Genomic DNA, 57671 nt, shown 5'->3' with positions numbered 1-57671 from the left:
CCGGCCATATGATTCGCACCACCGAAACCAGGGAGGGTTGGAGATGAATCGGCCATCAAGAAGCATGCGCAAACTGCTCGATTCCGTTGCCACCAACAATGAGGCAGCGGCGCTTGATGTGATGCGTGCTGCAGAGCAGCTCCAGGATGAGGTGTTGCGCCAACGATTACTGAACTTGATTCATCGGCTCAACCAAGACGCCAATGACTTGCGAATGGCGCGGGACGATATCCAAGGCGGGGCCATCAAGCTCGCGTGACTTACCTCTGCCTGGTGGAGAAAATCGCTGGCATTTGGAGCCCTTTATAAATGGCAAGAAACCTGAATCCAGAGGTAAGTATCAAAGCGATCCAACCAGCGATCCGGATTGACGGAAATGTATCGCGCAGCAAGACATACAAGGTGCACCCCAGCAGGACTGGCGTGGCGTAGATCTCACGTGACATCAACAACGAGGCCCTGCCGGCTAGCACATCACGCGCTATGCCGCCTCCAATACTGGTCAGCACGCCCATCATCACTGCCAAAGGTGCACCAAGCTGTAATGCCATCACTTTCTCAGTAGCGACTAATCCGAACAGTGCGGCCGCAAAACCATCGAGATACAGCAATAGCTGATAGCGTTTGTGCAATCTATTGGTGAGAAAAAATGCCAGTAGTGAGGTAACCAATGCGACCCAGATGTAGTTGAAGTCTGCAATCCAGAAAATCGGTTGATCCAGCAGTAGGTCTCGAATGGTGCCACCACCAATAGCAGTGATGATGCCCAGCACTACGGCCCCGAACAGATCGACACCTACCTTTTGGATAGCTAACAATCCGGTAATGGCAAACACGGCGGTGCCCAACATTTGCTGAAAATAAAGCATCCGTTACTCCGTTCTCAGGTTGTCCAATAAGTGAACGATGGCGATGTGGGGAATGCAGGCGCGCGCCATCTGCAAGGCATCGTCGTTGGCCTGGCAATGCGGGTTGCAAATGTAGGTGGTGCTTCACCCACCGGAAGTCTAGTGGGTTCGTGCCCTTCCCACATCGGAGACTGCATTGAGGTGGAGGAGAGGGGAGTGCTCGCGAGTGGGGTGTTCAGGATCGCGGGTAACGAGACGACAGGCTTTTTTCAGACCTGTTGAGTGACTGTGCGGAGTTGATGATATGAAATTGTTCAGGCCGTTGCTTCAGCGGCCCGTAGCCTTGCTGTGGGGAGGGTTGGCGCTTTCTTCGATTGGTGACGAACTCTTCGCGATTGCCATCGCCTGGATGGCGGTGCAGATCGCCGGAACCGATGCAAGCTGGCTCAGTGCTTTACGCGGTGCTGCCGCGTTGGCAGGTGCTTTGCTGGGCGGAATATGGGCTGAGCGCTGGGACCACCGTCGCACGATGATCGGCGCCGACCTGGCGCGGGCCGGGCTTGCCTTGATTCCGGTGCTTGCTTGGGGATTCGGCATCATGAGTCTGTGGATGCTGGCGGTGCCGCTCATGCTCATGATGATCGTCAACTCGTTGTTCGAGCCGGCGCTGCGCGCCAGTCTTCCGCGGATTGCCGCGGCGCCGGACCAGCTGCAATCGGTCAATGCGCTGTTCGATGTGATCATCCGGGTCGCCCGGGTGATCGGGCCAATGCTGGCAGCGGCGATTACGCTGCTGATCCCGATCGAGCATCTATTTACCCTGAATAGCATCACCTTCCTGATCTCCGCGTGGGCGGTCATGAAGTTGGGCAAGGCGTTGCCGCGCCAACCTGTCAAGGCAACAAGCCGGCGTGCCGGATTTACCGCCGGTTGGAGAAGTCTTGCGGGACGCAGCCAGATGCAGGCGGTGTATGTGTGTGCGGGACTGGGCAATGTTGCCTGGAGTGTGGGGATATCGATCGGCATGGCGCTGGCAGTCGTCAAATACGATATCCAGGGATTCGGGGTACAGGGGTTTGCTGCCTACGGCCTGATCATGGGGGCTTACGGGGCAGGGAACCTGATCTCCATTTTTGTTGTGGGCAATCTGCAGATCCGTCGCTTGTATCACGGGTTTACCTTCGGTTCCGTGGTTAACGGCCTGGGCATCGCGATCATCGGTGCGGCGGTGCTGTACCTGCCACCGGAACACGTCCTCACGGGGATGATGGTCGGCGCAAGTCTTGCGGCACTCGGCGGGCCACTGATCGACATCTCCTTCATTCTGCTGATTCAAACCCGGTTCAGACAAAGCGAAATCGCCGGGCTGGCACGGCTGCGTTTTGCGGCGCTGGGCGCGTCGATTCTGATTGCCGGTGCCTGCGGTGCTGCGCTGTATGCCCGCTTTGAAACCGGCCTGGTTATTGTCGGTGCCGGGATTTTCGAAGTGATCGTGGGGGCAATTGTGCTGCTAGCCCCCAAGGATAAAGTCCACGGCAAGATCCGTTTCAATTCAGGATTGTCGAAGTTCAGCGAGATATACGTGGCGTCGGCAGCGACCAATCGCTGAGCCGCTGCCTCAATCTTGTCGGGAGCAGTGGCTTGATGAACGGCTAACGCTTCCATGCCCCGGTGTTCACCAGATTCGCCGGCCGCTCACCCGCCAGCGCCGCCAGCAGATTATCCAGCGCGCACCTGGCCATCGCCTCCCGTGTTTCATGTGTCGCCGAGCCGATGTGCGGTGTCGCCACCACATTACTCAACTGCAACAGCGGCGAATCCGGATTCAGCGGCTCACGCTCGAACACATCCAGCCCGGCCGCGCGAATCTGTCCTCGGCGCAATGCGTCGATTAACGCGGTTTCGTCCACCACCTTGCCCCGGGAAATGTTGATGAAGATGCTTTCCGGGCGCATCAAAGCAAACTCATCGGTGCCGATCAGCCCCTCGGTTTGCGCAGTCAGCGGCAAGGTCAGACAAATGAAATCCGCCTGCTGCAACAGGTCGTTCAAGCTGCGGTATTGCGCATCGAAGCGCTGCTCGACCGCTGGTTTGGGCGAGTGGCTGTGGTAGATCACTGGCATGCCGAAGCCGAAATGCCCGCGCTGGGCCAGTGCCTCGCCAATGCGGCCCATGCCGATGATGCCCAGGGTTTTACCGTGCACGTCGATGCCGAAATGTGCGGGGCCGATATTGCGCTGCCAACCGCCTGTGCGCACCAGGTTCGCCAGTTCCACCACCCGCCGGGCCGTTGCCAGGATCAGCGCGAAACCGGTGTCGGCGGTGGTTTCGGTCAGCACATCCGGCGTATTGGTCAGCAGGATGCGCCGCTCGGTCAGGTAATCGATGTCATAGTTGTCGACCCCCACCGACACGCTGGCGACGGCTTCAAGGTTCGGTGCCAGGTCGAGCAGTCCGGCATCCAGCTTCAGGCTTGCACCGAGCAAGCCATGGGCACGGGGCAGGGCATCACGCAGTCTCGCCAGGCCCTCGGCGTCGAGGCTGTCGATCACTGTTACCTCGGTCTGCTCTTGCAAGCGAGCCATTAGCGGCGACGAGAGTTTCTTGTATAGAACGACCTGCTTTTTCATGGTGGTTATCTCAACATCGATTCAAGAGTGTGCAGTGGCGGTGCGCGCTACTGTGGGCCGCTCGCGGTCACTGGCGCCGGGTTTGAGGAACATCGTCAGCACCACCGAAAGCATCAGCGCACCGCTCATCAACAAGTACGACGCGCCGGGCGAACCGGTGGAGCTGTTCAGGTAACCGACCAGATAAGAACCGCCGAACGAACCCAGCGCGCCCATGCTGTTGATCAACGCCATGGCACCACCCGCCACGTTGGCCGGGAGGATTTCCGGAATGATTGCGAAGAACGGCCCGTAAGGCGCGTACATGCAGGCCCCGGCAATTACCAGCAAGGTGTAGGACCACCAGAAATGTTCAGCGCCCAATGCGTACGAGCCGTAGAAGGCAATCGAAGCAATCAGCAGCGGCGGCCAGACGAAACGTTTACGTTTTTGCAGCTTGTCCGAACCCCAGGACACCAGCAGCATGCCAATCACGGCCGCCAGATAAGGCAGCGCCGACAGCCAGCCGGCCTGGACCATGTCCATCTGCGCGCCGGCCTTGAGGATCGACGGCAGCCACAACACGAAACCGTACACGCCAATGCTCCAGCAGAAAAACTGCAGGGCCAGGATGATCACCTTGGGTGAACGGAACGCTTCGGCGTAGTTCTTCACGGCCTTGATGCCGACCTGTTCGGCGGCCAGTGCGCTTTCCAGGTCCTGTTTTTCCTGATCGTTGAGCCACTTGGCTTGTGACGGACGATCATCGGCCAGACGCCACCAGATGAATGCCCACAACACCGCTGGCAAACCTTCGACGATGAACATCCAGCGCCAGCTGTAATGCTGCACCAGATAGCCCGAGACCACCGACATCCACAGCATGGTCACCGGGTTGCCGAGGATCAGAAAGGTGTTGGCCCGCGAGCGTTCGGCGCGGGTGAACCAGTGGCACAGGTAGATCAGCATTGCCGGCATCACTGCCGCTTCGACCACGCCAAGCATGAAGCGAATGACGATCAGCCAGTAGGCATTGGAGACAATCCCGGTCAACGTCGCCAGGCTGCCCCAGAGGATCAGACTGACGAAAATCAGCTTCTTCACACTGTGTTTCTGCGCGTAGATCGCGCCGGGTACCTGGAAGAAAAAGTAGCCGAGGAAGAACAGCGCGCCGAGCATCGACGACAGCCCTGGTGTGATCATCAGGTCCGCCGCCATGCCGGACGCGGCGGCGAATCCATAGTTGGCGCGATCCAGATACGCCAGGCTATAGGTGATGAACACGATGGGCATGATGTACCACCAGCGGCGGGTGGCGAGCGTTGCGGTTTTCATGGTGGTGCTCCTGAGCTTGTTGTTTTTGTCGCAGCAGGTAACGGTTTAAATCTTCGGTGCCTTTACTGGCCTCATCGCGAGCAAGCTCGCTCCCACAAGGGATCTAGGTTCGACACATATCCCCTGTGGGAGCGAGCTTGCTCGCGATGGCGGCCTCAAATTCGCTGGCCATTTCGGCGCGGGTCGGCAACCCCTCCATATCCCCCCGACTCTGCACCGCACGGCTGCCAATCCAGTTGGCGCGTTTCACGGCCTCGACAACGCTTTGGTTTTCCAACAGCGCGCTGATCATGCCGACGGCAAAACCATCGCCGGCACCCACCGTATCGACCACTGTTTGCACCGGTACGCCAGCCACGAAACCTTGATCAAGATGTGTGCGGTAGTAAGCCCCGTGTGGGCCAAGCTTGATCGCCACGGCTTCGGCGCCCTGGTCGAGGTAGAAGGCGGCGATGTCGGCCGGGTCTTCGAAACCGCTCAGCAAGCGACCTTCGCTCAACCCCGGCAGGACCCAATGGGCGAGGGCGGCGAGGCGGTTGATCTCGGTGATCATTTGTCGTTCGCTGGCCCACAGGCTCGGGCGCAGGTTCGGGTCGAAGGACACACTGCGCCCGGCCTCGCGCATGCGGGTCATCAACTCGAACGACATCTGCCGCGCCGACTCCGACAGCGCCGGGGGAATGCCGGTGGCGTGCAGGTGTCGGGCCTTGAGCAATTCGGGCACGATCGAGTGCGGCGACAGGTGACTGGCCGCCGAACCACGGCGGAAGTACTCGACCACCGGATCGCTGCCATCGTCGATGCGGGACTTGAGTTGAAAACCGGTCGGGTGGGCGGTGTCGATGTCGACGTGGCGGCAATCCAGGCCTTGTTTTTCCAGGGTGTCGACCACAAACCGGCCCAACGAATCGGCACCGACACGGCTCAGCCATGCCACGTTGAAGCCCAGTCGGGAAAGGCCAATGGCGACGTTGCTGTCAGCCCCGGCAATGCGTTTGTGGAAAGCGCCGACGCTGGCCAGATCGCCAGCCTGTTCGGCGACGAACATCGCCATGGTCTCGCCGAAGGACAGAATATCGATCTCAGACATGAGCACTCTCCAGCTGCGATTGGCCGAGGTGGGCGAGGGCAGCGACGTGCTCGGTGGTCAGTTGCACCAGGTCATCGCCTTGCAGCGGATATTCCGCGGCCCGCATAACGCCTTGGGCCATGTGCCGCAGCAGGTGTTCCCACTGTTGAAAATCGCTGGCAGCGGGTGGGATGGCCACCAGCTTGCCGTCGGCGCGGCGGGTCACCGCTTTGCAGTGCACGTAACCGACGTGACGCCCGAGCAAGCGCGCGGCGCTGGCGGCAGACTGGTCCTGCCAGTGCCAATTGCCGATATCGAAGGTCATCTTTATCGGCAAGTTGTGCTGCTCGACGTCCGCGAAAAAACGCTGGAAGGGTTCAATGCGGCCGCCGTGCAGGGTCTGGTCGTTTTCCACCAGCAACTGTACGGCGCTTTCACCCAGCACACGGGCGAGGGTTTGCAGATCGCTGTTGTCGGTGAAATAGCCCAGCGACACCTTCAACCATTTGGCGCCGAATGCCTGGGCGCGTTGCAGGGCCGTGATCAGTTCGGCGTTGGGTTTGGATTGCCCGGCCAGCCATAGCTCCATGGGCGACGAATACACGCTCTGCAGGCCTTCTGCTTGTGTGGCATCGGCCAGTTGAGCGGGATCTTCGATGGTCAGTAACTCTTCGCGCCACTCAATGCGCGTGGCGCCGGCGGCGGCGAGAATCTCGATGAAGCTGCCCTGGCCGCGTTGACGCACAAGGTCGGCGCCGTAGCTGGAAAGGCTGATGGAAACGGCTGGTCTATTCATTGTTTTTCTACCTCTGAAACCGGTTTCATTTTTGTTCAAAAAAATTTTTAGTGCTACTTGGGGCCTCTTCGCGAGCAGGCCTTAACATTCAACGCAAATTCCCACGGGTCGACCCCCGCACAATCAGCTGCGCCGAAAAATCCAGCGTCCGCACCGCCCCGTCATCCCCGCGCAGCCGCTTGAGCAGGCACTCAAAAGCACTGGCGCCCATCTCGGTGGTCGGCTGCGCGAGGGCGGTAATGCCGCTGCCCACCAGCGGGTACCAATCCAGGTCATCGAGGGCAATCAAGCCCACGTCATCGAACAGGTTGCACTTGAGTTCACGCAACGCATGGGTGCTGGCGAGCGCGGCAATCCCGTTCGCGCAAAACAGTGCCTTCGGGCCGGGCCCAGGCGTGTCGAGGAAGGATTTCAATTGTGCGGTCAGTTCGCTGCCTGTTTCGATGTGCGTGCCGCGAAGCGCCGGGCGTTGCTCGATTTGTGCCTTGAAGCTGCTGACCCGCTCAATTCGCGAACTGGTGCCATCAAGCGGCTCAGTCACCAGCAATACATCGCAATAACCGCGTTCTTCAAGGTGGTTAAGGGCCATGTCGATGGCCTGCGGGTTGTTCAGCCCGACCATATCGCTTTCAAGGTGCTCCACCTTGCGATCCACCAGTACCAGGGGCATTTCCCGGTGCAGTTCGTGCAACTCGTCACGATGATGACCGAGGGTGTTCACGATCAAGCCTTCGATGTTGTACGAGCGCAGCAGGGCCAGGTGCTGGCGTTCTTGCTCGTCGTCGCGGTCGGTGTTGCACACCACCAGGCTATAGCCGTGCTGACGGCAGGCGGTTTCCACCCCGTGCATCACGGCAATTGAATAAGGGTTGCGGATATCGGCCACCAGCATGCCGATCAGGCGAGTGCGCCCGCGTTTCAGGCCACGGGCCATCTGGTTCGGGCGATAGCCGAGTTCGGCAATTGCCTGTTCGATGCGCTGGGCAATGGCATCGGAAAGCAGGGCGCGATCATCGCCAATGAACCGCGAAACGCTGGCCTTGGAGACCTTGGCGTGTTCGGCCACGTCGAGCATGGTCACGCGGCTGCGCTGGGCGGCGGAGAAATCGTTCACGGTCTGAAACCTTCTTATTGGATTTATAAGGTCGGGTGCTTCGTGAGATAGCACTGAAACCGGTTTCAGGAAACACCAAAAGCCAATTCGCCGTCAAGCCCCGGATGGTTGATTGTCGAACAATGAGCGACAAATGATATTGCATTTAACATAATATACATTATGCGTAATATCATACGCGGAGTTGGGAGCGCCTGGTGGTCAGATTCGAAGCCAGGCTCAGGCCTCGATCACTCTGCTGCAGTTCATGCCTGCACCTCAATCAGGTAATCCAGGACCGAACGGATCGTGAGAACCTTGCACCTTGAATAGCCAACCATATTGGCCAGAGTCCACCGCAGCTCCTCATCAGTACCGGATCGGAAAATTTCCAGCTGCTCGACTCATACGGATACCGGCTGTTGGTGAACACGTCGCGGTATCTCTCGAAGGAATCTTCCTGGCTGTCCAGGGCCAAGCCGCTACGAATCGGTTCGGGCATCGCATGGAACAACGTCAATAGATCGTGCTTATGCCGCGGCCAACGCTAGACGTCGAGTTTGTAGATCTCGCCGGATGTGCCTTGATGCTGGTCAGGCACGGAAATAAAGCTCTTGAGCAGGGTTTCCATGTCAATCGCCGCATCGACCTGGGCAACGTGCGGTAGGTTCTGCACATCCAGAATCTCAGCGGCTTTCAGGTAATTGTGAGCGCATTAAAGCATCCAGCTTGGAAAATGAGCCATTGCATACTCCTTTGAGTGGCCACCGCAGATGGCTGTAGCCCTTTATTTACGGGGCTTGTTACCGAATACACGTATGTTTGAAAGATACAGCACATATTTGGAAGATAGCGAATAAGGATGAGCTGCCTCTGGATCATCTGGTCAACTCCCCTCCTTCATTAATAACCAGAAATTATAACTAAACTAAATGGTTGTTTAGTTTAGCTAAGTTATAGGTCAGTATCGATGGTATTCGACTGGAGCTTCCACTCTTCCCCTCCCTCACTAATAGCCTTTAGACCGATCAACCACATTCAACAGGGGCATTCCCTCACGCTCTCTTCGGAGATTCTCAACTATCACTGCCACACCCCCCTCAATCTGCACATCGCTTGCAACATGAGGGGTCAGGAGCACTCGAGGGTGTTTCCAAAGTGGGTTGTCTTGAGAAGGAGGTTCTTGTACCAGGACATCCAGTATGGCTCCTCCCATACGGCCTTCATCCAACGCTGAAAGCAAAGCCGTTTCTATAACGTGGGCGCCACGCCCCACGTTAATCAGTCCAGCTCCATGAGGCAGGCAATCGAGCCTCGCAGCATTGAGTATCCCGTCTGTTTCGGGGGTCAGTGGCAACATGTTCACAAGGATATCGCACTGCCCTAAAAACGCCTCGAGTTCGTCCGGGCCGACGTAACAGTGGCCACCTGGCACCTCCTTCAAAGAGCGATTCCAGCCACTGAGCTGAAAACCTAATGGCTGAAGGCGATCAAGCGCGGCGCGTCCGAGATTGCCAACCCCCATGACACCAACACGCCGCTGTGAAGCATGCACGATTGGTCGAGGTCGCCAGCGACCACTTCGCTGGTCCTCTTGGTAAGCGAGGATTTCTCGATGCAAGGCAAGAACACCAAACAGAACATATTCGGCCATGATGTCAGCCATCGAGCTATCTACCAGCCGTATCAGCGACACGTTAGCAGGCAAACGGGCCAGATCGAACTGATCAACTCCAGCCCCGGCAGCGTAGAGGAGTCGAAGATTACCAAACTGCTCCGCAATGTCGGCAAGAGGCTCCCAAGCCAGGATGTAGTGCACCTCTGCCGGGTTACCGATATCAGGCCATTGGCGGAACTCTAGTTCAGGGGCGAGCGTTGACAGGCAATCTCGCCATTTCTGCGCATCGGCGGGGTCGGCCATATACAGGATGCACATAGAAAACTCCCTATTCGACTTTCAGATGCGCATAGCTATCAACGAAACGCTTAAATTTGTGTTTGCCACAAGTGTACGCTTCATACTTCGCGGGTAGCGCTTCACTCACACAGGTTGGCACAGGCTCAACAACTGCATCAAAATCCAAATCAATAAAGAAAGGAATTGAATAGCGCTCTAGACCGCTAGTATTTATGACGCGATGCATTGTCGAGGTGTAGCGATCGTTGGTGAGGGTTTGAACCAGATCACCAATGTTGACGATAAAAGTGCCTTCAACGGGTGGGGCAGTAACCCACTCCCCTGCACGGTTCTTGACTTGTAAACCGCCAACTGTGTCTTGAGACAGGACTGTCAGGAAGCCGTAATCCGTGTGAGCACCAATACCGATCTCTTCCAGGGAGACCTTTCCTATCTGAGGCGGATAACGCAAAACGCGCTGAATAGTGATGGGCTTGCGTTGGCGTTGTTCAAAATAATTTTGCGGCAAATCCAGACTCAGCGCGATGCCGCCGATGAGCGTTCTCGCAAGCGCCAATACAGCTGAATGATAAGCCTCGGCAACCGTGTCGAATTGCGGCAACCCGGCCGGCATTTGATTAGGGCCAAAAAACGGAGAAACTTCATCGTAATGGGCGCCGTAATCAAAGCACTCTTTGAAATCGCGCGTATTGGCTGGATCTACGTTTTCCGCATACATCGGGATGTAACCACGTAGCGTAAGCCCAGAGTTCACGATATTAAGTGAGTTCTTCTCGTCGGCTGGAAGCTTGAAAAAAAGTTTGGTGAGCCTGTACATCTCGTCTATCAGTTGCTGCGAAACACCATGGTTTTTTATATAAAAAAACCCCACCTTTTCGCACGCTTCACCTATCTGGCTTGCCACCCGCAGCGGATTTTCGCCGTTTATGAGTGGCGAAATATCTATGACCGGGATTTCAGTGAAGGCAGTTTGTTTGCTGGCCAAACGAATATCAAATAACTCAGTCACGCTTCTCTCCTTTCTAAATGGATGACAGACGCGGACGAGCGACATTCGTCCTTGTTTGGGCGGATGTTAATCCTGGTTTTTTTGGCACGCAAGCAAAATGTACACTTGTGTCACCAATCGTTGACACAGGTGTACATTTATCCTAATTTTAAGTCACCGAGCCTGATGAAGCCCACTTTGGAGCGCACCACGATGTCCAGCGATCCCTTGCTGCAACCCTATAAAATCAAAAACCTGACCCTCAGAAACCGGATCATGACCACCTCCCATGAACCGGCCTACCCTGTGGACGGTATGCCCAAGGATCTCTATCGCGCCTACCACGTGGAGCGCGCCAAAGCCGGTGTCGCCCTGACCATGACCGCCGGTTCCGCTGCCGTATCCCGAGACAGCCCGCCGGTGTTCAACAATGTGCTTGCCTACAAGGACGAAGTAGTCGGATGGTTGAAGGACCTGACCGATGAATGCCACGAACATGGCGCGGCAGTGATGATCCAGTTGACTCACCTGGGCCGTCGCACCCGCTGGGACAAGGCCGATTGGTTGCCGGTGGTGTCGCCGTCACACCGCCGCGAGGCGTCGCATCGCTCCTTCCCGAAGAAAATGGAGGAGTGGGACATCGAGCGGATCATCAAGGACTATGTAGACGCCGCGGAGCGCATGAAGGCGGCAGGTCTCGATGGCCTGGAGCTTCAGGCTTACGGGCATTTGATGGATCAGTTCTGGTCGCCGTTGACCAATGACCTCGACGGCCCTTACGGCGGGTCGCTGGAAAACCGCATGCGCTTTACCTTCGACATCCTGCGTGGCATCCGCCAGCGGGTAGGCGAAGATTTTCTGCTGGGAGTTCGCTACACCGGTGATGAAGAACTGCCCGGCGGCTTCACTGCCAGCGAGGGCATGCAGGTTTCTCACATGCTCAAGGACAGCGGACTGGTCGACTTCCTGAACGTCGTACGCGGTCACATCGATACGGATGCAGGGCTGACCGATGTCATCCCGATTCAGGGTATGCGCAACTCGCCCCATCTCGACTTCGCTGGCGAGATCCGCTCGTCTACGGGCTTTCCGACCTTCCACGCGGCGAAGATTCCCGACGTGGCCACCGCGCGCTACGCGATCGCCTCGGGCAAAGTGGACATGGTGGGCATGACCCGCGCGCATATGACCGATCCGCACATCGTGCGCAAAATCATCGAGAAGCGCGAAGAAGACATTCGCCCTTGCGTGGGCGCCAACTATTGCCTGGATCGCATCTATCAGGGCGGCGCGGCCTACTGCATCCACAACGCCGCGACGGGGCGGGAAACCACCATGCCTCATGACATTCCCAAAGCCGCGGTCAAGCGCAAGGTGTTGGTAGTCGGAACCGGCCCTGCCGGGCTGGAAGCGGCGCGGGTCGCCGGTGAGCGCGGCCATGACGTGACGGTGCTTGAAGCGGCTGATCAACCTGGTGGGCAAATTCGTCTGACTGCGCTGAGCGAGCGTCGTCGCGAGATGATCAGCATCATTGATTGGCGGATGGCACAATGCGAACGGCTGGGGGTGAAGTTTCACTTCAATACCTGGGCCGAAGCCGACACTGTGCAAGCCTTCGAGCCAGACGTGGTTATCGTCGCGACCGGCGGCCTGCCGGATACCGAGGTGCTCAGCAAAGGCAACGAACTCGTGGTTTCAACCTGGGACATCATTTCTGGCGACATCAAGCCCGGTCGCAACGTACTGATCTTCGACGATGCGGGGGATCATGCTGCCCTGCAGGCTGCCGAGGTCATCGCGCAAAGCGGTGCGAGAGTCGAAATCGTCACCCCTGACCGCTCGTTTGCACCTGAAGTCATGGCCATGAACCTGGTGCCCTACATGCGCAGCCTGCAGGATCTGGACGTCACCTTCACCGTGACCTACCGGGTCGATACAGTGGAAAAACGTGATGGCGGGCTCGTTGCAACCTTTGGCAGCGATTACGGACAGGTTCACAAGCAGCGCGTGGTCGATCAGGTGGTCGTCAACCACGGCACCCTTCCGCTGGATGACTTGTACTTCGAGCTGCGTCCTCTCTCCACCAATGGCGGCGCGGTAGAGCAGCATGACCTGATCGCTGGCACGGCACAGAACATCGTCACCCATCCCGAAGGACGCTTCCAACTGTTCCGGATCGGCGACGCCGTGTCTGCTCGCAACACTCACGCGGCCATCTACGACGCTTTGCGCCTGGTGAAAGAAATCTGAACCCCTGGCACGTCTGGTGCGGTCAAGGGACGCACGGAGCTTCCCATGACGCCTTCGGCAGTGAAGGCCCTTCACGGCCCTTCACTGTTATCCCCTGCCCTGCTACATTCCCCGCCGCGCAACCTCAGCGCCTGCATTGACTGCCCGCCCCACAATGCAGTCGATGCCCTGATCGGCCATCGACTGCAGCGCTGCTGCCGTCACGCCACGGTAAGCCATCAACGACTCAATCATTTGCCGCGGATCGCGGCTGGCAAGCATCTGGCCGCCCCCCACCACCACGCCTTGTGCAGCGCGCTGTGCGATGGCAAGGGGAATTCCCGCTGCCACCGCCTGATTAGTCAGTGCCATTTGCAACATTGCCGGAAAGGCCGGCCCAGTCCCGGACAAGGCGCTGAGGTAATCAATACAGTCCTCATCAGGCACTTCGTCCGCTGAACCTACGCACTCGAACAGTCGTTGCACCCACTGGCGGTCGCATTCAACAAGGTTTCCGGCACAGTACCAGGGCGTAAACGACTGCCTGATTTCCACGGCCGCATTCGGCATGGCCCGCACCACTGCATCCGCACCGGTGGCCGCGCTGATGGATGCCGCCGGAACTCCGGCCATCAGGGAAATCACCCGCTTGCCGCGGGCGTTGATCTGCAGTTCACGAAACTGCTCCGGTCGGATGGACAGCACGACAATATCGCTGAGGTCCACCAACTGCTGGTTGTCAGCCAGCAGTCTCACGCCTGGCTCGAAGGGACTGACGCCGGAGCGGTTCGAGATCAATAAGCGGTCAGGCCCGATGACCCCGCTATCGAGCAGCGCCTGGGCGATTGCGCGCCCGAGCCAGCCGGTACCTCCGATGATGCCCAGAGTTCTATTCTCCATCGGCAGTCGACTCCTCGAATGTATCGACCAAGGGAACGAAAACGCCGGGCTCTTTTTCCGCGTAGCCGAACTTTCCATAAAAGCGGTCCAGCTCTCGCCGCTTAGGTACTTTGCCGGTGAACACACTCACGTACTGAGGAATCCGTCGAAATCTAACGACGATATCTTCACTGGTTTTCATGGAGATGTAGCCAATCTGCGTGAGGTAGATCGTCCTGGCCCGAACGTCGGCACCCTCGCCGTCGTAGCCAAACCGTCGGAACATCGCGGCCAGGGCATTCATCCGAGCCTCATCGGCCAAAGCGATTTCAGCAGTGACCTCGTCCGATTGCAGCGCCCAACTGCGCACGGCAAATTCGAACTGCGAGTCGAACAGTTCAGGGTTCACCCAGCATTCGAAGACGTTGAGAATCGCTTCGGAAATACTTTCTGCGTAACTCTCGCATTGGCTGACCATACCGCCGGTGTTCTTGTCCCGCCATCGAGCCAGGAGTGCCGCGAGCAGCTGTTCGCGATCTTCATAGAACCAGTAAAAGCTGGTACGGGACAAATTCAAGCGTTTGGCCAGCGGCATCACCCGCACAGCATCAACACCCGACTCCTTCAGGGCATCATAGGCGGCGTCCAGCCAACCATCGACGGAGCCTCGCCAGCCGGCGTCCTGCGCTTTGGTTTTCGCCCTTCCTGTCTGTGACATTCGGGTGCACCTTTATTTGAAAATTCTTCGACACTGTACACCCCAGGATCTTTGGCGTACACGGCATGTACAGGGGCGTACATTTTCGAGACGATCAATCGCCAAATCAATAGAGCACGCCATCAATGACCCGAATCAATTAATTTTTTGAAAAAGTGCGGACACTTTTATCAAGACTTCGCCGACACCAGAAAAACTATCGAGTCAGAAATTTCAGGATAACGCCACGTTATCTTTGGCCCTGTAAAAAAGTTGCTGGACGCTGCGATCCATTGAAATTAAATAATGACTCCGCCAAAAACTTACCAGGTAGGTTGTCCTATGAAATTCAATAATAAAGTGGTGGTCATTACGGGCGCTGCCGGAGGTGTCGGACAGGCGTTAGGATTATTGTTCGCCCGAGAAGGCGCAAAGCTTGTTTTATCTGATCTTGACGAAGCCGGTTGCAAATCAATCTTAGCCAAAGTTCGTGACCTGGGCGCGGAAGTACTCTATGTGGCAGGCGATTTACGCCGAAAAGAATATTGCGAAGCGATTGTCCAAACGGCCGTCGATGTTTTTTCGGGGATCGATATCGTATTGAACAATGCGGGCATCATTCCCCGTGGCACGATAGAGGAAACCACTGACGACATGTGGTTCGACGCCATGGGCGTAAACCTGAATGCGGTGTTCTTCATCTGCCGTGCCGCGATACCGCACATGAAAAATCGCCCGGGCGCCGCAATCGTCAACACATCATCTGTCTGGGGAATTTATCCAGGCCCCGCCCACGTGGCGTATTGCACAAGCAAAGGGGCCGTTGCGGCTTTAACCAAAAATCTGGGCCGCGATTGCGCCCCTTTGGGCATCCGTGTCAACGCCGTGTGCCCGCACGAAATCAATACCCCGATGATACGCAGCGGCTTTGAACGTCGCGGCCTGGATCCGGACAAAGCCGTGCAAGAGCTAAACAAGAGCGTCCCACTAGGCCGTATCGCCGAGCCCGAAGACATTGCGGATGTCATCGCATTTCTGGCGTCCGACGAGGCCAGGTACATCGCCGGTGAAACGGTAGAAGTCACAGGCGCCAAGCCGGTGTCCGGCTAAGGAGAGGTAGCGATGCTCAACGGTAAAAATGTAGTGGTGACCGGGGGCGGCAGAGGGATTGGCCGAGGCATCACCGAACAATTGCTTGAGGCGGGAGCTACTGTGTTGATCGCTCAGCGTCAGGCACTGGACGTCGACTTGCAAAGTCACCCTCAGGTCTATTTCGTCGAGGCAGATCTCGCTTCGGTGGAGTCTCCAGGTTTGATCGCGCAAATAGCCCGGGAGCAGCTCGGCGGAGTCGATGTCCTGGTGAATAATGCGGGGTTCATGTTCGAGAAATCGATTGATGAGATGACCGAGCAGGACTGGGATCGCATGATGGCTGTCAATCTGCGGGCACCAGCGTTCTTGTGCAAGGCGTTGGTGCCTCAGATGCGTCAGCGAGGCGGTGGCAGCATCATCAACATCGGGTCGATCGAAGGGATAGGCGCCAACCCTGAACATGCCGCGTACTGTGCCTCCAAGGCTGGCATCCATGGGCTGACCCGAGCCTTGGCAGTCGATCTCGGACGGGACGGCATTCGCTGCAATGCCATTGCTCCAGGGTGGATAAACTCCGAGTTGAGTGATGCATATCTCGCCGCTCAAGCTGATCCGCATGCGGCGCGCCAGGCACTCCAGCGTCTTCACCCGGTCGGACGTACCGGATTGCCGGCGGATGTTGGCGGGACAGTCGTTTTCCTCGCTTCGCAGTCATCGGCCTTCATTACCGGACAGGTGCTCGTGGTGGATGGGGGGCGCACAGCGAAACTGCCACTGCCGTTTTGATCGAATCAGCCTGACAACCTGACTTGCAACGGAGGGAGTCACTTACTCTCCTCCGCTGCAAAATTTCGTGACGGGCACGTATTGATTGCTTGGGCGCTTTGTTCTCTATCAGGCAATTGCCACCATCGACCACCAGCAATTCACCGGTAATGTAACTGGACTCCGGTGACGCCAGGAGCGTAACGGCAGCAGCCAGTTCCCCTGGGCGACCTGCCCTGCCAACCGGGACATACTTCGCTGCATTCTCTTCCTCTGGAGTGTTCACGCCTTGGCTTTAATCGCATACAGCCCACCGATAATAACCAACGCTGCTCCGACAACTACCCATGTGTCGGGGTGCTCGGCAAAGACGATCACACCAATCAAAGTGGCGAACACCAGAAGCGCATAGTTGAAAGGTTGCAGGGTAGAAGCGGTTGCGTATTTCAGTGCTTGAATGAACAGAATCTGAGCGACTACGCCCGTCAATGACAGGATCCCCATCAAGAGGCCCTGGACCGGAGTCGGAGAAACCCATGCGGGTAGCCCCGCAAATGTGACTGTCAGGGCACCCACACTTGCCATAAAGAGCATGTTCGTAGCAAAGGCGTCGTGCTGGCTAATCCGGCGCGTCAGTACGTTGAACACCGCGAATGCTAAAGCAGCCAGCAGGGGAATCAGCGCCGCGAGTTCAAAAACGCCCGCGCCTGGTCGAAGGATGATCAGTGTCCCGGTGAACCCTATGGCGGCGGCAATCCAGCGCCGCAGACCTATGAACTCCCCAAGCACGGCCCCCGCCAATGCCAGTGCCATCAGCGGAAATACGGCATAGAGCGCATGCATTTCGGCCAGGCCCAAATATCGTAGCCCCACTGCAAACAGTATGGTTTCACCCACGGCTAACAGCGCTCGAATGATTTGGAGCCAAGGGTGCTTACTGCGAAAAGACTCTTTGCCCCTACCTTGGCAGGCGGCATATCCGAGGGCAAAAACGACAAACACCCAATAGCGCACCATGACCAGTTGGGCAACCGGGAAGTCTTTGACAAGCACCTTGGTTAGTCCGTCCTGGCTCGCAAAGATAAGCATTGAAAGCAGGCATAAAAAAATCCCGAGTTGAGGCCTTGCGACGCCAGCACCAGCAGCAACGGTGGGCGCAGCATTTTTTGTTTGGTCGCACTTCAATCGCAACTCGGTCATGCCCTCCTCCCTTAACTTTTTGCGACAGCCCGGTTTTTACTTCACCAACCGCGTTTCTCTCGAAGGCCGGTAACCGAAGTACGAGCTGTAGCATTTACTGAAATGGCTCGGTGAAACAAAGCCGCACGCGACCAGCACGTCAACCTGAGACAGCTCTGTGTGCTGAAGTAATCGCCGTGCTTCGGTAATGCGCAATTCCAGGTAATACCGTTGCGGCGTGGTACCCAGTTGCTCTTTGAACAAGCGCTCTATTTGTCGACGGGAACGACCGGCATAGACCGCAAGTTGGTCCATTTGCAACGGTTCTTCCAGGTTGGCATCCATCAGTTTGACCACCTCTTTGAGGGGGGCACTCAACGAGATGTTCTGTGTCGGTTTGATACGCCGATACCGCGACTCTTCGAAAGACAGAATGTCTTCGATGCCCTCGACAAGTGCCTTGCCGTGCAGCCCTTTGATCCACTCGAGAGCCATATGATAGGCACCCGCCGGACTCGAAGCCGTGAGCCGGTCTCGATCCATGACAAATGCTTCACTGGTGACATGCGTGACTTTTGAAATTTCTGCGAGCGCGGGTCGGTGTTCGGGATGAATCGCACAACGATATCCCTCAAGCAAACCTGACACGCCCAAAAACCACGCCCCATTCCACAGCCCGGCCAGGGTGATACCCAGTTCCGATGCCGTTTTAAGGATGCTGATCAGCTCGTGATTGACTTTGAGTTCGGTGCGATAGCCGCCGCATATGACCAGCAAATCAAGGTCTTTGAGTGCTGCCACGTCCAAACGCGCATCCGGTCGAATGACCAGGCCAAGGTCGCTGGTAACCTCTCCATCCTGCACCCCGAAGGTTCGTGAAGAGAACAACGCCGGACGCAAAAGGTTGGCAGTGACAATCGTATCGAGCGCTTGCGTAAATGCAGGCAACGAGAAGTGCTCGAGCAGTAAAAATCCTGCCCGGGCATGGGCCGTCGACTCACTCCGGGTCTCTTCCACATAGCGCAGGTTTTTACCTTTCATACACCCGCTGAAGTCTCGTCGTTCGATCACTTTAAGCCTCGCTTGTTTACACTGACGAACGTCGCCGACGTTCAGCCGCCCCCTTCAAAGGAGTTTACTGGGCGAGTGACGCTGCAACGCGCCCCGTGACAGTCGATCCAACAGCAGCGCAATAGCGACAATGGCCAGGCCTGCTCGAAGGCCCAATCCCATCTCCATCCTCGAGAGGCCACGAGTCACTTCAGCCCCCAGACCGCCCGCCCCCACCAAACCTGCCAGCACCACCATCGCCAACGACATGAGGATACATTGGTTCAGGCCTACCAACAGCGTGGGAGCGGCAGTCGGCAGTTCAATTTTGAACAGAATGTCTTTAGGTGAAGCACCGGACGCCTGGCCCAACTCAAGGAGATCCTTGGGCAGCTGCTTGAAGGCCAGGGTCGTCAATCTGAGCATCGGCGGGATGCCGTAAACAATCGTTGCGATGATCGCGGGCACCCGTCCCAAGCTGAACAGCATCACGGCGGGGATCAGGTATACCCAGGGCGGCACCGTTTGCATGATGTTCAGAATCGGCAGCAACGCTTCATCTACACGCTTCACCCGGGCGGCCAGAACCCCCAGCGGGAAAGCGATGGCGACAGAGATCAGGACCGACACGCTGACCAGCGCAATCGTCTGGATGGACGCGACCCAAAGGCCAGCGAACAAACAGAAAGTCAACATCACCGCAGCGAAAACAGCGACTCGTTTATTGGCAAAAAAGAACGCCGCAACGACGACAATACCGATGAATAAGTACGGATGGGGAGCAAGCAGCGCCCCCTCCACTGCACCGAGTACCGCCTCAATGACCTGACTTATCCCTTTGAACAATCCATGTAAATTAGTGTTCAGCCAATCAACGGCGGGAGCCAGGTAATCGCCTGGAGAAAATTGAATGTGCGTTGTCATTGGGAAGCCCTCACCCGCGCCTGTGCAGCACTCTGCGCCAGACGATCCAGGATCATGGTCAGGATAACGATAGCGATGGCCGCGTTGATCGACTTGGCGATATCCAACGTACGGATGGAACCGTAAATCGCCTCGCCCAAACCGCCCGAACCCACAATGCCGGCGATGACGACCATACCGAACGCCATCATCAAGCTTTGGTTGACACCGGCCATGATGCTGGGCATGGCGAACGGTAAGCGGATCTTGAAAAACATCTGGATTCCAGTCACGCCGCTGGCATCTCCCAACTCGATGAACTCCTTGGGTGTCATGCGAATACCCAGGGAGGTCAGTCGTAGCGCAGGGGGAAGCGCGACGATAAAAGTCGCCAACAGCGCCGTGGCAGGGCCGTAGCCGAGCAGTGCAATGGCCGGTAGCAGGTAGATGTAGGGCGGCATCGTCTGGATCAAATCCAGACAAGGATCAACCACGCGATCAAAGGCCGGCGCCAGACCGGCAATGACCCCCAGCGGAATGGCGACAACCAGTGCCAGGACAGTTGCTGTGAGCACCAGGGCAAGCGTGCTGACTGTCTCTGGCCACAAGCCGATGACGTCGCAAAACAACAGGGCCAAACCTGCAAGAATTGCAAAGCGAACGCCAGCCAGACGCCAGCCAATCAACGCCATGACAATCGCTACAACGTAGTGCGGTGGATAGGCGACACACCACAGCACACCTTCGTAAATGCCCTTCAGCACCGCATTGACGGCATCGAACACGAACTCGCCATTATCTGAAAGCCATTCCAGTCCTGTATCAATGGATGCATCGAACTGACTGGAAAAATCCGGCATGCTCATGCGGACGCCTCCATCGCGTTGGCCGTAGCTACGGGCGCCAACTCGTTGGGAATACCTTGAACGCCACGCAGCAGATCACGAGGCGTGATGATCCCGACCACTGTTCCGTTATCGACCACGGCAAGCCCGTCCCGCCTGGACTTCATCGTCAAGCTGATAAGCTCATCGATATCGGCGTCAAGCGAGGTTTGGATGAGCCGGGAAATATCGCAAGTCGGCTGTGCAGCCTTGTAGGCCTGGACAGACGTCATGACCGAGTGAGCCTTGACCAGATGCAATCGGGAAATGCCGGCGACGAATTCCGCCACGTAGTCGTCAGCCGGGTTGAGCACGATTTCCTCGGCGGTGCCAACCTGAATGATGGCGCCATCCTTCATGATTGCAATGCGGTCACCGATGCGGATGGCCTCGTCCAGGTCGTGTGTAATAAACACCGCGGACTTGCCCAGCTCCTTGGTCAGCAGGCGGAACTCATCCTGCAACTGTCGGCGAATCAGCGGATCAAGCGCGCTGAACGGCTCATCCATCAAAATTATTTCTGGGTCAGCTGTGAGTGCACGCGCCAGTCCGACCCGTTGTTGCATGCCGCCTGACAGTTCGCCTGGATAGCGTGAAGTCCACTCGCTCAATCCAACCTTTGTCAGCGCCTGCTCGGCCACTTTGTAACGTGCAGCCTTGCCCACGCCCTGGACTTCCAGGCCAAACGCGGTGTTCTCAAGAACCGTACGGTTAGGCAGCAAGGCAACGCTTTGAAAGACCATACCGATGTGACGCGCCCTCACCTCTCGCAGTTGTGCCGGCGACAAGGATGAAACGTCCTTGCCTTTGACCAGCACCTTCCCCGAGCTTGGGGTGATCAGCTTGTTCAGCAACCTTATAAGGGTGGATTTGCCACTGCCGGACAAACCCATGATGCAAAAAATTTCCCCCCGGCGAACCTGGAGACTGACATCGGAAACCCCGACCACACAGCCATGGTTTTGCAGGATCCGGGTCTTTGAAAGACCCTGCTGGACAACCGCGTCCATGGCTGCAGGTGCATTTTTACCGAAGATTTTCCAAACCGACTGGCAATCTATCAGCACTTCGTCAGAATTAATTGTGGCCATTGTCATTTCGCAATCCATCGAACCAGTTGTTTGCTGGTTTTTTAATTAATCAAAGGGCGGCAGTGGCAAACAAACCAAACTTAATAGTTCTTGATATTTCCCCAACGATTTACAAGATCTGTATGACCATCAATCCAACCCTTGATAGCCTCGTCCATGGTCTTGCCATCCTTGACTTCGGCATTCATCGCGGTGATGTCCGTGATAGGCACATAAACACTGGCCATCAGTTCACGCGCACGCGGATTGGCTTCAGCGAAGCCTTTGTGTCCAATCCAGTAATAACCCTGCAACGGCGGGAAGACCCCTTTTGGATCTTTCAAGAATTTGAGATCAAATTTCCTGGTCATCCAGGAAGGATCCCAGACGGTTACCGCCACCCATTCTTTTCGGTCGACTGCCGACTTTAAAGCCGCGGTCATGGCCGAAGTACTGCCCTCGACCAGCTTGAGCTTGATGTCGTACGCTTTGACCACGTTGTTCGCGTCACTCATCAAACCCGAACCTGGTTCGATGCCAATGATTCTGTTCCCCAGTTTGTCCGCGTTTGCATTCAGCTGTTCGATGGAGTCGATGTCTACGTAACCGGGTACTGCCATGCCCTGATAAAGACCAAAGGAGACCGGTGACAGCTTCTCGATTTTGTTCTTGTTCTTTTTCCAATAATCGGCGGCGGCGTAATCAATCTGGGAGGCCAATACCTGAATATCCCCTTTGCTGAGTGCAGCGTAAGCGATACCCCACTCGGAAAACTCCACGACTTTTACGGTATACCCAGCGTTCTCAAGTACCTTCTTGGTAATGCCGGTAATGGGCACCAAATCCTCCCAAGACATGGTCCCCATTACTATGTTTTTTTCTTCAGCGTGTGCCTGCAAACTCATCATGCCCACAAACGCGAGCGCGCAGAATGCCTTCCAAATATTCTTCATGGATTGTTCCGTTCTTATTAGTGACTTATTAAACGGCCTTTATAGGAAAAGCCGACAACTTAAACTTGCTAACCTTCTCGCCCGGCCCAAAACTCATGCCAACGAATGACCGAACTGACGCCCAGCTTCGTTATTATTTGGGGGGGGAGCCTGCTGGGTCCTGGCGCGTGACTGAAACTATCCAGAAAATCAGAACGTATACCCGAAGCCAATTCCGCTGCCATTACACCTGCCAGCGTGCTCTTGACCGTTCCCAACCCATTTTCGCAGCAAGCCGAATACAGGTTTTCTTCGATCTCGCCAAATGCAGCGGCGCTGTTACGACTCAAACACAGACGGCCGGCCCAACTGAACTCCAACGCAGTGGATTTCAATTCGGGAAAGCGTGCATCCAGAGACTGTCGCTGTTCTTTGGCAACCGCAGCCACACGCTCTGGGGTGACCTGGATACTCGGGTCATAGGTGAATTTTGTCCGGATGACGATACGCGAGAGACCGTCCGTAGAGATTTTACGAACAGTCGCTCCCATTGGATCAGCTGGCAACAATGCCCACTTGGCTCTACCCGGCACGTCTTTCTTGAATGCATCATCACTGTACGCAGCCGTCATGGAGGCGTAAGTGAAGACGTGCAACAGGCGTCCTTGATAATGTCCAAAGTCCTCAATGTGCCCGTTAACCCCCAGGATGACCTTGGGTGCGTGCACCGTCCCGTTATGAGATCGAGCGCTCCAACCGCTTCCCTGCTTGGTCAATTCAATAATCGGAGAGCGTTCGAACAGCGTGATTTTCCCTTCGAGCCCTGCTGCCAGGTCCCTAATGTATTGAGCGGGTTGAATCAACACTGCGCCGGGTGTGTAGATCCCACCGTGGTAATAGGTGGACCCGGTGATTTCGCGCATTTGCGCGGCATCAAACATCTCGAACTTTTCGCCGATGCGCTCAAGGGACTGTGCGTAATTGACGTTCAGCTTCAATCCCCGCTCAGTGGCGGCCGCGTTGATCTTCCCTGATGGGTCAAAGGTGTTTGTGGACATGCCGTACTCGCGTGCGGCTTGCGCGGCAAACTCAATCGCAAAACGATTTTGCGTGATTTCCAGCGCCGTTGCAGACTCACTCGCCACGGAGTATTCCCCGGACGACAGACTGTGCGGCACATCGATCATGAAGCCAGAGTTCCTGCCTGCCGGCCCCTTGGCGACTTCATGAGCATCGACCACAACAATGCTGTCACCGGGGTGTAACTGTGAAAGTCTGCGAGCGGCGGACAAGCCGGCAAAACCGGCACCGATAATCAGCCAGTCCGCCGTCACGTTTCCATCAAGCATGCGGACAGGCGCAGTGCGTGCGGAAATCGCCTCCCAACCCGAAACCCCAGTATCTACCGGCAGGCGCTTGATGGTATGGGTGCTCATTTTTCGGTCTCTTCATCCGACCGATCAGACACATCGATCCAGATTGTTTTGATTTCGGTGTACTGGTCATGGGCAAAAATGGATTTGTCCCGACCACCGAAGCCCGACTCCTTGTAGCCGCCGAATGGCGTCGAAGCATCGCCCTCACCAAAGCAGTTCACGGTGACGATGCCGGCGCGAATCTCACGCGACAACTTGATCGCCCGGCGCAGACTGGCGGTGTATACCGAGGCGGCCAGGCCGTAGACCGTGTCATTGGCCAGGGCAATGGCTTCGGAAATCGAATGAAAGGTGGTGACCGAAAGAATCGGGCCGAAGATCTCTTCCTGGAACAGCCGACTGTCTCGATCGACACCGTCAATCACTGTCGGCTCTACGAAGGCACCGTCTTTCGTCGCGCCGCCGTACACAACTTCAAGCTTTGCGGCGGTGGCGTGCTCAAGGTACGACTTCACTTTGGCGAAATGCTCTGGGCTGACCAGCGACCCTACGCGGTTTTCCGGATCGAGTGGGTCACCCATTTTCCATTCGCGGATGTAGGCGCCCATGCGCTCCAGCAGTTCGTCCTTAACAGACGCATGGACGATCAGACGTGAGGTCGCGGAGCAATTTTCACCCATGTTCCAGAACGCGCCATTGACGACATGCTGAGCAACGAGATCCAGGTCTTGCGCATCGTCCATCACCACGGCCGGGTTTTTCCCGCCGCACTCAAGGACGATGCGCTTGAGGTTCGAATCGGCGGCGTAATGCAGGAAGCGGCGGCCGGTCGCAGTGGAGCCGGTGAAGCTCACCATGTCGACATCGTGATGCAAACCGATCGGCTCACCGACGTCTTTGCCCGTGCCGGTCACAATGTTGAGGACACCAGCGGGTATACCGGCTTCAAACGCCAGCTGAGCGACACGCAACGTGGTCAGCGAGGTTTGTTCAGCAGGTTTGACGATGACCGAACAGCCCGCAGCGAGCGCCGGGCCGATTTTCCAGGCCAGCATCAGCAGCGGGAAGTTCCAGGGCAATACGCAGCCCACCACGCCGATCGGCTCCCGGACCACCATGGTCAGCGCGTCGCTGCCCACCGGGGCGGTGTTGTCATAAATCTTGTCGATCAGTTCTGCGTGCCAGCGGATCGTGTGGATGGTGTCCGGGATGTCGACCAACTGACATTCACTGACAGGTTTGCCGCTATCGAGACTTTCGAGGACGGCCAGTTCGTGTTGATGGTTTTCAAGCAGGTTTGCAAACTTCAACAGAACCGCTTTGCGCTCCCGAGGAGAAACAGATCTCCAGCGTCCATCCTCAAAGGCCTCTTTGGCATTGCTCACCGCAAAGTCGACATCCTCGGACGAACAGGCGGCGACGTCAGTCAAAAACTCACCTGTCGCCGGATTGTTCGTGGCGAAGGTTTTGCCAGAGATCGCGGGCTTGAACGCGCCATTGATGAACGCCTTGGATGGCAGCGAAATGTCTTTGGCCAGAGCGGCATATTCGGCCTTGCTCAGAAGATCACCCATGGCTGGCTCCCGAAGAAATGTTGGCTACGTTACGTTTGAGTTCAGTAATGAGCGACGCGAAACTCTGCTTTTCGTCCGCTTCAAGTGGCTGCAATGGCAGGCGCACGTTACCGACTTTCAATCCGGCAACTTCACAGCCGTACTTGATCGACTGCACGAACTTGCCACCGTCCAGGGCATTCATCAGCGGCATCATTGCCGACATGATTTGACGGCCTTTGTCGAAGTTCTTTTCGATCACGCAGGCTTCATAAAGCGCTACGTGTTCCCTGGGCAGGAAGTTGGAGCCTGCGCACACCCAACTGCGGGCGCCCCAGGCAAAAAACTCGAGGGCCTGGTCGTCCCATCCGCAGGACAAAGCGATGTTGGGGAACTGCCGGGCCAGCATATGCACCTGACCCATGTCGCCGGAACTTTCCTTGATGGCGACGACGTTTTTCGATTGGCTGACACGCGTGAAATACTCTTCATCCATCGAAACGCACATGCGCCCCGGATAGTTGTAAAGCATGATCGGCAAGTCCGCTGCGCGATCGATAGTGAGCGCGTGAATCGCGTTTTCCTGTGAGGTTGGCAGCGCGTAAGGCGGGGACGTGACGAGAATGGCGTCCGCTTTGATCGATTTGGCATCCTTGGCGTACTGAACCGCATCTTCGGTACGAATCGCCCCGGTGCTGACGATCAGTTGCACCCGAGTGCCGATCACATCTTTGGCGTAGGCCGCCAACTCGGTGCGTTCTTCCGACGTCTGCGCATAATACTCGCCGGTCGACCCGCCGATAATAATGCCGTGCACCTTCGCCTCAATCAGCGACTCCAAAACTTGGGAGTACACATCCCAGTCAACCTCCCCATCAGAGTTATAAGGAGTTACTGCTGGCGTATAAATACCTTCAAATTTCAAGATAAATGCTCCGAATGCGAGTTAGGTGGAAGGTCAATGAACGCGTCAGCTTTGATACCTTGAGGCGCGATAAAAACCTCCATGTTTTCACGGGACAGTTCCCAAGACTCAAACACGAGATCGCCAGAGGTTGTTTTACTGACTAAGTACCGTTAGCTGTTGAATCCAGACTGGCATGGGGCAATAGAGTGGTCAATAGCGTGTCTTCCTCGCGCAGACATCTTTAAAGCGATATAGCGCACAGCGTCGAAAATTATTTATTCATTAAATTCAATAGGTTACGAATATCATCTTAAAGCTACGCTATCGATCGATAACATTTGTTTATGCATTGATAAGCGTAAAAGTTTCTTGTTGGGGTGTGATTGCAGACGTAGTCTTTACAACAGCGATATTTTACCGGCGAAATGGCGTTACCCAATATCTAGATTGATGCAAACAATGGTCTTTCGTCGTCCCTTTGGTATTTTGGAGTGTGTTGACCGTGAGCACTAAATCGGCAGTTTCAAATCTTGTTGCGCAGCGCAAGCCTGACCATGCGCTGCCAGGTGCCCTTTATAGCGATCCAGACGTTTACAGGCAGGATCTGGAACAGATCTGGCACAAAAGCTGGATCTTCGCCGGGCACACATTTGAGCTGGAGAAGTCGGGTCAGTACCTGTCGCTGCAAATCGGCGATTATCCTGTCGCTATCGTGCGCGGCGCAGACAAACAGATTCGGGCCTTCCACAACGCCTGCCGTCATCGCGGTTCAAAGGTGTGCCCGCAAGCCAGCGGCAAGGTAGCCAAGCTGGTGTGCCCTTACCACAAATGGACCTTCGAGCTGGACGGCAGACTGCTGTTCGCCGGGAATATGGGGGAGGATTTCGACAAGTCTCAACATGGGTTGAAGTCCGTGCATTGTGAGGTCGTCGAAACGTACATTTATGTGTGCGTCGCTGATGTGGCACCTGACTTTTCGTCATTCAGAAAGTCTCTGACGCCCTTCGTTGCGCCTCATAACCTGGACGACTGCAAAGTCGCGTTTGAGTCGAACATCATCGAGAAAGGCAACTGGAAACTGGTTTTCGAGAACAACCGCGAGTGTTACCACTGCGATTTTACTCACCCGGAATTGATGCACTCATTCGTTGACAACCCATCAGTGGGTGGCGCCGGCGGCGATGAGGATCTTGAACTCAAAGAGCATTGGGATCGTTGCGAAGCGGCAGGCCTGCCCAGCCGATTGGTCATGGACGAAGACGGTCGCTTCCGCATGACGCGCATCCCCCTTTTTTCCGGTGCCGTCAGCTACACAATGGATGGTAAGCCCGCGGTTGCCGGTCGTTTGGACACGACCGGTGAAGCCAACATCGGTGCGCTGCTGTATTTCAACTACCCATCGACCTGGAACCACTTTCTGGGCGATCACGCGCTGAGCTTCCGCGTTCTGCCCATCGGTCCGGGCGAGACGATGGTCACTACAAAATGGATCGTCAAGAAGGATGCGCAGGAAGGTGTCGACTACGACATCGATCGCCTGACCAAGGTTTGGCTTGCAACCAATGACCAGGATCGCACCCTGGTTGAAGGCGCACAGGTCGGCGTCAGCTCTCCTGCTTACGAGCCGGGTCCGTTGTCGGTGGCCAGCGAAATTGGTGTGTGTCAGTTTGATGATTGGTACTGCAAAACGATGCTTGAGCAACTCAATGACACGATCCCGTTAAGATCTGTCGGCTAAGAGCAAAACTGCCGGTGGCGAGAACCACGAATGATCACCACCGGCATACTCAAACTTCTCCCCTCCCCGCACCCCGAGTCACGGCTCAATCAGTACTCCTGCCTTCCTGACAGCTCAGGAAAACTGGGCGAGAATCCAGTCTCGTAGCCGACAACACGCGTCGTCATTGATCCGGTCTTCACGAAAGGTCAGATAGTGCTGACTTTCATGGAGAACCACTTCCTCTTCGATCGGCCGAATCAGCGTGCCGTTTTCGATCAGGGTTGCAACCAGGTGATTCCATCCGAGGGCTACACCCTGATGGGTCAACACCATGCTGATGACCAGGTTGTAGTCGTTCGCGTTGAAAACGTGAGGGCTGTCGTGGGGGCGTTTCTCGATATCAACATCGTGATAAGCCAGCCAAACACCCCAGTCAACGTGCTCCGCTACCTGGGATCTGCCATAGGGGCTGAGGTTGAGCAAAACCCCGTCGCGCAGTGCTTCCAGGCTGGACAGCTCAGGGTGCTCCTCTTTGTAACGAGGAGTGCACACCGGGTAGATGACGTCATGAAACAACGGATAACTGCGGTAGCCATCCTGAATCCTGGCCATTTTGGTGATGAAGATGTCCGGAGTTACACCCGGCTCCATCGACAAAAAGTTTTGAGTGGTGACCAGATTGAGGTCGATATCTGCGTTTTTGGTAAAAAACCCCGGCAGCTTCGCTGCGAGCCAGAGGGCTGAAAACGCGGGAGAACAGCAAAGCGTCAACGTGCGCTTGCCTGCATTGTTGGTGCGAATGCGCTCCGCCGCCTGGGAAATGTTGACGAAAGATATCTGTGCCGCATCAAAAAAGATGGTTCCGGCTTCCGTCAACTCGACTGCTCGCCCCACTCTCTTGAAGAGATCCACCCCTAGGTACGCCTCAAGTTCCCGAATCTGACGGCTGATTGCCGCTTGAGTTACGCACAGTGCTTCTGCCGCACGCGTAAAGCTCTGATATTTTGCGGCGGCTACGAATGACTTCACTGCTTTCAGAGACGGCATTTTCAGCAGCGTCATGTCTGGATCGATGTGCTTAACCATAACCTAGAGTATTGAATATCCGGTTCGGGGCCCTTTGGAGGCCGTTAGGGACGAGATTGGCGAGAGGGTTCCACCTAGAGCCTAGGCTGGAGCGTAGCTCAAACACAGAGCCTAAGACAGGGCCAGCCGCACTCGTCTGCGCAACTGGCACTGCCGCAGTCGCAAATTGACATAATTAAATGATTGATAACATGACGTTATTGATTGGCTGGAAGAAATGTTGTTAGACGCTGACTCTATTAGGTAATAACTTGGTTCTCAACGGTACTGCTTAATTCAGCGCTGATAAAACAAGAATAATAAACATCAAATAATAAAGAGGATGGTCACAATGACTATTTCCCAACCTTTCTCCCAGCTTGACTGCCCCCACAAGCACCGTCTGAACTGATCAAGACACGTACACCTGAATTCTTGGTCTTACATCGTAATTGCAGCAGGAGGGGTTATGAGTCTTGGTGACGAGATACTCTCGGTAAAAAACATTTACAAAGTCTTTGGTGCTCAGCCAAAACTCGCGATGGAGATGCTGGCTCGCGGTGCTGATAAAAGTGAAATTTTCAGCAAAACCGGTCAAGTCGTTGGCGTTTTTGATGCCAGTTTCTCCGTAAAACGTGGAGAGATTTTCGTCATCATGGGGCTTTCCGGTTCCGGGAAGTCGACGATGGTCCGCTTGTTCAATCGACTGATCGAGCCAACCTCCGGAACAATCCATCTCAACGGCCAGGAAATCACCGGTCTGTCGGATGCTGATCTCCTCAGCGTTCGTCGCAAAGACATGAGCATGGTGTTTCAGTCGTTTGCCCTGATGCCTCACATGAGTGTGATCGACAACGTAGCTTTCGGCCTGGAAATCTCGGGTGTCGAGGAAAGCGAACGGCATAAACGTGCACTCGAGGCACTTAAACAGGTGGGGCTCGATGGCCACGCCTACAGTTACCCGCACCAACTGTCCGGCGGTATGCAACAGCGGGTAGGTCTGGCCCGAGCGCTGGCTAACGACCCAGCCATCCTGCTGATGGACGAAGCCTTCTCGGCACTCGACCCGTTGATTCGCCACGAAATGCAGGGCGAACTGATCCGCCTGCAGGCAGAACAGCATCGCACCATCATCTTCATCTCCCATGACATTGACGAGGCGATTCGCATCGGCCATCGCATTGCGATCATGGAGGATGGTCGGGTAGTACAGATCGGTACCCCGCAAGAACTGCTTTGCAACCCGGTGAACGATTACGTCAGGGCTTTCTTCAAAGGTTTCGATGCCTCGAAGATCCTCAAGGCTGGCGATGTTGCCAGGATTTGTGCAGAGCATCCGTACGCCGCGGATCAATCCACGCCTACGCTGCGCGACGATGTACTCCTGCAGGACGTCTTTCACATCGTTGCCGATGCAGTTAATCCAGTTGCCGTCCTGGATCGCCAGGGTGTGTTCAAAGGCACGATCTCCAAGAGCCTACTGCTTCAGACAATGAGCCGACACTAATAGTCTCTATTAGCTGGCTTGCCAGGCTCGGACATTCAGGTGATTAGCATGAACGAATTCAGTTTTCTAGACCCGTTTCAATCCATCAACGTCCCTTTGGGCCAATGGGTAGAAGTTGCCCTGAATTATATGGTCCATAATTTCCGCGAGATATTTCGCTCGATAAGATGGCCTATCGACCAGGTACTTAATGGTATTCAGTACGGACTACTGGCCATTCCTCCGTCAATATTCATTATTATCGCCACACTCTTTGGCTGGCAGGTAGGCGGAAAAAAAATAGGTATTCTTTGCTTTGTTACTCTTACGCTATTAGGCGTGATCGGCGTATGGAATGACGCCATGATTACCCTCGCTCTGGTGCTCACTTCACTGTTTTTCTGTGCAGTAATTGGCATACCGCTGGGTGTCCTGTGTGCCCGGAGTGACCGGCTGGAGATGCTTCTGCGGCCAGTGCTCGATGCAATGCAAACACTGCCTGCTTTTGTTTATCTGGTACCCGTGGTGATGCTGTTTGGTATCGGCAACGTACCGGGGGTACTGGTCACGATCATCTTTTCGGTAGCACCACTGGTCAGGCTCACCAATCTGGGAATTCGCCAGGTACCGGAAGACAAGGTTGAGGCCGCCCGGGCTTTCGGATGTACCCCACGCCAGATGCTGAGGCGGGTTCAACTTCCTTTAGCTGCACCAACGATCATGGCGGGTTTGAATCAGGCATTGATGTTGTCACTGTCGATGGTGGTGATCGCATCAATGATTTCGGTTGGTGGGTTGGGGATGATGGTGCTTCGCGGGATTGGCCGCCTTGATATGGGCTTGGCAACCGTCGGTGGCTTGGGCCTGGTATTGCTGGCGATTTTCCTTGACCGCCTGACCCAGGCGATGGGCGAGCGCAGTAACAGAGCAACCAAAGGTGAGCACTGGTACCAGACCGGCCCGGCGGGTGTCATTTATCGCCTGAAAAGAAAAAACGCGATTACAACAATAGAAGTCAGTCCCAAAGAAAGTTAACCCGCTCAGTGGCGCGTCGTGAACCAAAAGAAATGCCAACTTAGTAATCCAGCCAAGGTAAACAATAATGAACTTCACAACAGTCGGAATAAAACAGAAATTCATTCATTCTGTGGCGCTTTTAGTACTAGCGGTTTCACCTGTTTTCGCATCGGCCGCCACGGCGCAGTTGCCCGGAAAAGGGGTATCGATCACTCCCATTTTCCCGTCAATCGCCGAAGAGCGATTCCGTGGAGAGATTGCAATGGCGGGTCTCAAGGAATTGGGCTACGACGTTGAGACACCCAAGGAAACCGAGTACTCCACCATGATGGTAGCGATTTCCAATGGTGACGCTGATTTCTCGGTACATCTGTGGGAGGAGCTGCACAAATCTTTCTACCAGAAGGCCGGTGGCGATGAGACGATGGTGAAAACCGGCGACATTATGCCGGGCGTGTTGCAGGGCTACATGATTGACAAGAAAACGGCTGATGAACACCACATCACCTCTATCGAAGATTTACAGAAACCGGAAATTGCCAAACTGTTCGATGCTAATGGTGACGGTAAAGCTGACCTCACTGGTTGCAACCCTGGTTGGGGATGTGAGCTCATCATTGCCCACCATATGAACGCCTATGGCCTGGAAAAGACCGTTACCAATAACCAGGGCTCCTACTTTGCCCTGATGGCTGACACCATCGCTCGTTATAAACAAGGCAAGCCGATTCTCTATTACACCTGGGTGCCTCAGTGGATCTCCGGTGTTCTGGTCGAAGGTAAAGATGTTGTCTGGCTGACCGTGCCGCGTACGGATCTTCCAGGTGGCAAAAACGATGTCAACACTACCTTCAATGGTAAAAACCTTGGTTTCGCGGTAGACAGTGTCAAAGCGGTAATCAACAAAGAGTTCGCCGAGAAAAATCCGGCTGCGGTGAAGTTCCTGTCTGAAATGCAGATCACTACCGACGATGAAAGCGCGCAAAATCTCAAAATGCACAATGGCGAAAAAAGTGCGGCTGACATTACCCGGCACGCCAAAGAATGGATCGCGGCTCATCGCGCGAAATATGACAGCTGGCTGGCAGACGCTCGCGCCGCGGCAAATACCGCCACCGCAAAGAACTAGTCCCTTCTTATAAAGCTGCATAAAAGGTTGCCCTTCACCGGGCAACTTTTTTATCCGTTTCGGCGTTCATCACTCGGGAATATTGAAATGCAGTTGTATTCATTCGTCCAGAATTTCAGTTACAAGGACGCGCCCCTACATACACGCGAGTTGGTTAAAACTTGCCTGCTCGACATCATTGGCGTGGCCGCCGGAGCTCGCAATAATCAAACCAGCGTGATGCTCAAAACTTACGCTGACACCCACTACTCTGCCAACAAGCTGTCCAGTCGCCTTTGGTTCGACGGCAGAGCCGTACATCCATTGGGCGCCGCGTATGCCGGCGGTTTCTGCGTTGATAGCCTGGATGCACATGAAGGTCACTTCACCTCCAAGGGACATGCGGGTGCGACCGTAGTCCCGGCCGTTGTTGCATTGGTAGACGCGTATCGCCGTCAGGGCAAAGACATCAGCGGCGAAGAGTTCCTCAGCGCACTGTGCATCGGTTACGAGACTGCCTTGCGGGCGGGCCAGGCATTGATGGCCACTGCCCCGGAATATCATGCTTCAGGTGCCTTTTCCGGGATCGGGGTCGTTTGCGCCGGAGCTCGCTTGCTGAAGCTTGATGAAACGACATTCCGTCATGCGCTGGGTATCGCGGAATACTTCGGCCCGAGGTGCCCGATGATGCGCCTGGTGAGCTTTCCGACGATGTTGCGCGATGCCCACGGCGCCGGGGCGTATGCCGGACTGAACGCATTACTGATGGCACAGCTCGGTGTCACTGGCGCTCCAGCCGCCACTGTTGAACCTTTGGAGATTTCCACTTTCTGGCAGGACATCGGAACCCGTTGGGAGATCGACGAGCAATATTTCAAACCATGGCCGGTATGTCGCTGGGCGCAACCGGCACTCACGGCCATGACCGATTTGATGCGAGCACATCCAGTCATCACTGCTGAGTTGATCGAGACCATCGATGTCGAGACATTCCACGAGTCTGTGTGCCTGCAGGGGCATTTTCCGAAGAGTGCGGACGAGGCCCAGTACGCGCTCGCATTTCCGCTGGCCGCCTTGATCGTTCGTGGAAAGCTGGGCCCTGACGAAGTCACCGGGGACTCCATTCATGCGCCAGACATCCTGAACATCAGCGGGAAGATAACCCTTCACGAGGCGCCCGACCTGTCCGCCAGGTTCCCTGAGGAAATCCTCTCCCGCGTCACGGTTACCCTGAAAGACGGCACGCGTCTTACGAGCCCAACCGCGACGGCCAAGGGCGACCCCGGCAACCCTATGTCGAGTGCCGAACTCACGGCTAAATATCATTTGCTGGCTGATGACAGCTTGGGATCCACGCTCAGCAATGCGATCAAGAACAGTGTTGATGCACTGCCTGAGAGCGATGACTGCCAGTCATTCTTGGATTTGTTGCTGTCTGCGCCAAAAACCGCTGTCTAGATTGCGAAACGGTTTCGTAGCTATTGGTAAAGGTGTCAAAGAGGACTTATGCCATTCGTATTCGAGAGCGTGCTTAAAGACAAGAACATGGGGTACTCCTATACGGCGCAGAAACCAATAAAGCCGCAGGCGGTGACTCGTGTAGCTTTCGTGCTTTTGAACAATTTTTCGATGATGTCGTTCACCGGCGCTATCGATGCGCTGGTGACCGCCAACCTGATTAGCGAGACACCGGCGTTTGAGGTGTTGACGGTCGGCATCAAGAACCGTCTTGTGATGAGCGATCTGGGAATCGCCATTTCAGCGGACTTGGAGTTATCCCAACTACCGGATCGTATCGACGTTCTCATTGTCGCTGGTGGTTTGCGAGTGAAGCTGATCAGCGACCCACTGTTACGGCGCAAGCTACGTAACCTCGCATCTCTTGGCGCGACCATGGGCGGTTTGTGGAATGGTGCGTTTTTTCTGGCGGAAGCTCAGTTAATGGACGGTGTCGAGTGTGCCTTCCATCCAGATGGGCGAGCGATGATGGAGGATGTTTTCCCCAAAGTCCTGGTCACTTGTCGAACGCACGTAATCGATCGAAACCGTATCACGTGCGCCGGCGCCAGCAGCTCGTTACGCATGATGCTGGAGCTCATCACCGCTAAACAAGGCGTGTCGCTGACCCATGCTGTCGAGGAAATACTCAGTTGCGATCAAACCTCTGAAGTGTCAGGGATATCGACCGTCATAGTTGACTCTGACCCCACCTTGCCACAAACCCTGAAGCTCGCTTTAGAACTGATGCAAAAGAATATCGAAGAGCCGCTATCGATCGACGAGCTGGCTGAATGTGTGAACATTTCCCGACGACAATTGGAGCGGCGCTTCTGCCGTTTCGTGGGCGCCACGCCCACACGCTACTACCTTGAGCTGCGCTTGACTCGAGCGCGACAGCTTATTCTGCAGAGCAATCGGCCGATCACCGATATCGCGATTGCGACCGGCTTCTGTAGTTTCGCCAACTTCCATATGCGCTTTCGTGACTTCTTTGGCGTAGCGCCAAGCAGTTATAGAGCAACGTATGAGCGCAGGCGCTAAGTTTTGAAACCCGTGCACGCGAAAAACATACGAAACCCGCACTGTCCAAGCCGAGTAAACGATGGCTGACATCATCGATAAGGATTACCGAGAATTATGAATGCTCCATCGCCGGTGTTGATACCCACGGCTAACCACAGCGAGCGGATGTCTACACGCATTGCCTTCCTCATCGCGGGCTTACTCATGTCCGCTTGGGCGCCTCTGGTTCCATTGGTTAAAGCACGCGCCGGCCTGGACGATGGTGGCCTGGGTTTGCTGCTGCTTGGCCTTGGCGGAGGATCTATTGTGGCCATGCCCTTCGCTGGCTATCTCACTGCACACTATGGATGCCGACCGGTCGTAATCTGGGCGACGATTGTCTTGTGTGCTGTTCTTCCACTGTTGAGCACCGTGGCCTGGCTGCCTGGCTTGGTCATCGCTGTCACTCTCTTCGGTGCCAGTATGGGCATGCTTGATTGCGCCATGAACATACAGTCCGTCATCGTCGAGAAAAACAGCGGGCAGGCACTTCAGTCCGGCTTCCATGGCCTTTACAGCGTCGGAGGCATAGTGGGCGCCGGGGCCATGACCGCTTTATTGACCTTAGGGCTCGATCCACTGATTGCGGCGCTCTGTATCGTTGCCACCGTTTTGGGATCGTTTTACAAGGCTGCGCCTGCTTTGCTGACTTATGGCACCGAACGGGGTGGGCCATTGTTCGCGGTGCCCAGAGGTATCGTGCTGCTTTTAGGGACGCTCTGTTTCATCGTCTTCCTCACTGAAGGTGCAATGCTTGACTGGAGCGCAGTCTTCCTTGTCTCAAACCGAGGGTTAGAGCCGAGCATCTCCGGTTTGGGCTACGCATCCTTCGCCGCTGCGATGACTGTGGGCCGCCTGACGGGGGACGCCATCGTCAGCAAACTGGGCGGCGTGCGCGTCGTTGCGCTTGGCGGGCTTTGCGCAGCCGCGGGCATGATTGTGTCGCTTGGAATCGATGGCTGGCCCGCGTCCTTGATCGGCTATGCCCTGGTCGGGGCTGGCTGCTCGAACATTGTCCCTGTGCTCTTTACCGCCGTGGGCCGCCAGCAACGTATGCCACAGGCAGTAGCGATCCCCGCTGTCATCTCGATGGGTTACGCGGGCATTCTGATCGGTCCCGTGTTTATTGGGGCGGTCGCCCATCTAAGCACCTTGTCGTTCGCTCTGGGCGGTCTGATTGTCCTCCTCGTTTTTGTCAGTGCAACAGCACGATTTCTTCGCAATTAACCCAATCGTTTCCGGCGCGATTTCAGCATTGGCCATTGCGAATCGAACTCTTCGCCCAGAAAACCAGGAGGCATCTCGACGGATGGATCACTGAGTTTTCAAAGTCACCTGCCAGGTACGTTCAAGAGGTAAACGGTCATGCAGTCGTATTTACAGATGTCGGAACAAGAGCTCCTGATACAGGGAGTGGTGATGCGCGAGGCACTCCTGCGAATCCTGGCCCGTCATTCTCAAGGGAGTGGTGATGATGGCGTGGATACAGAAATCTGTGTTTGTGCCTTGAGCAATGCGCGCCTGGACATCGGCTTGCCTCCGTTCTCGGGCACTTCCCTGCCCGCTTGCCTGGAGCCCACGGTAGCACGGGCATTGGCGGATGCTCCCCGAACGGATCGGGACTTCAAGATTCTGCTATCGGCTCTTGAGACCCTGCTGTCCAGTAGTCGCTGGATAAAACGATCGGCTTCAGAAGGGGACGATGATGCGTTTGAAGAAAGGCACCGACATGCGCTGATTCTCGGCAAGGGCGCACTGCTTGAATGTTCAACTTTGACAGTGGGGTTGGCGGTAATGGAGCCCAAACTTTGCTATCCGTACCACAAGCATCCTCCGGCAGAGTTTTATGTCGTTTTATCGGAAGGTTACTGGTATCGGGAAGATGTTGGCTGGTGGAATCCCGGGCCGGGCGGCGTAGTGTTCAACCCACCATCGGCTGTCCATTCCATGAGGTCAACCGACAAGCCGTTGCTGGCACTCTGGGGACTTTCCCATGCAGTGGATTGATGCGCCGACAATCAGCAGACTGCTCGACTATCCAAGCTTATGACGGCTGCCGACTCGGCCCTGGGACTTGGTATCACAGTGTATCGGCGCGACACCTCGATACACAGACTTTCATCCGGCCGACGATTGGACACAGGCCAGATACGTTGCCGCGCTCCAATGCTCGCAAGGTTTGAAGGGGCTCGGACGGATCCCCTGACCCATGGCTGGTAAAGGAGAGATCCCATGAAGATGGCACTGCGCAACAGCAACCCCGGCAAGACTCGTCGCCACCTGGTCGGCCCTTCGATCCTCGCGCTGACACTGTTCGGCGTACTTGGCGCGGCCCACGCACAAACGGCCGCCACCGCGCAGCCGGCGTTGGCCCCTGCCGGCACCACCCAGGCAGCGCCCTCGCCGTTCGGCCCGCTCAAGCATGTCAACGCCGGACTGCTGGATGTGGCGTACGCTGAAACCGGTCCGGCCAACGGGCCGGTGGTGATCCTGCTGCACGGCTGGCCGTATGACATCCACAGCTATGACGAAGTCGCGCCGTTGCTGGCCGCCAAGGGTTATCGGGTGCTGATGCCCTATGCCCGCGGTTATGGCGATACGCATTTTCTCTCCGACAAAACCCTGCGCAATGGCCAACCGGCTGCACTGGCCAGTGATGTCATCGACTTCATGGATGCCCTGAAGATCAAGCAAGCGGTGCTCGGTGGCTATGACTGGGGTGCGCGTTCGGCCGACATTGTCTCGGCGCTGTGGCCGGAGCGGGTCAAGGCGCTGGTCTCGGTCAGCGGTTATCTGATCGGCAACCAGGCCGCCGGCAAGAACCCGTTGCCACCCAAGGCGGAATTGCAGTGGTGGTATCAGTTCTACTTCGCCACTGACCGTGGTCGCGCCGGTTACGAGAAGAACACTCACGACTTCGCCAAATTGATCTGGCAACTGGCTTCGCCGAAATGGGCGTTCGATGACGCCACCTTCGACCGCAGTGCCAAGGCGCTGGACAACCCCGATCATGTCGATATCACCGTGTTCAACTACCGCTGGCGCCTGGGCCTGGTCCAAGGTGAGAGCCGATACGAAGCGCTGGAGCAGAAACTGGCCACGGCACCGTCCATCAGCGTACCGACCATTACCCTTGAAGGCGATGCCAACGGCGCACCGCACCCGGCACCTGAAGACTATGCCAAGCGCTTCACCGGCAAATATCAGTTCCGCCTGATCAACGGCGGCATCGGCCACAACTTGCCGCAGGAAGATCCCCAGGCGTTCGCCAAGGCAGTGATTGATGCCGATCATCTTTGAGGTCGATCTGACGTTCTCGCGCCTGCGTTGAACAGCACCGGGGTAAAGATGAGCTATCTTGAGAGCGAATCACCTGCATCCATTGACTGCCAGCCAGTAAGGACGCTTCATGAATCGTTTGCCCCGGCGCCATGCCCTCTTCGCCTTGTCTCTGGCCAGTACGCTCACAGCCACAGCGCTATTGAGTACGCAGGGTTACGCAGCGCAAGCCACAGTCGCCGCTCCGGCCGCCAGCCCTGTCTCAGGCCCTGTTGCCGGTACCAAAGTAACTGAACCGTACGTACGCATGATGGCGCGCGAGGCGTATTTCTGGGCCTGGCCGATGGCCAACATCTTCAATCGTCGCCAGGCCTTCAAGGACTTGCCCGAGCCCGGCTTGATGGGCGGCATCGTACCGGTGGCCCCGATCAATCGGTTGTCGATGCTCAGCGACTACATCGACCCGGCCGAGCGGCTGGTGGCCTGCCCGAACCAGGACGTGGTGTACGGCGCCGGCAGCATCGCCCTGGACCTTGAGCCGGTGGTGCTGCAAGTGCCGGACTTCGACGGCCGCTTCTGGGTATATCAGGTGGTCGACCTGCGCTCCGACAGCTTCGCCGAGATGGGTAAAATGTATAACACCCAACCGGGTTTCTACCTGCTGGTCGGGCCGGACTGGAACGGCAAGGTGCCGCCGGGCATCAAGCGGGTGTACCGGGCGCGTACAAACACCGGGTTCGTGATTCCTCGGGTATTTCAGGACGACACCGCCGCTGACCGCCTGGCCGTGCAGCCGGCATTGTCGGGCATCGACATGTACCCGCTGTCGCAGTACGACGGCAAGATGAAGAAGCGCAACTGGGCCCGGTTGCCGAAATTCCCGGCCCAGGCTTCTGAAGGCAGCGCCGAAACCAAATGGGTTGTGCCGGAAAAGTTCTTCGACGAACTGCCGGCCTTGCTCAAGGACGCCAAGCCATTACCGGGCGAAGACGCCCGCTACGCACAAATGACCGCCCTCGCGGCCATCGCCAAGGCCGACCCGCAACTGCGCGCCGCGATGATCGACGAGGCGAAAAAGGCCGACAAAGAAGTGATCGACCCGCTGTTGCAGTTCCGCAACTACGGCCTGCAATTGCCCAATCACTGGAGCACGGTAAGCAACGGCGCAGCGTTCGGCACCGATTATTTCACCCGTACCGCCGTCGCGCGCTCGAACATTTTCGTGAACCAGCAGAAAGAGACCAAATACTTCTACCAGGACCTGGATGAGAACGGCCTGCGTCTCAACGGCCAGTACGGCTACAGCGTCACGTTCGCCAAGGGCAAGCTGCCGCCGGTCAAGGGGTTCTGGTCGCTGACGCTGTACAACGAACAGCACTTCTTCTCGCCGAACGAGCTCAAGCGCTACTCCATCGGCACCAAGAACAAGTCCCTGCAAACCAACCCAGACGGCTCGCTGACTCTCTACGTGCAAAGCGAATCACCGGGCCAGGACAAGGAAAGCAACTGGCTGCCCTCGCCCAACGGCGCCGGGTTCTCGCTGTACATCCGCGCCTACTGGCCGCAAGCCGATGCCCTCGATGGCGACTGGACCCCGCCGGCGGTGGTGAAAACCAAGTGAAAAGGACTTCGACGATGAACGCAGCCAGCAAAACGCTGACCGCACTGGCGTTGGCCGCTTCGTAATCCGTGATGCCGTGAACAAATGAGCGCCCAAGTGGCGCTCATTTCGTTTGGGTCACACAAAACCCTCTGTAGGATCGAGCTTGCTCGCGATGGCGGAGTGTCAGCCTCTATCAGTGCTGGCTGTGTCGGCCTCATCGCGAGCAAGCTCGCTCCCACAGGGAATATCGGCTCCCCCCTCCCCGGCATCCGCTCCCGAAGCAAACCTCAGGTCGACGACTGACAGGCGCCCTTTTCCGGTACCAGACGAATATCGACACGACGGTTGGCTTCCCGCCCCGCCTCGGTGTCATTGCTGGCAATCGGTTGACTGGCGGCAGCCCCCCGCACGGCAAAGCAACTGGCCGGGATATCACCCATGCGTTGCATCCAGTCGTGCACGCTGGCGGCGCGGGCCTGGGACAGTCTGATGTTCTCTTCAGGATTGCCCGTGGCATCACTGTGCCCGGTAATGACAATCAACAGGTCTGGCTGAGCCTTGATGTCGACCAAGGCATTGATCAGTACTTTGGTCGAGCCGGGCTTGAGCGTGGCACTGCCTGCCTCGAACAGTGACAGGCTGCGCAGATGCACGGGTTCGCCGATGTCCTGCTTGTGCTGGATAAAGGCCAGATGGCGGGCCCTGCCCTCAGTAGACGAAATGGTCACCCAGCCCTGCCACCACAATCCACCAACCAGAATCAAGGTGGTGGCCACAGCAGACACCCACAGACTGATTCTCCGTATTTTTTTTCGCTGTTTTGAACCCGATAAATCGGGCAGCGGTGGACTGGGAATGATCATCACCGGCATGACATATTCCGGCACGTAGCCCCCGATCGAAGGCAGCCCCGGTGCGCTCGACAAGCGCCTTGCCTGCGTCCGCTGCAGCAGACTGCCGACTTGTTGACCCATCGCCAGCAGCGTTTGCGGAGCAATCAGCCCCGTGCATTCCAGGCGCGCGCGCAATCGGTCAAGCTCGGTGCCCAACTGGACAAGCGCCGGCAAGTTCCGCGAACTGATGTCCACACTCCGCATCAAGGCCTGCAGTTGACCGCATAGCCAGGCCAGAATGTCCAGGCGCGCAGACTCCAGGGGGGGCCACACACCCTCCCGATCGCCGAGCAATACCTCGATCAGTGACACCCCTTGCACGATGCCATCCAGGCCGTAGCGTTGTCCGTTCGCCAGTGCAAAAGCCGCAGCGCTTTGCAGATCCGCGCCATTTTTCTGGAACAACGCCAGGCACAACTGCTGTATACGGCCCCAATCCACGTCCGGACACGCCGGATGGCTCAGATGGGCCAGTTCATCGCGAAGTGCGACAAACTCGTCAAAGTCCCGTGGATCACCACCTGCCCGCACATGAAGCCCAAACAACCCGGTCATTTCCTTTCCTTCCTTTTGCCTGTCCGATATCACGGCGTCGACAGGTAGCGCTGCCGTTTGAGGTGACGCATGAGTACCTTGCCTTCAGGCGCCAGAGTGGTGCCGAAAGTCACCCGTTTGCCGCCCTTGAGTTGCATGTCGAGGGCATACTCCAGATGGCCCGGCAGCACCTGTGCCAACAACTCGATGCTGACCGCGGCCAAACGCGGTTCGTACTTGAGCAGAGTCCTCCTCATCGTTTTCATCAGGTCATGGGCCGTGGCGGGCAATCCCTGCAGGATCACGCCCATGTCCGGCAAGCCGTAGTCCGGCAGGTGGCTGAGCGTGCCGGCGCGGCTATTGAGGATGCGTTGCAGATTGTCCAGTACCGACAGGATTTGCTGGTCCTCTTCGCCGACTCGATACAGCTCCAGTTCGCCATCGAAGTTCTGCAAGAGCATTTCGTACAGCGAGGGGTTGAGATCGCCCACTACCTACTCCTTCGCCAATGGCCGTAATGTCAATCGGTTGTCCGCCAGCTCGATCACCCGAGGCTGGTCCGGTTCAAGGTCATTGCGGGCCAGGGTCAGGCGCCAGGTGTTCATTCGGGTGTCCGGTTGACGGAACAGACCGACCACCGTGACGAATTTTGCGTCCCTGTTCAGGGGCACGTTCAGTAACGCACCCTCGCCGGGCTTGATCACCACGGCATGCGCGTCCAGTAGATCGGTACTGAGTTTGCTGTCGCCATGGCTGAGCAGGCTGTCATAGCTGGCCTGCTCCACGGCTTTGCTGTCACGCAATTGGTACACCCGCACCAGGGTCGGAACGGACAATGCACTCATGTCCGTTTCATCGGTGTTGTTCGCCGCGCGACCGGAAAAGTCCAGGTGCAGCGTCGTGACCTGCTTGTAGAACACGGACCGTGCCGCCGAGGCGGTGCTGTCCGAGACGGTCTGGGTCAACCCGCAACCGCCGAGCAAGGTGCCCAGCGTCACCCATGCCAATGAATTACCCAGCGTACGCAACATGCTGTACCTCTCTGTTCCGTGGATTCTGCGAAAGGCCCTGGTAGCGACCAAGGCTGATGGTGATGGTGTCGTGTTGCGCGGTCTGGCAGGCGTCGCTGCCCTGTGCCAATACGCCGGTCATGCCAAGCAATACCTGCGGATGGCCCAATACCGGTGCTGGCAGGCTGCGCATCGGTAGCCGCAACTGCAACTGCGCAGTACAGCGCCAGCCCAGATACACGCGTAGCAACACCAGCAGGTCACGGTGCAACTGTCCCCCGGGCAACCAGCCTCTGGCCTCCCGGGTGTCCTCGGTGAAAAGCCCAAGGAGTAATTGGCTGTTGGCATCGTGTCCGGTATGGCCCAGTGGTGTTCCTTGGGACAGGCTGACGGGGTGGCTTGCGCACAGGCCGGCCGGTTGCAGCAAAGGGACTTTGCGAGGCCAGTGTGGCGTCACCCGCGCTTGCGTGTTCGGTGCCAGCAGCCTGACCAATGCGCTGATGCCTTCGGCGTTTCGGGTTGGCAGACGCATGACACTGAGCAACGCGAGAAAACGCGAAATCGGCGTGGCGATCCGCCCGGCGGTGCCGGGTATGCCGAGGCCGATCAGGCCGAGCAAACACTGCGAAGTCTTGTCGGTCGCGCCGGATTCAAATGTGGCCGGGTACGAGTACTTGCGCCAGATCCGGTAGAACTGGGTGAAGATCCGGTGGTTGAAAATGTCGAGGAACGCTTCCAGTGCCTCGTGCCCTTCCCGGCGCTGGGCAATGTCGTCGACGAACGCCGTGGGCATCGGTGAATCGACACCGTACAGACCCAGCAAACGGGTACGCACCGTGGCCGGGCGTTGCGGATGTTCCTCATCAACCTCGATAGACTTCAATTCGCCGGCCGGAAACCCCATGCCGGGATCCGGCCGAAACCGCACCGGATCATCCGCCACACGCGCGGTACTCCCCAACGGTGGATGCCCGGGCAATGACTGTTCCAGCAACTGACAGAAACGATACAGGCTGGCCTCGGCCACCCGCCCCTGCAGCGTTTGCAGCAAACCGCCGGCTTTCAACCGGGAATACGCTGACTGTGGTTCTCGTTCCATCGCAGGCACTTCCCGGTGGGTTGAAGGATCAGCGTGAGCTGGTTGAACAGATGAATGTCGGCATACAGGCCGAAGAAGCGATTGAGCATTTCGCCGAACAGGCTGATATCGCCTTCGCCACAGAAGCCGTTGGCGTCCAGGGTTACCTCGATATCCACCCCACGCAGCAGAAAACCTTTCTCGAAACGCTGGATCAGGTGATGCCTGACCTCGACGATCGCTTCCAGGCGCCGCCGGTTCAGTTCACTGCCCGTCCAGTCATACAGCGCCAGGGTGCCTCGCAGTACTTCGGCACTGTCGAGCATCGGCAGGAAGTTCGAACCCAGGTGACTGAGCACCCGCCAATGGAAACGGTCACGGTTCGGCGGATAGCACGGCAAGGTCGGTGCACACAGGTTGCGTACCCGCAAGCGGGACTGAGCGTTCTGTGCGACGGTATCGAGCAGTGTGCTTTGCAGGGCCTTGCGCGGCAGTTGCCCGTTGGTACCCGTCAGTCGCAACGACAGGCCTTCACGCTGAAACAACCGGTCCTGATCGAAGCCCTCGCCGCCCAGAATCAGCCAGGTGTCATGCAGGCCATTGGCGCCCTGGCGCAAACGCGTATGGAAATACCGCTCCGGTGCCTCGTCCCGCAGCATGCCGCCCTTGTGGCGAAAACTGCTGAACGGCACATAGTCATGCCGCTCGGCGTTCTTCGAAGACGTGACCTGGTCCACCGAATAAATCTCGGTGTGACCGTCCTGCAGGCGCATGGGGCGCAGCAGGTAGTCCGTTTGCAAGGGGGCGAGTTCCAGTGGATCGGCTTCCAGCGCAAACAGGTTGATCACCGGCACGGCATGCAGGCGAATGTGCTCGACACTCAGATCGAAGCCATGGGGCCATGCCTCGCCAAGGACCACGTCCAGCTCGAACCAGGGTGTACCCGGCTTGAGGTTCAGGCGCTCCAGCCCGCAAAGGGTCACGAACATGAATTTTTCGCGGAACGTGAAGTACTCCAGCAACAACTGATAGCCGCTGAACGCGCTGTCGCCCTTGGGCCACAGACGATCTTCGTCGGCAAATCCCTTGGGCGCAAAATGCCCCTCCAGCGCCTGGCGATCCGAATCCCCCGCACATCGCACGTACAGCGCCTGAACCTTGAGGGTCAGCGCCTGATGCAGCGCGCTGGCCAACGCCGCATCGGCATTGAGGTACAGCGGCAGGCGGCTCAGGTCGACCTGGCTCCAGTCGGTCATTGTTCCGCAGGCAAAGCGCAGGCGCAGCACCGAGCGCCCGTCGGGCTCCTGGGCATGTCGTACAGACGCTATGGCCAGCGGGTGCAATGTCAGGTCCTGAGTGGTGGTGTAACTGCATCGGGTGCGTTGCGGTCCGATGGGCTGCGACAACACTTCAAAGCCCTTGGCGATTCGTTCGCCGAGCTTCATCTGCGCGAAGTCCGGCGCCAGTTCGACGATCGACAACGAAGCGATGGTGCGCAGGTAATGGGGCCACAGCAGGCTGACCAGGCCTTCGGTCAACTCCGGCAAATCATCGTCGAGCTTTTCACGCAGTCGCCCCATGAGGAAGGCAAAGCCTTCGAACAGGCGCTCTACATAAGGGTCCTGCGCCCCCGGTTTATCCAGGTTCAGTTGCGCGGCCCGGTCAGGGAACGCCTCTGCGAACTCCTTGCCGGCCTCGCGCAGGTAACGCATTTCTGCGTCGAAATAACGCAGCGTCAGATTTTCCGTGTTCACAAATACATCCTGATAAATAAGGTTCAGCCGCAGAGCACCGCGGCGCGTACCGGATCGATGGCGACCAGCGCCGCCAGCAACGCTTCCATGCGCCGGGCCAGCGCGGGTTTATCTGTGTCATTGCGTTGCGCTTTGAGGCGCAGCAATTTGAGCAGGCGGGCCTTGACCTCAAAGTTCAGGTCCGGCTCCCACTCCGCCAGCGCCTGGCGTTGGGCGGTGGCATCCAGTTCACCCAACAGGTGAATAGCCAGGTCGCTCTTGCCGTACTGCTCGGCCACCCGCGCCATCAACAGGCGCAGCAACCAGCGCTGACGGCCTGTGTGCACGTCGGGCCGCGCGGCCAGCCAGGCCAGCGCCGCCTCCACCCCATCGCTGTCGGCTTGTGCCAGAGCCTGGGCTTCCAGGGACAGGATCTCGGCACCTGCATCGATGGCTGTCGTCGCCGGAGCAGGCAACCACTGTTGGGCCTGATTACCGCTGACGTGCTGAGCGATCCACTCGCGAGTGGTCTCGTTGGCGAACGGTGTGCCGTCGCTCCAGCACAGGGCCTCCAGACCCGGAAACCGCTCAAGGAACATCCCCAGGTCGCGCTTGGTCATATCGGCGCAGCTGTCCAGCGGCGCGGATTGCTTTCTCAACGCCTGGTACACATACCACTGCAGATCCAGCCAGAAATGATTCACACCCTCGGCGAACATCCCTTCGACCTGATCCAGCAGTTCCTGCCAGTTCTGCTGCAGGTGCAGTCGCTTGAGTTGTGCCTTGTAGTCGCCACGTGGGGGAGCCAGACGGGTATTGCCATTGACGTCCTGAGGCGGTGGCTGATGCAGCGTGTCCCAGCGCAGGCTTTTCATCAGGCGATGGGCCGCCAGCCAACCCTGAGGTTGTTCACGCAGATAGCCCGCCAGGGCCCGGCCACTGTCCAACAGATCGCGTCCGGACTTGATGGACGTGACACCCGGCACATCCGATTGGGTATTTGCTTCATGACTGGCACTGTTCTGCGGCACCAGGGCATCCACCCCGCCGGACTGCGTCAACCGCGCAGACAACGCGGAGTACAGCGCGCCCAGGGCCGGGCGCTGGTCCTGCGGCCAGGCGTCAAGCCCCTGCTCCAGCCAGGCCAGCGCCGCGACCGTGCGTTCAGCTTCGCTGCGTACAACCTCCGGATACAGCGACAGGCTGTCCAGCACCTTGCCGCCGGCCAGCCACTCGAGGGCCATCTTGCGGCTATTGGGCCGCACCGGCAGCACCTGCTGCGCGTAATGTCCGACCAGCGCGGCCAGCAGGCCAAGGCCATCGGCGAGCCCGGCCTCGCCGTCTTTGTGCAAGCGGGCCCACAGGTAGTAAGTGGCGACGCGCAGGTCCTTGCAGCTTTGCCGCAGAAGTTTTTCAGCCAGTTGCGCCACCCGCTCGGCATCTGCGCCGGACAACTTGTTGACCTCTTCGCGCATGCGCTGGAAATCATCGTCGTAACCGGGGTCTTCACCCACCGGAGTATCTGCGCTGATCGGTTGCAACCAGGCTTGCCAGCGCCCTGAAGTTTCCCGGGCCAGTGCCAGCGCATCGCGTTCGCCCAGGCAACTGCTGATCAATCCTTGCAAGCTCATGGCACTTCCCCGTTCTGCGCATAAGGCTCGGCGTTGTTGCCCACCCCGAGAAAAATCTGCGTCGGCAGCTTGAAGCCGCGCAGCTTGAGCAGCGCCAGCGGTCCCGCGCCCAGTTCGGTGCGCAGGTGCCAGGTCAGGCCCAGGCCGTCCGGGGCCTTGAGCTGCACGCGGTAGTGGCTGTCGCCGTCGTCCAGCGTGGTGACCCGAGCCTGTTCGAGCAGGCGGATCAAGCCCCAAGTACCCTGGTAATCACCAAACAGACGCTCGCCGGCCTGCACGCTGGTCCAGGTCAGGCTCACCCCCGGACGGTCGCTGTAGCCTGGCCAGCTGAAGCGTTGCCAGCTTTCCTTCTGGTTGAAGTAGTGGTGTTTTTCGCCGTTGAGGATGAAGGTGGTCTGCACCACGTCGCGCACCGGCTTGGCCCGTAGCTCGAACCCCAGGCCGAGACCGCCGTCGGTGAACAGCACATCGGCCAGGTGGCTGAGCTGATTGAGCGCCGCGAGAAACCGCGGGTTGATGCGCAGGCCCTGGCTGTGCCGCGAGTCGGCCACCCAGCGCTGGCCTTCCTTGCGCAACACACCGCCCAGTTGCTGTTGCAGGAACTGCTCGATGCGCCCGGAGTCGGCACGGATCATTTGCCCAAGCATCGGCAATGACGCATCGCTGGTGGTCGCCACGAACGGGTAACGCCCGGCAAACGCGCCGTGCCAGTCGCTGACGATCGCCCGTTGCCACTGGCGATTGAGGCTTGCCGCCGACGGCTGCAGCACCCTTTGCCAGGCCTGTTCCAGCGGCTGCACGAACAGGGTCTGGCCGACCCCGCCCCACTCCGCCCCCAGGCTGGCGGCGATCAGGCTGCCGTAGGCGCGGGTGTCGGTGAGGTCGACGCTTTTGCCCTGGAACACGGTTTGCGCCAGGGCCTGGGTCATCTCCTGCGGATCGGCGGCGCTACTTACCTGTTGCAGCTTCAGGCGTACCCGGGTGACTTGGGTGAGGAAGGCCTGCAGGCTCAGCCGGTCGTTGTCGTTCTTGCCTTCGGCCTCCTTGCCCAACAGCGCCAGCAGCGGACCGAAGGTGGCGTCCAGCGGACCGCTCGCGCCGCGGACTTGTTGGTCGATCAGCGGCACCTTGTCCTGGGTCATCAGCTTCTGCGCGGAGTGGATCAACGACGCACCCAGGGCCGGGCCGCGAGTGCCGGCCTGGCCCTGATACGCCAGGGTATTCATCAGCGCGATCAGCGGCGACTGGCGCACGTCGCTCATCAGGGTCAACTGGTCGATCACCTGATCCAGGCTGCCTGCCGGTTGCCAGTCCAGGCGATTGAGGAAGTCCAGCCAGGCGCTGGCGTAGTCCTGGAAGTAGCGCTCGGTCAGGCGTTCCTTGAGTTGCTCCGGGCTCAAGTCGGCGGCGAGGCTGGCGGGATTGTCGCTGAGCACCCAGTCAATCTCCTCGCGGCGGGCCTCGGCCACCTCGTCGATGGCTTGGCGGACCTGACCCTCCCAGGCCTGGCGGGTGAACACCCCGGGCACGCTGGCCGTGGTGGCGAACAGCGCGCGGGCGTCGGTGTCGCCGACCATCTGCGGCAAGCTCAGGGCCGGGTAGTGATTGGCCGCCGCATCGAGCACCTGGCGGTACAGGCTGGCTTCGGCATTGCGCTGGCCAAGCTGGCCGAGCAGTACCTGACGGGCCTGGGCCACCAGCGTCGGGTCAGCCTCGATACGCCAGGCCGGATGGGCCGCCAGTTGCTCGGCATAAAACTGCCAGAGGCCAGGTGACAGGCCCTGCCAGAGCCCCGGCGTCATGTCGGCGCGCTGCGCCTGGGTCTCGACCAGCACTTTGGCGAGGAAAGCCGCGTCGGCTTTTTCCGGGCGCGCCATCATCAGGTAGGCCTTGAGCTGCGCGTAGGCTTGCGGGGCACGCCTGGCGCGTTCGGGGCTGTCCGGCGGCAACTGGATCAGCGCCTTGAGTTGCTGCTGCAGCCTGGCCACGGCCGGGTCGCGCAGCAACCGCTGGTTGGCGTCGACGTAGCGCGGCCACAGCGTCGCCAGCAATGGGTCGTTCTGGTTGAGGCCGAAGCGCAGGTACCAGGGCGTGCCGTGCTCGGCGCGGTAGTCCAGGCGCCCCAGCTCGCGGGTCAACTCGTTGAACGCCAGCAGTTGTTCGTCGGGGCTCTGCGACTGTTCGAGAGAGACCAACGTGCTCTGCATCTGGGCAATGTGCACGCGGTTGCTGGCGAAGGACAGCAGCAGGCCGGCGCCCCACAGCAGCGCCATGCCCATCACCAGCGCATAAGCGACTCGCGGGACGGACCAGCCCAGGCGCCGAGGGCTGACGGCCTGATCGGCCAGCACGCCGTGCCAGGCCGGATCGACCGGCCAAAAGTGCAGCCGATCAATTTTATTGCCCGACGGCAGCGGCAGGCTGAACCACAGCCCCCGCAGCGGCACGTTGTGGGCCAACTCACCGAACAAGGGCGACAGCGCCCGACGCCACCGGGCCATGCCCTCGGCCTGCAAGTCGCGGGACAGGCGCAGCAAAAAGTCATGCGCCATCGCCTCCTGCATTTGCTCCAGGCCCTGCTGTCGCAAAGGGTCGAGCAACGCTTCTAACCGGGTGTCCAGTTCAAGCGCCGTGACCCGCGAGGACAACCGGCAACCCACCGCCTGGGTCGGCCGCGGGTCCTGTACCCACTTGCTCGCGCAGACCTGCCAAAGGTGCAAGGGCAACTGCCAGCCCAATTCGCGGGCCAGCACCTTCAAGTGACGCACACCGGCGCCCATGGCGGCAGCATCGCTGCTTTGCTCCTTGCTCAGCGCCCAGACCACGCCGTCCAGCCCGCGCCAGCGGGTCAGGCGGCGGTACTGAGTCAGCGTCGCCTCGGTGGGCTCGGCTTGCAGGCTGCCGCCCCAGATCAGCACGGTGTTTTGCGCGTCGAGCCAGTTTTCCGAGGTCAGGCCGGGGGCGATGGCAGTGATTTGCTCGGGTTCGCCGATGACGAGCAGCAGGCGGACTTTGCGGGGCCAGAGGAGGCTGTGGTTTTTCCGCAGGTACGTTTTAACCGCTGCCATTCGCTTCTCCAGCTGAGCATCAGTGGATTCATTGAGTGGCGCTTGCCCAGGTTGAGTAACATCATCGGCGACAAGCGGACGATAGCCTGAGCGACCTAGACGTCCCAGCAGAGGGTATCCCCCCAGAAACATCACCACGAAAAAGGTGGTGGCCAATATTGCCGAAAGCCAAATTGTTTGCCGGGCGCTGCCATTTGCAATGCCCAGCGACTCGGGGTGAAGCCAGACCACAGCACCTGAAACCAAACCGGTCAGCAACACAACGCCAACCAGAACACCCAACCCTACAGAGCGTCGAAACTGCATTTCGAGATTCCTACTTCGAAAGTGGTGACACCGGTGTCAAAACCGTGCACCAAAGCCCGGCTGCGACATCGTCACCACTGAAAATGAACTGCGGCCCGACGCCGCGCTGAAGGGTTTGCGTCGCGGCCACGATCGCCAACCACGCAGACGCTGTGCCCGGGTGTCCCAGCAAGGTATCCAGGTTGTGCGTCACCGCCATCGGCAGTTGCGCCAGGACAGTGCTGATTGCCACCTCGCGTTGCGCATTCCCCCCCACACGCCACACATGCTCGATTGATTCGGCATCCAGTGGCACCCAATCCAGGGCTTGACGAGTGGCATACAGCAGCGCATCGGGGCTGGGCTCTCGCTCCTGCTCCGGACGGTGCAGGTAGGCAATGGGCGGCAATGTGGTTTGCGTCAAACGATTACCCAGCAGCAGTCCGACGACCGCTTCCGCCGTCTCTTCGGGCTGTTCCGGCGCAAACTGTGCCGCCACCACCATCAGTAACGCCTGGTCGGCAATTCGCTGGTCGAGCCATTGATCCAGCGCCGCCAGGCCCTGCCCTTCGACAGGCGTGGTCGACTGGCGAATGCCAGACTCTGTCCAGGCCTGTCGCCACACTCTGCGCAAAGTATGTTCCGGTAATCCGCTATCGACTTCGAGCAACAGTGCCAGCGGCGTCTCGTCTGGCAGTTGCCCCAAGGTTTGTGCCAGGTCAACGAGCACCTGCACCAAAATGCTCAACAACACGTGTTCAGAGGCCGGCGTCGTATTGCCGGGCAAGCGGCTTTGACGTACCGCGTCACCGCCAGACAAGGAGGGCTGAGTCTTGAGCGCCTTGACCCCACTCAGCAAAGCGTCCAGTTGGACTTGCGACTCCTCTCCCGGCGCTCGCAAGGCCGTGTAAAGACTCACATTCAATACTTGCTGGGATCGCCGGCCACGGCGCAGTCGCCGAACCGAATCCTCCTCACGGGCCTCATCCCAGCCATCTGCAACAGCTTGTCCGCCGATGTACAGCAGCGCGCGCCCGAAGCTCATGACGCACCAACCCAAGAACGGAACACCCAAGGCCAGACCGTAGAAATCCAACGGTTGTTGCCGCAACGATTGACTGGCGAAGCCAAACATCAACCCGAAACCCAGCAACCAAAGCAGCGGCAACAGACCCAGCCAAAGCCAGACACGGGGCCGCGCAGGACGGGACGCCGGAGCAGGTACTTGATCGAGACGGACCGACATGATCAGCTCGCGCCCGCTTCGGGGAGTGACGAAATCAAGGTGCAACCGCAGGCACAACAATGTCCGTGAAACGCAATCGGTACGCCGTTTTCGTGAAACCTCGGATGCCCCTCGGCAATCACTGTTCGACCATGACCTGGAACGGGGCACATTACCGCGTCACCCTCCCGAGCCACGCCGATACCACCGAACCGCATCACGGCGGACCCCGTAAGCACAGTGCCCTTTCCGGTTGTTTTGTCACCAATACGGATGATGCCTTCCATTCCATTTCCCTTTTTTAAAGACCCACTTGATTACTCACCTGCCCAACGGCTATTGACTCAGGACTTCCTGAATCGAAACCGCCTTGCCATGCAGCACATAGTTCGTTGAAGTTAATGCCTGGCCAGCAGCATTAACATGATTGAACCAATCAATAGAAAACCCCTTTTCATTCCATTGCACCGAAGAAAAATCAGTGTCTTGTTTTTCCGTTCCGGAGTTCTGGCTTGCCATTGAAATCGAGCGCAGGCAACTACTGACCAGTGTCCTTGTTTTGGTCCTCAGACTGGTATCCGCCACTCTATATACGTGCAACCAAACCTCACTGCCGGCGCCACAGAAACCTGTAGGCTTTCCAGGGTTGGAGGGAGACACTTCAAACAGTGCGAGATAAGTTTCTCCAGCAATGGGGTATTTGTGCCTGTCATAGAAAACACCGCCCACTCCAGCATTCAACTTCAGCCGATAGAGACTTCCGTCTTCCATATGCAAAATCACCCCACTCTTTTCATTGCTGACCCAAGGCATTGCCGTATCGGCGAAAGCGCCACTCACTGCCATGAAACCCAACAATAAAAAAAACAAAGAACAAACATATTTACTTCGACAACACATGATCGGCATAGCACACCCCCTGATAAGTCCAAGGGTGGTCCTCCGATTGCCCCTTGGTGCCTTTTTTGTAGGTATCCACATCTCTCTCGTGCAGTTCGGCTTCGGTCTTGTCCTGGTTTTTTTCATTGTCCATCGACCAACCGATGTTTCCGGTATTGGCGTCGCACAGGATGTTCTTTTTCCTGACCCAGGATCTTGAGGCGGTGTCCCACTCATGGTAAGAACCACCGTTCCAGCGGCTGAATACCTCATGTTCCAGCTGCTCAGTCGTATAGCTCCTACCAGACTGACCCAGATATTTTTTCGCGATCCGGACCTTATCCTTGTAGATGGAGGAGCCTCCCAGGATGTTCGCTTTCCAGTTCCACGCCTGTTCGTAGGACGGTGCCGGATTGGTCATTTGCGTGATGCCGTAACCTTTGTCGAACGCAACGATTGGCTCGCCGTCGAAATCGATGAAGTGTTTACTGCCCGTCTCTTGTTCCAGCAGGTTCTCGAATCCGGTCATGCCATCCAGGCTTGCAACATAAGTAGCGATACTCTCTTGAACAGGATTCTGTCCTTTAATGGCAACAGTCCTCGTGAGCGACTTTTGACCGACCTGTACTTTTACGGACAACGTTCCACCGAGAACCTGGCCGGAGAAATCAGCCGTCCACGTTTTTTCGCCGCTGACAAATGAACCTGACTCATTGAACGTATTCAGTGTTTTACCTTTTCGCGCCCGCTCCTTCAAACCACTGACTTTTGCCTCCCATTCAATGACCCAGGACCATTTGATATCGCCAACGAATTGCGCTCGAAACTCGAACGCGATAACGGGCAACGTGGCATCTTGGGTAATCTTGAACACTTCATTTTCAGCGGGTGATACCCAGGTCAATGTACTTTGCGCAGACACGACCTTGATGACGGTACTGTCCGCGTTATTCGTGCTAACTGCATGTTTTAATTGCTGCATGGCTTTATCCCTTTAAAAATCAATCCCGCAATGACACCATGTTCTTTTCGAGTGAAATCAAAATACGTTTTAACTAACTCCTACCAAGTGCCATAGGGGATTCCGTGTTGATCGATGTAGGCCTGCGCCTCAGGCTTCGGTGCGCGGTAATAGTTACCCTTACCGTTTTGATTAGGCCCTAGCGGCTCAATCTCCGCCTGAAAGCGTCCAACCTCCTTGAACCCCAGGCATGGCCCACCAACCCAGACCTTGACGATGCCACCGGGGGCCATGCCCAAGGTGATGGAATCCCGATACTCGTCCTTCCATTTTTTTGAGCCTTTGCAAAACACCCGCTCGGACTTGACCATCTCATCCCGCACCCACTGCGGGATCCGGATACCGATCTTGTAGGTCTGTGGCTCCACCAGCGATTGCCAGCGCACGAAGATGCGGTCCGGCAAGTCGACATTGTTCACCGGCATCATCGATCCGCCCCCTTTGTGCCAACCTTCAGGTTTGCGGGTGTAACCGGCCACCCCGGCAGACACGCGAAAGAACGCCAGCCCGCGCTGATCGAGCACATCCACACTCTCGACCCACACTTCCATGAAGCGCGGCGCGGCCAGGCCGACGTACCAGCTGTGGTAGGGCAACTTGGGTGGCGTGGGACCAGTGGCGCAGGCACACAGGCTGAACAGCAGGCCAACCAGCAAGATCAGACGCTTCATTGCGGATAGCCCTTACCAAGTGCCATAGGGAATCCCGTGCTGGTCCACGTAGGCTTTGTTTTCAGCTTCTATGGGCACGTATTGGCCGTTGCTCTTTCCTTTGTAAGGGCCTAACGGCTCGATCTCCGCCTGAAAGCGTCCAACCTCCTTGAACCCCAGGCATGGCCCACCAACCCAGACCTTGACGATGCCACCGGGGGCCATGCCCAAGGTGATGGAATCCCGATACTCGTCCTTCCATTTTTTTGAGCCTTTGCAAAACACCCGCTCGGACTTGACCATCTCATCCCGCACCCACTGCGGGATCCGGATACCGATCTTGTAGGTCTGTGGCTCCACCAGCGATTGCCAGCGCACGAAGATGCGGTCCGGCAAGTCGACATTGTTCACCGGCATCATCGATCCGCCCCCTTTGTGCCAACCTTCAGGTTTGCGGGTGTAACCGGCCACCCCGGCAGACACGCGAAAGAACGCCAGCCCGCGCTGATCGAGCACATCCACACTCTCGACCCACACTTCCATGAAGCGCGGCGCGGCCAGGCCGACGTACCAGCTGTGGTAGGGCAACTTGGGTGGCGTGGGACCAGTGGCGCAGGCACACAGGCTGAACAGCAGGCCAACCAGCAAGATCAGACGCTTCATTGCGGATAGCCCTTACCAAGTGCCATAGGGAATCCCGTGCTGGTCCACGTAGGCTTTGTTTTCAGCTTCTATGGGCACGTATTGGCCGTTGCTCTTTCCTTTGTAAGGCCCAAGCGGCTCGATCTCGGCCTGAAAACGCCCGACTTCCCTGTAGCCCAGACACGCTCCACCTAACCAGACCTTGACGATGCCGCCAGGGGCCATGCCCAAATTGATCGTATCTTCGTAGAGCGTCATTTCCTTTTGAGCAGGTTTGCAGAACAACCGCTGTGGCTTGATCATCTCGTCACGCACCCACTGCGGGATCCGGATACCAATCTTGTAGGTCTGCGGCTCCACCAGTGATTGCCAGCGCACGAAGATGCGGTCTGGTAGATCGACGTTGTTCACTGGCATCGTCGACCCCGCCCCTTGGTGCCAGCCTTCCGCTTTGCCTGTGTAACTGACTACTCCTCCCGACACATGGAAAAACGCCAACCCGCGCTGGTCGAGCACATCCACGCTCTCGACCCAGACTTCCATGAAGCGTGGCGCGGCCAGGCCGACGTACCAGCTCTGGTAGGGCAACTTGGGCGGTGTGGGACCACCGGCGCAGGCACACAGGCTGAACAGCAGGCCAACCAGCAAGATCAGACGCTTCATTGCGGATAGCCCTTACCAAGTGCCATAGGGGATTCCGTGTTGATCGATATAGGCCTGCGCCTCAGGCTTCGGTGCGCGGTAATAGTTACCCTTACCGTTTTGATTAGGCCCTAGCGGCTCGATCTCGGCCTGAAAACGCCCGACTTCCTTGAAGCCAAGACATCCTGCACCCACCCAAACCTTGACGATGCCACCGGGCGCCATGCCCAACGTTATTCTGTTGCGATACAGCGTTACATTCTCCTGATCCGCTTCACAGAAAACCCGCTCAGGCCTGACCATCTCATCGCGCACCCACTGGGGGATCCGGATACCAATCTTGTAGGTCTGCGGCTCCACCAGCGATTGCCAGCGCACGAAGATGCGGTCCGGCAAGTCGACATTGTTCACCGGCATCATCGATCCGCCCCCTTTGTGCCACCCTTCAGGTTTGCGGGTGTAACCGGCCACTCCGGCATGCACGCGAAAGAACGCCAGCCCTCGCTGATCGAGCACATCCACGCTCTCGACCCAGACCTCCATGAAACGTGGCGCGGCCAGGCCGACGTACCAGCTGTGGTAGGGCAACTTGGGCGGCGTGGGACCACCGGCGCAGGCGCAAAGGCTGAACAACAGGCCGACCAGCAGGCTCAAACGCTTCATTGCGGATAGCCCTTTTGCGGACGATGGGGATGGACCTTGCGTGCGCTGTCGGGCGCGGGCTTGTTGATCATCAAACCGTTACTGGGTGTCCAGTGGGCGGACTGGTGGATATAGCGAGCGCGCAGCAAACGTTCCTGCTCGGGGTTGAGGCTGACCTCGGTGCCCGACAGGGCGTGCTCAAGGATTTGTGCAGCGATCGGTTGCAGCTCCTCAGGCAGTTTGAAACGTCGGTCGTCGTCATTGATGACATCAAATGGCACACCATGACGCACACCCAGTTCGCGCATCAGGCGCAGGGCAATCAATGCCAATTCACCTCGGACCGGACGATCCAGAACAATCGCCAGCAGATAGTGGTCCTGGTCGGACTCCTGCTTGCCCCGGGCGGCCGGGGTGAACGGCCAGGCCTTGGCCTCGATGCTGCCGTCGCCGGCCAGGCCACTGGCGCGCAGGGCCTGCACTTGAGCCAGGGCCTTGGCCCACTCGGGAGTGGACTGCACCGGTTGGTTGCGTCGCAGGGTGAGGCGACCGGGCCGGGTCAACCACAGCCGCTCCCGGGCACGCGACAGATAGCCGCCACCGATGTCAGAGTGCACCCCGGGCAGACTGATTTGCCGATGGTCGTGCAGCACCTCGTTCAGGGCAAAGTTGTGGCGACACTCGTCGCGCGCCTGTAGCTGAATAACCTGACGCGCACAACCGGGTGGCAGGTACAGGTTCACGCCCGGGTTGTGGTCATCGGCCACGTTCAGGTCAATGCCGCCGATGGCTGCAACGGTGTCGAACAGGCCGATCAGGTTGAGGCTGATATCGACCGCCGGGTCGAAGCTGTCGAGCAGGCCGAAGCGGCCTCCCTGCAGCAGATCACCGAATACACCTCGACCCGGTTTGAGCAGTTCGTTGGCACAGTGGCGTGCGGCGGCGGCACCGCGGCTAAAGCCAAAAATGTCGAACTCAACCCGACGGATTTTAGTACCTGGGTTGGCAACCGAAAAATCACGTAGTTGCTCCGCAATTGCTGCCGGCGCTTGTTCAACCCGCGCCACCACCCCGGTTTCACCCCGCCCCATACCTTGCCCGAAAAGCGAGTCGTCACCACCGCTGCGGGTACCGATACCCTCCAGATAGACCTTTACATAACCCATCTCACCGCCCGGTGGAAGGCCATCTGTAGCGTGATCGGGATACAGCGCAAACAAATGCACCACATTACTCGGCGCATTCCCATAACTGTTATCCGGCGTACGACCAAAACCACTGCCATCAAACTCGTCAAACCCATACTGGTTGCACAACTGAATGATGGACGCCAGATCGCTTTCATCGAACAGTTGCAGATCCTCGCGCCGGCATTGTTCGGTGAGGGCGGCGTTGGCCTGGTTGTTACCGGTGCCATCAAAAAACAGCCCGATGCGCAGGGTGATGCCTTCGAGTTCTTCCTCTTCCTCCTCTTCGTCCATGTCGTAGATCAGCGAGAGTTCTTCAGGAACAGCGGTGTACACCCGTTCGGTGAAACCCTGGCTGTCGGTAGTGCCTTTCCACACGTTGCCGCTGGCGCTGGAGATCTTGTACGGGACGCCGGCCAGGACTTGCTCGCCATCGTTGGCAAAAATCTGGTACTGCTGATCGAACGCCAGCGGCGGATCAATCACCGCCGGCAGCGGCGGCAGGCGCGCCGCCTGCGTGACCTTGGTCGGGATGTACT

52 protein-coding genes and 2 pseudogenes (1 of these 54 only partly in view) are annotated in these 57671 nt (G+C 57.6%); 15 read left to right on the top strand and 39 right to left on the bottom strand.

All coding sequences use genetic code 11. The features are described 5' to 3' along the window. The first annotated feature begins 43 nt into the window (after positions 1-43). Positions 44-259 (top strand): hypothetical protein, encoded by a 216-nt coding sequence (locus ACMDB8_RS13520; protein ID WP_056724876.1) that lies wholly within the window; start codon positions 44-46, stop codon positions 257-259. 1 nt (position 260) lies between these two features. Here ACMDB8_RS13520 and ACMDB8_RS13515 read toward each other — a convergent pair whose 3' ends face one another. Beyond that, positions 261-869: a trimeric intracellular cation channel family protein gene (locus ACMDB8_RS13515; RefSeq protein ID WP_056724874.1), complete on the bottom strand. Its 609-nt coding sequence runs from the start codon at positions 867-869 to the stop codon at positions 261-263. A 283-nt stretch (positions 870-1152) separates the two neighbouring features. Here ACMDB8_RS13515 and ACMDB8_RS13510 point away from each other — a divergent pair, with 283 nt between their 5' ends. Further along, positions 1153-2457 carry an MFS transporter gene (locus tag ACMDB8_RS13510; RefSeq protein ID WP_223541193.1) on the top strand — a complete coding sequence of 435 codons (1305 nt, stop codon included), beginning with the start codon at positions 1153-1155 and terminating at the stop codon, positions 2455-2457. Positions 2458-2500: 43 nt separating this feature from the next. Here ACMDB8_RS13510 and ACMDB8_RS13505 read toward each other — a convergent pair whose 3' ends face one another. From ACMDB8_RS13505 to ACMDB8_RS13470, 8 genes are all read right to left on the bottom strand, one after another. Then, complete coding sequence (locus ACMDB8_RS13505; RefSeq protein WP_056724871.1) at positions 2501-3478, bottom strand: 2-hydroxyacid dehydrogenase; 978 nt, start codon at positions 3476-3478, stop codon at positions 2501-2503. 21 nt (positions 3479-3499) lie between these two features. After that, positions 3500-4792: an MFS transporter gene (locus tag ACMDB8_RS13500; RefSeq protein ID WP_056724869.1), complete on the bottom strand. Its 1293-nt coding sequence runs from the start codon at positions 4790-4792 to the stop codon at positions 3500-3502. Between the two features lie 103 nt (positions 4793-4895). Further along, positions 4896-5882, bottom strand: a complete 987-nt coding sequence (locus ACMDB8_RS13495; RefSeq protein WP_409079238.1) for a sugar kinase — start codon at positions 5880-5882, stop codon at positions 4896-4898. Beyond that, positions 5875-6657: a sugar phosphate isomerase/epimerase family protein gene (locus tag ACMDB8_RS13490; RefSeq protein WP_056724865.1), complete on the bottom strand. Its 783-nt coding sequence runs from the start codon at positions 6655-6657 to the stop codon at positions 5875-5877. The genes ACMDB8_RS13495 and ACMDB8_RS13490 overlap by 8 nt, the downstream gene beginning before the upstream one ends. Before the next feature lie 88 nt (positions 6658-6745). Next, on the bottom strand, positions 6746-7771 hold the full coding sequence (locus ACMDB8_RS13485) for a LacI family DNA-binding transcriptional regulator (protein ID WP_317850365.1): 1026 nt from the start codon (positions 7769-7771) through the stop codon (positions 6746-6748). Between the two features lie 526 nt (positions 7772-8297). After that, positions 8298-8426: a hypothetical protein gene (locus tag ACMDB8_RS13480; RefSeq protein ID WP_263291639.1), complete on the bottom strand. Its 129-nt coding sequence runs from the start codon at positions 8424-8426 to the stop codon at positions 8298-8300. 333 nt (positions 8427-8759) lie between these two features. Then, positions 8760-9686, bottom strand: a complete 927-nt coding sequence (locus ACMDB8_RS13475) for a 2-hydroxyacid dehydrogenase (RefSeq protein WP_409079239.1) — start codon at positions 9684-9686, stop codon at positions 8760-8762. A gap of 10 nt (positions 9687-9696) precedes the next feature. Beyond that, on the bottom strand, positions 9697-10677 hold the full coding sequence (locus ACMDB8_RS13470; RefSeq protein WP_409079240.1) for an isopenicillin N synthase family dioxygenase: 981 nt from the start codon (positions 10675-10677) through the stop codon (positions 9697-9699). A gap of 192 nt (positions 10678-10869) precedes the next feature. On the opposite strand from ACMDB8_RS13470, the gene ACMDB8_RS13465 reads away from it, so the two are divergent. Further along, complete coding sequence (locus tag ACMDB8_RS13465; protein ID WP_056724858.1) at positions 10870-12906, top strand: NADH:flavin oxidoreductase; 2037 nt, start codon at positions 10870-10872, stop codon at positions 12904-12906. Between the two features lie 102 nt (positions 12907-13008). Here ACMDB8_RS13465 and ACMDB8_RS13460 read toward each other — a convergent pair whose 3' ends face one another. Both ACMDB8_RS13460 and ACMDB8_RS13455 read right to left on the bottom strand, forming a co-directional pair. Continuing rightward, positions 13009-13785: a pyrroline-5-carboxylate reductase family protein gene (locus ACMDB8_RS13460; RefSeq protein WP_056724857.1), complete on the bottom strand. Its 777-nt coding sequence runs from the start codon at positions 13783-13785 to the stop codon at positions 13009-13011. Then, positions 13775-14482 (bottom strand): TetR/AcrR family transcriptional regulator, encoded by a 708-nt coding sequence (locus tag ACMDB8_RS13455; protein WP_056724856.1) that lies wholly within the window; start codon positions 14480-14482, stop codon positions 13775-13777. Before ACMDB8_RS13455 ends, ACMDB8_RS13460 begins: the two co-directional genes overlap by 11 nt. 321 nt (positions 14483-14803) lie before the next feature. Here ACMDB8_RS13455 and ACMDB8_RS13450 point away from each other — a divergent pair, with 321 nt between their 5' ends. Both ACMDB8_RS13450 and ACMDB8_RS13445 read left to right on the top strand, forming a co-directional pair. After that, entirely contained in the window at positions 14804-15571 is a 768-nt protein-coding gene (locus tag ACMDB8_RS13450; RefSeq protein WP_409079241.1) for an SDR family NAD(P)-dependent oxidoreductase, read from the top strand. Between the two features lie 12 nt (positions 15572-15583). Continuing rightward, positions 15584-16339: an SDR family NAD(P)-dependent oxidoreductase gene (locus ACMDB8_RS13445; RefSeq protein WP_056724851.1), complete on the top strand. Its 756-nt coding sequence runs from the start codon at positions 15584-15586 to the stop codon at positions 16337-16339. A gap of 91 nt (positions 16340-16430) precedes the next feature. Here the strand turns inward: ACMDB8_RS13445 and ACMDB8_RS13440 are convergent. The 11 genes and pseudogenes from ACMDB8_RS13440 to ACMDB8_RS13390 all read right to left on the bottom strand — a co-directional run. Next, positions 16431-16607: pseudogene (locus tag ACMDB8_RS13440) on the bottom strand (SDR family oxidoreductase); the annotation flags it as partial. Beyond that, positions 16601-17518, bottom strand: a complete 918-nt coding sequence (locus ACMDB8_RS13435) for a DMT family transporter (RefSeq protein WP_409079242.1) — start codon at positions 17516-17518, stop codon at positions 16601-16603. The gene ACMDB8_RS13435 and the pseudogene ACMDB8_RS13440, both read right to left, overlap by 7 nt. A 36-nt stretch (positions 17519-17554) precedes the next feature. Continuing rightward, positions 17555-18568, bottom strand: a complete 1014-nt coding sequence (locus ACMDB8_RS13430; protein WP_177336472.1) for a GlxA family transcriptional regulator — start codon at positions 18566-18568, stop codon at positions 17555-17557. Positions 18569-18622: 54 nt separating this feature from the next. Beyond that, complete coding sequence (locus ACMDB8_RS13425) at positions 18623-19471, bottom strand: ABC transporter permease (protein WP_413966577.1); 849 nt, start codon at positions 19469-19471, stop codon at positions 18623-18625. Next, a complete protein-coding gene (locus tag ACMDB8_RS13420; protein WP_409079456.1) occupies positions 19468-20316 on the bottom strand; it encodes an ABC transporter permease in 849 nt (282 codons plus the stop codon). Before ACMDB8_RS13420 ends, ACMDB8_RS13425 begins: the two co-directional genes overlap by 4 nt. Further along, positions 20313-21431, bottom strand: a complete 1119-nt coding sequence (locus tag ACMDB8_RS13415; protein ID WP_409079455.1) for a quaternary amine ABC transporter ATP-binding protein — start codon at positions 21429-21431, stop codon at positions 20313-20315. Before ACMDB8_RS13415 ends, ACMDB8_RS13420 begins: the two co-directional genes overlap by 4 nt. Before the next feature lie 74 nt (positions 21432-21505). Then, positions 21506-22357, bottom strand: coding sequence for a glycine betaine ABC transporter substrate-binding protein (locus ACMDB8_RS13410; RefSeq protein ID WP_223541208.1), 852 nt, complete (start codon positions 22355-22357; stop codon positions 21506-21508). Between the two features lie 68 nt (positions 22358-22425). Then, positions 22426-23772, bottom strand: a complete 1347-nt coding sequence (locus tag ACMDB8_RS13405; protein WP_223541209.1) for an NAD(P)/FAD-dependent oxidoreductase — start codon at positions 23770-23772, stop codon at positions 22426-22428. Beyond that, positions 23769-25286 (bottom strand): aldehyde dehydrogenase, encoded by a 1518-nt coding sequence (locus ACMDB8_RS13400; RefSeq protein ID WP_056724837.1) that lies wholly within the window; start codon positions 25284-25286, stop codon positions 23769-23771. The genes ACMDB8_RS13405 and ACMDB8_RS13400 overlap by 4 nt, the downstream gene beginning before the upstream one ends. Then, on the bottom strand, positions 25279-26190 hold the full coding sequence (locus ACMDB8_RS13395; protein ID WP_409079454.1) for a dihydrodipicolinate synthase family protein: 912 nt from the start codon (positions 26188-26190) through the stop codon (positions 25279-25281). The genes ACMDB8_RS13400 and ACMDB8_RS13395 overlap by 8 nt, the downstream gene beginning before the upstream one ends. Beyond that, positions 26187-26312, bottom strand: a pseudogene (locus ACMDB8_RS13390) (GntR family transcriptional regulator); the annotation flags it as partial. The pseudogene ACMDB8_RS13390 and the gene ACMDB8_RS13395, both read right to left, overlap by 4 nt. Positions 26313-26674: 362 nt before the next feature. On the opposite strand from ACMDB8_RS13390, the gene ACMDB8_RS13385 reads away from it, so the two are divergent. Further along, positions 26675-27910, top strand: coding sequence for an aromatic ring-hydroxylating oxygenase subunit alpha (locus ACMDB8_RS13385; protein ID WP_056724833.1), 1236 nt, complete (start codon positions 26675-26677; stop codon positions 27908-27910). Between the two features lie 114 nt (positions 27911-28024). Here ACMDB8_RS13385 and ACMDB8_RS13380 read toward each other — a convergent pair whose 3' ends face one another. Next, positions 28025-28978: a LysR family transcriptional regulator gene (locus tag ACMDB8_RS13380; protein WP_409079453.1), complete on the bottom strand. Its 954-nt coding sequence runs from the start codon at positions 28976-28978 to the stop codon at positions 28025-28027. Between the two features lie 448 nt (positions 28979-29426). On the opposite strand from ACMDB8_RS13380, the gene ACMDB8_RS13375 reads away from it, so the two are divergent. The 9 genes from ACMDB8_RS13375 to ACMDB8_RS13335 all read left to right on the top strand — a co-directional run bounded on the left by ACMDB8_RS13375 (position 29427) and on the right by ACMDB8_RS13335 (position 40030). Then, on the top strand, positions 29427-30464 hold the full coding sequence (locus tag ACMDB8_RS13375; RefSeq protein WP_409079452.1) for a quaternary amine ABC transporter ATP-binding protein: 1038 nt from the start codon (positions 29427-29429) through the stop codon (positions 30462-30464). A gap of 48 nt (positions 30465-30512) precedes the next feature. Continuing rightward, on the top strand, positions 30513-31478 hold the full coding sequence (gene proW, locus ACMDB8_RS13370; RefSeq protein ID WP_056724828.1) for a glycine betaine/L-proline ABC transporter permease ProW: 966 nt from the start codon (positions 30513-30515) through the stop codon (positions 31476-31478). A 67-nt stretch (positions 31479-31545) separates the two neighbouring features. Continuing rightward, positions 31546-32589, top strand: a complete 1044-nt coding sequence (gene proX, locus ACMDB8_RS13365; RefSeq protein WP_409079451.1) for a glycine betaine/L-proline ABC transporter substrate-binding protein ProX — start codon at positions 31546-31548, stop codon at positions 32587-32589. Positions 32590-32676: 87 nt separating this feature from the next. After that, complete coding sequence (locus tag ACMDB8_RS13360; protein ID WP_409079450.1) at positions 32677-34026, top strand: MmgE/PrpD family protein; 1350 nt, start codon at positions 32677-32679, stop codon at positions 34024-34026. Between the two features lie 48 nt (positions 34027-34074). Then, the gene (locus ACMDB8_RS13355) at positions 34075-35109 is read left to right on the top strand and encodes a GlxA family transcriptional regulator (protein WP_056724822.1); all 1035 of its coding nucleotides are present in this window, start codon (positions 34075-34077) and stop codon (positions 35107-35109) included. Between the two features lie 96 nt (positions 35110-35205). Further along, positions 35206-36357: an MFS transporter gene (locus ACMDB8_RS13350; RefSeq protein ID WP_409079449.1), complete on the top strand. Its 1152-nt coding sequence runs from the start codon at positions 35206-35208 to the stop codon at positions 36355-36357. A gap of 192 nt (positions 36358-36549) precedes the next feature. Beyond that, positions 36550-37137 (top strand): dimethylsulfonioproprionate lyase family protein, encoded by a 588-nt coding sequence (locus ACMDB8_RS13345; protein WP_409079448.1) that lies wholly within the window; start codon positions 36550-36552, stop codon positions 37135-37137. A gap of 225 nt (positions 37138-37362) precedes the next feature. Beyond that, positions 37363-38430, top strand: coding sequence for an alpha/beta fold hydrolase (locus tag ACMDB8_RS13340; RefSeq protein WP_056724816.1), 1068 nt, complete (start codon positions 37363-37365; stop codon positions 38428-38430). A 109-nt stretch (positions 38431-38539) separates the two neighbouring features. Beyond that, complete coding sequence (locus tag ACMDB8_RS13335; RefSeq protein WP_056724815.1) at positions 38540-40030, top strand: DUF1254 domain-containing protein; 1491 nt, start codon at positions 38540-38542, stop codon at positions 40028-40030. A 269-nt stretch (positions 40031-40299) separates the two neighbouring features. Here ACMDB8_RS13335 and ACMDB8_RS13330 read toward each other — a convergent pair whose 3' ends face one another. The 16 genes from ACMDB8_RS13330 to vgrG all read right to left on the bottom strand — a co-directional run. After that, complete coding sequence (locus ACMDB8_RS13330) at positions 40300-41460, bottom strand: OmpA family protein (RefSeq protein WP_409079447.1); 1161 nt, start codon at positions 41458-41460, stop codon at positions 40300-40302. Positions 41461-41489: 29 nt separating this feature from the next. Further along, on the bottom strand, positions 41490-41930 hold the full coding sequence (tssE, locus tag ACMDB8_RS13325; RefSeq protein ID WP_409079446.1) for a type VI secretion system baseplate subunit TssE: 441 nt from the start codon (positions 41928-41930) through the stop codon (positions 41490-41492). 3 nt (positions 41931-41933) lie between these two features. Next, entirely contained in the window at positions 41934-42470 is a 537-nt protein-coding gene (tssJ, locus tag ACMDB8_RS13320) for a type VI secretion system lipoprotein TssJ (protein ID WP_409079445.1), read from the bottom strand. Continuing rightward, positions 42451-43548, bottom strand: coding sequence for a type VI secretion system baseplate subunit TssG (gene tssG, locus ACMDB8_RS13315; RefSeq protein WP_409079444.1), 1098 nt, complete (start codon positions 43546-43548; stop codon positions 42451-42453). Before tssG ends, tssJ begins: the two co-directional genes overlap by 20 nt. Next, the gene (tssF, locus tag ACMDB8_RS13310; RefSeq protein WP_409079443.1) at positions 43512-45281 is read right to left on the bottom strand and encodes a type VI secretion system baseplate subunit TssF; all 1770 of its coding nucleotides are present in this window, start codon (positions 45279-45281) and stop codon (positions 43512-43514) included. Before tssF ends, tssG begins: the two co-directional genes overlap by 37 nt. A gap of 23 nt (positions 45282-45304) precedes the next feature. Beyond that, positions 45305-46891, bottom strand: coding sequence for a type VI secretion system protein TssA (tssA, locus tag ACMDB8_RS13305; protein WP_409079442.1), 1587 nt, complete (start codon positions 46889-46891; stop codon positions 45305-45307). Next, positions 46888-49959 (bottom strand): ImcF-related family protein, encoded by a 3072-nt coding sequence (locus tag ACMDB8_RS13300; RefSeq protein ID WP_413966576.1) that lies wholly within the window; start codon positions 49957-49959, stop codon positions 46888-46890. The genes tssA and ACMDB8_RS13300 overlap by 4 nt, the downstream gene beginning before the upstream one ends. A gap of 316 nt (positions 49960-50275) precedes the next feature. Continuing rightward, entirely contained in the window at positions 50276-51490 is a 1215-nt protein-coding gene (locus tag ACMDB8_RS13295) for a hypothetical protein (RefSeq protein WP_409079012.1), read from the bottom strand. 2 nt (positions 51491-51492) lie between these two features. Continuing rightward, positions 51493-51756, bottom strand: a complete 264-nt coding sequence (locus ACMDB8_RS13290) for a PAAR domain-containing protein (RefSeq protein WP_409079013.1) — start codon at positions 51754-51756, stop codon at positions 51493-51495. Between the two features lie 49 nt (positions 51757-51805). Beyond that, on the bottom strand, positions 51806-52378 hold the full coding sequence (locus ACMDB8_RS13285; RefSeq protein ID WP_409079014.1) for a hypothetical protein: 573 nt from the start codon (positions 52376-52378) through the stop codon (positions 51806-51808). Beyond that, on the bottom strand, positions 52353-53330 hold the full coding sequence (locus ACMDB8_RS13280) for a hypothetical protein (RefSeq protein ID WP_409079015.1): 978 nt from the start codon (positions 53328-53330) through the stop codon (positions 52353-52355). The genes ACMDB8_RS13285 and ACMDB8_RS13280 overlap by 26 nt, the downstream gene beginning before the upstream one ends. Positions 53331-53410: 80 nt before the next feature. Then, complete coding sequence (locus ACMDB8_RS13275; protein ID WP_409079016.1) at positions 53411-54040, bottom strand: DUF2931 family protein; 630 nt, start codon at positions 54038-54040, stop codon at positions 53411-53413. A gap of 12 nt (positions 54041-54052) precedes the next feature. Beyond that, the gene (locus ACMDB8_RS13270; RefSeq protein WP_409079017.1) at positions 54053-54682 is read right to left on the bottom strand and encodes a DUF2931 family protein; all 630 of its coding nucleotides are present in this window, start codon (positions 54680-54682) and stop codon (positions 54053-54055) included. A 12-nt stretch (positions 54683-54694) separates the two neighbouring features. Beyond that, entirely contained in the window at positions 54695-55324 is a 630-nt protein-coding gene (locus ACMDB8_RS13265) for a DUF2931 family protein (protein WP_409079018.1), read from the bottom strand. Positions 55325-55336: 12 nt separating this feature from the next. Beyond that, positions 55337-55966 (bottom strand): DUF2931 family protein, encoded by a 630-nt coding sequence (locus tag ACMDB8_RS13260; protein ID WP_409079019.1) that lies wholly within the window; start codon positions 55964-55966, stop codon positions 55337-55339. Then, positions 55963-57671: the 3' portion of a type VI secretion system tip protein VgrG gene (gene vgrG, locus ACMDB8_RS13255; protein WP_409079020.1), read on the bottom strand. 2275 nt of this gene lie beyond the right edge of the window; only the last 1709 of its 3984 coding nucleotides appear in the window; the start codon falls outside the window, past its right edge — the gene reads right to left on this strand; the stop codon is at positions 55963-55965. The genes ACMDB8_RS13260 and vgrG overlap by 4 nt, the downstream gene beginning before the upstream one ends.

Source organism: Pseudomonas monachiensis (genome assembly GCF_047345015.1).
Lineage (GTDB): Bacteria > Pseudomonadota > Gammaproteobacteria > Pseudomonadales > Pseudomonadaceae > Aquipseudomonas > Aquipseudomonas monachiensis.
The sequence above is the reverse complement of the archived record's forward strand: the minus strand, read 5'-3'. Positions and strand labels throughout refer to the sequence as shown.

Coding starts and splice junctions, on each gene's coding strand:
- ACMDB8_RS13520 (WP_056724876.1), top strand. CDS start 44: ATGAATCGGCCATCAAGAAGCATGCGCAAACTGCTCGATTCCGTTGCC.
- ACMDB8_RS13515 (WP_056724874.1), bottom strand. CDS start 869: ATGCTTTATTTTCAGCAAATGTTGGGCACCGCCGTGTTTGCCATTACC.
- ACMDB8_RS13510 (WP_223541193.1), top strand. CDS start 1,153: ATGAAATTGTTCAGGCCGTTGCTTCAGCGGCCCGTAGCCTTGCTGTGG.
- ACMDB8_RS13505 (WP_056724871.1), bottom strand. CDS start 3,478: ATGAAAAAGCAGGTCGTTCTATACAAGAAACTCTCGTCGCCGCTAATG.
- ACMDB8_RS13500 (WP_056724869.1), bottom strand. CDS start 4,792: ATGAAAACCGCAACGCTCGCCACCCGCCGCTGGTGGTACATCATGCCC.
- ACMDB8_RS13495 (WP_409079238.1), bottom strand. CDS start 5,882: ATGTCTGAGATCGATATTCTGTCCTTCGGCGAGACCATGGCGATGTTC.
- ACMDB8_RS13490 (WP_056724865.1), bottom strand. CDS start 6,657: ATGAATAGACCAGCCGTTTCCATCAGCCTTTCCAGCTACGGCGCCGAC.
- ACMDB8_RS13475 (WP_409079239.1), bottom strand. CDS start 9,686: ATGTGCATCCTGTATATGGCCGACCCCGCCGATGCGCAGAAATGGCGA.
- ACMDB8_RS13465 (WP_056724858.1), top strand. CDS start 10,870: ATGTCCAGCGATCCCTTGCTGCAACCCTATAAAATCAAAAACCTGACC.
- ACMDB8_RS13460 (WP_056724857.1), bottom strand. CDS start 13,785: ATGGAGAATAGAACTCTGGGCATCATCGGAGGTACCGGCTGGCTCGGG.
- ACMDB8_RS13455 (WP_056724856.1), bottom strand. CDS start 14,482: ATGTCACAGACAGGAAGGGCGAAAACCAAAGCGCAGGACGCCGGCTGG.
- ACMDB8_RS13450 (WP_409079241.1), top strand. CDS start 14,804: ATGAAATTCAATAATAAAGTGGTGGTCATTACGGGCGCTGCCGGAGGT.
- ACMDB8_RS13445 (WP_056724851.1), top strand. CDS start 15,584: ATGCTCAACGGTAAAAATGTAGTGGTGACCGGGGGCGGCAGAGGGATT.
- ACMDB8_RS13435 (WP_409079242.1), bottom strand. CDS start 17,518: ATGACCGAGTTGCGATTGAAGTGCGACCAAACAAAAAATGCTGCGCCC.
- ACMDB8_RS13425 (WP_413966577.1), bottom strand. CDS start 19,471: ATGACAACGCACATTCAATTTTCTCCAGGCGATTACCTGGCTCCCGCC.
- ACMDB8_RS13420 (WP_409079456.1), bottom strand. CDS start 20,316: ATGAGCATGCCGGATTTTTCCAGTCAGTTCGATGCATCCATTGATACA.
- ACMDB8_RS13415 (WP_409079455.1), bottom strand. CDS start 21,431: ATGACAATGGCCACAATTAATTCTGACGAAGTGCTGATAGATTGCCAG.
- ACMDB8_RS13410 (WP_223541208.1), bottom strand. CDS start 22,357: ATGAAGAATATTTGGAAGGCATTCTGCGCGCTCGCGTTTGTGGGCATG.
- ACMDB8_RS13405 (WP_223541209.1), bottom strand. CDS start 23,772: ATGAGCACCCATACCATCAAGCGCCTGCCGGTAGATACTGGGGTTTCG.
- ACMDB8_RS13400 (WP_056724837.1), bottom strand. CDS start 25,286: ATGGGTGATCTTCTGAGCAAGGCCGAATATGCCGCTCTGGCCAAAGAC.
- ACMDB8_RS13380 (WP_409079453.1), bottom strand. CDS start 28,978: ATGGTTAAGCACATCGATCCAGACATGACGCTGCTGAAAATGCCGTCT.
- ACMDB8_RS13375 (WP_409079452.1), top strand. CDS start 29,427: ATGAGTCTTGGTGACGAGATACTCTCGGTAAAAAACATTTACAAAGTC.
- proW (WP_056724828.1), top strand. CDS start 30,513: ATGAACGAATTCAGTTTTCTAGACCCGTTTCAATCCATCAACGTCCCT.
- proX (WP_409079451.1), top strand. CDS start 31,546: ATGAACTTCACAACAGTCGGAATAAAACAGAAATTCATTCATTCTGTG.
- ACMDB8_RS13360 (WP_409079450.1), top strand. CDS start 32,677: ATGCAGTTGTATTCATTCGTCCAGAATTTCAGTTACAAGGACGCGCCC.
- ACMDB8_RS13355 (WP_056724822.1), top strand. CDS start 34,075: ATGCCATTCGTATTCGAGAGCGTGCTTAAAGACAAGAACATGGGGTAC.
- ACMDB8_RS13350 (WP_409079449.1), top strand. CDS start 35,206: ATGAATGCTCCATCGCCGGTGTTGATACCCACGGCTAACCACAGCGAG.
- ACMDB8_RS13345 (WP_409079448.1), top strand. CDS start 36,550: ATGCGCGAGGCACTCCTGCGAATCCTGGCCCGTCATTCTCAAGGGAGT.
- ACMDB8_RS13340 (WP_056724816.1), top strand. CDS start 37,363: ATGAAGATGGCACTGCGCAACAGCAACCCCGGCAAGACTCGTCGCCAC.
- ACMDB8_RS13335 (WP_056724815.1), top strand. CDS start 38,540: ATGAATCGTTTGCCCCGGCGCCATGCCCTCTTCGCCTTGTCTCTGGCC.
- ACMDB8_RS13330 (WP_409079447.1), bottom strand. CDS start 41,460: ATGACCGGGTTGTTTGGGCTTCATGTGCGGGCAGGTGGTGATCCACGG.
- tssJ (WP_409079445.1), bottom strand. CDS start 42,470: ATGTTGCGTACGCTGGGTAATTCATTGGCATGGGTGACGCTGGGCACC.
- tssG (WP_409079444.1), bottom strand. CDS start 43,548: ATGGAACGAGAACCACAGTCAGCGTATTCCCGGTTGAAAGCCGGCGGT.
- tssA (WP_409079442.1), bottom strand. CDS start 46,891: ATGAGCTTGCAAGGATTGATCAGCAGTTGCCTGGGCGAACGCGATGCG.
- ACMDB8_RS13300 (WP_413966576.1), bottom strand. CDS start 49,959: ATGGCAGCGGTTAAAACGTACCTGCGGAAAAACCACAGCCTCCTCTGG.
- ACMDB8_RS13295 (WP_409079012.1), bottom strand. CDS start 51,490: ATGTCGGTCCGTCTCGATCAAGTACCTGCTCCGGCGTCCCGTCCTGCG.
- ACMDB8_RS13290 (WP_409079013.1), bottom strand. CDS start 51,756: ATGGAAGGCATCATCCGTATTGGTGACAAAACAACCGGAAAGGGCACT.
- ACMDB8_RS13285 (WP_409079014.1), bottom strand. CDS start 52,378: ATGCCGATCATGTGTTGTCGAAGTAAATATGTTTGTTCTTTGTTTTTT.
- ACMDB8_RS13280 (WP_409079015.1), bottom strand. CDS start 53,330: ATGCAGCAATTAAAACATGCAGTTAGCACGAATAACGCGGACAGTACC.
- ACMDB8_RS13275 (WP_409079016.1), bottom strand. CDS start 54,040: ATGAAGCGTCTGATCTTGCTGGTTGGCCTGCTGTTCAGCCTGTGTGCC.
- ACMDB8_RS13270 (WP_409079017.1), bottom strand. CDS start 54,682: ATGAAGCGTCTGATCTTGCTGGTTGGCCTGCTGTTCAGCCTGTGTGCC.
- ACMDB8_RS13265 (WP_409079018.1), bottom strand. CDS start 55,324: ATGAAGCGTCTGATCTTGCTGGTTGGCCTGCTGTTCAGCCTGTGTGCC.
- ACMDB8_RS13260 (WP_409079019.1), bottom strand. CDS start 55,966: ATGAAGCGTTTGAGCCTGCTGGTCGGCCTGTTGTTCAGCCTTTGCGCC.